General features: G+C 71.4%; 53 protein-coding genes (1 of these 53 cut by a window edge). 39 read left to right on the top strand and 14 right to left on the bottom strand.

Going from position 1 to position 56,374, the window contains the following annotated elements; genetic code table 11:
• The 21 genes from HLK59_RS14165 to HLK59_RS14065 all read left to right on the top strand — a co-directional run.
• Nucleotides 1–1,830, top strand: partial view of a heavy metal translocating P-type ATPase gene (locus tag HLK59_RS14165; RefSeq protein WP_171141755.1) — the 3' portion only. It extends 405 nt beyond the left edge of the window; the window shows 1,830 of its 2,235 coding nt (coding positions 406–2,235); the start codon falls outside the window, past its left edge; the stop codon is at nt 1,828–1,830.
• Nucleotides 1,827–2,339, top strand: coding sequence for a copper chaperone PCu(A)C (locus HLK59_RS14160; protein WP_171141754.1), 513 nt, complete (start codon nt 1,827–1,829; stop codon nt 2,337–2,339). The genes HLK59_RS14165 and HLK59_RS14160 overlap by 4 nt, the downstream gene beginning before the upstream one ends.
• Nucleotides 2,340–2,412: 73 nt before the next feature.
• On the top strand, nt 2,413–3,063 hold the full coding sequence (locus HLK59_RS14155) for a hypothetical protein (RefSeq protein ID WP_171141753.1): 651 nt from the start codon (nt 2,413–2,415) through the stop codon (nt 3,061–3,063).
• A 201-nt stretch (nt 3,064–3,264) separates the two neighbouring features.
• The gene (locus HLK59_RS14150; RefSeq protein WP_240982403.1) at nt 3,265–3,831 is read left to right on the top strand and encodes a sigma-70 family RNA polymerase sigma factor; all 567 of its coding nucleotides are present in this window, start codon (nt 3,265–3,267) and stop codon (nt 3,829–3,831) included.
• 221 nt (nt 3,832–4,052) lie between these two features.
• On the top strand, nt 4,053–4,802 hold the full coding sequence (locus HLK59_RS14145) for an aspartyl/asparaginyl beta-hydroxylase domain-containing protein (RefSeq protein WP_171141751.1): 750 nt from the start codon (nt 4,053–4,055) through the stop codon (nt 4,800–4,802).
• A gap of 235 nt (nt 4,803–5,037) precedes the next feature.
• Complete coding sequence (locus HLK59_RS14140; RefSeq protein ID WP_171141750.1) at nt 5,038–6,402, top strand: MFS transporter; 1,365 nt, start codon at nt 5,038–5,040, stop codon at nt 6,400–6,402.
• A gap of 93 nt (nt 6,403–6,495) precedes the next feature.
• Nucleotides 6,496–7,539, top strand: coding sequence for a beta-ketoacyl-ACP synthase III (locus tag HLK59_RS14135; protein WP_171141749.1), 1,044 nt, complete (start codon nt 6,496–6,498; stop codon nt 7,537–7,539).
• On the top strand, nt 7,536–7,775 hold the full coding sequence (locus HLK59_RS14130) for an acyl carrier protein (RefSeq protein WP_171141748.1): 240 nt from the start codon (nt 7,536–7,538) through the stop codon (nt 7,773–7,775). Before HLK59_RS14135 ends, HLK59_RS14130 begins: the two co-directional genes overlap by 4 nt.
• 22 nt (nt 7,776–7,797) lie before the next feature.
• Complete coding sequence (locus HLK59_RS14125; RefSeq protein WP_171141747.1) at nt 7,798–8,688, top strand: TauD/TfdA family dioxygenase; 891 nt, start codon at nt 7,798–7,800, stop codon at nt 8,686–8,688.
• The gene (locus HLK59_RS14120) at nt 8,685–9,182 is read left to right on the top strand and encodes an FcoT family thioesterase (RefSeq protein ID WP_171141746.1); all 498 of its coding nucleotides are present in this window, start codon (nt 8,685–8,687) and stop codon (nt 9,180–9,182) included. Before HLK59_RS14125 ends, HLK59_RS14120 begins: the two co-directional genes overlap by 4 nt.
• A gap of 18 nt (nt 9,183–9,200) precedes the next feature.
• Nucleotides 9,201–10,733, top strand: a complete 1,533-nt coding sequence (locus HLK59_RS14115; protein ID WP_171141745.1) for a fatty acid--CoA ligase — start codon at nt 9,201–9,203, stop codon at nt 10,731–10,733.
• A gap of 46 nt (nt 10,734–10,779) precedes the next feature.
• Nucleotides 10,780–11,025, top strand: a complete 246-nt coding sequence (locus tag HLK59_RS14110; protein ID WP_171141744.1) for a phosphopantetheine-binding protein — start codon at nt 10,780–10,782, stop codon at nt 11,023–11,025.
• Nucleotides 11,022–15,281: a non-ribosomal peptide synthetase gene (locus HLK59_RS14105; RefSeq protein ID WP_171141743.1), complete on the top strand. Its 4,260-nt coding sequence runs from the start codon at nt 11,022–11,024 to the stop codon at nt 15,279–15,281. The genes HLK59_RS14110 and HLK59_RS14105 overlap by 4 nt, the downstream gene beginning before the upstream one ends.
• Before the next feature lie 94 nt (nt 15,282–15,375).
• The gene (locus HLK59_RS14100; protein ID WP_171141742.1) at nt 15,376–16,416 is read left to right on the top strand and encodes an ABC transporter substrate-binding protein; all 1,041 of its coding nucleotides are present in this window, start codon (nt 15,376–15,378) and stop codon (nt 16,414–16,416) included.
• 56 nt (nt 16,417–16,472) lie between these two features.
• Nucleotides 16,473–17,447 (top strand): iron ABC transporter permease, encoded by a 975-nt coding sequence (locus tag HLK59_RS14095; RefSeq protein ID WP_171141763.1) that lies wholly within the window; start codon nt 16,473–16,475, stop codon nt 17,445–17,447.
• Nucleotides 17,444–18,241, top strand: coding sequence for an ABC transporter ATP-binding protein (locus HLK59_RS14090; protein ID WP_171141741.1), 798 nt, complete (start codon nt 17,444–17,446; stop codon nt 18,239–18,241). Before HLK59_RS14095 ends, HLK59_RS14090 begins: the two co-directional genes overlap by 4 nt.
• Nucleotides 18,242–18,327: 86 nt before the next feature.
• Complete coding sequence (locus HLK59_RS14085) at nt 18,328–19,914, top strand: ABC transporter substrate-binding protein (RefSeq protein ID WP_240982401.1); 1,587 nt, start codon at nt 18,328–18,330, stop codon at nt 19,912–19,914.
• A 20-nt stretch (nt 19,915–19,934) separates the two neighbouring features.
• Nucleotides 19,935–20,903 (top strand): ABC transporter permease, encoded by a 969-nt coding sequence (locus HLK59_RS14080; protein ID WP_171141761.1) that lies wholly within the window; start codon nt 19,935–19,937, stop codon nt 20,901–20,903.
• Nucleotides 20,904–20,908: 5 nt separating this feature from the next.
• Nucleotides 20,909–21,790 carry an ABC transporter permease gene (locus tag HLK59_RS14075; RefSeq protein WP_171141740.1) on the top strand — a complete coding sequence of 294 codons (882 nt, stop codon included), beginning with the start codon at nt 20,909–20,911 and terminating at the stop codon, nt 21,788–21,790.
• On the top strand, nt 21,787–22,746 hold the full coding sequence (locus HLK59_RS14070; protein ID WP_171141739.1) for an ABC transporter ATP-binding protein: 960 nt from the start codon (nt 21,787–21,789) through the stop codon (nt 22,744–22,746). Before HLK59_RS14075 ends, HLK59_RS14070 begins: the two co-directional genes overlap by 4 nt.
• Nucleotides 22,739–23,431, top strand: a complete 693-nt coding sequence (locus tag HLK59_RS14065; protein WP_171141738.1) for an ATP-binding cassette domain-containing protein — start codon at nt 22,739–22,741, stop codon at nt 23,429–23,431. The genes HLK59_RS14070 and HLK59_RS14065 overlap by 8 nt, the downstream gene beginning before the upstream one ends.
• Here the strand turns inward: HLK59_RS14065 and HLK59_RS14060 are convergent.
• A complete protein-coding gene (locus HLK59_RS14060; protein WP_171141737.1) occupies nt 23,420–24,337 on the bottom strand; it encodes a LysR family transcriptional regulator in 918 nt (305 codons plus the stop codon). The genes HLK59_RS14065 and HLK59_RS14060 overlap by 12 nt on opposite strands.
• Nucleotides 24,338–24,669: 332 nt before the next feature.
• Here HLK59_RS14060 and sfnG point away from each other — a divergent pair, with 332 nt between their 5' ends.
• The 5 genes from sfnG to HLK59_RS14035 all read left to right on the top strand — a co-directional run bounded on the left by sfnG (nt 24,670) and on the right by HLK59_RS14035 (nt 30,007).
• On the top strand, nt 24,670–25,779 hold the full coding sequence (gene sfnG, locus HLK59_RS14055; protein WP_171141736.1) for a dimethylsulfone monooxygenase SfnG: 1,110 nt from the start codon (nt 24,670–24,672) through the stop codon (nt 25,777–25,779).
• A gap of 13 nt (nt 25,780–25,792) precedes the next feature.
• Complete coding sequence (locus HLK59_RS14050; RefSeq protein ID WP_171141735.1) at nt 25,793–27,010, top strand: acyl-CoA dehydrogenase family protein; 1,218 nt, start codon at nt 25,793–25,795, stop codon at nt 27,008–27,010.
• Between the two features lie 68 nt (nt 27,011–27,078).
• A complete protein-coding gene (gene ssuE, locus HLK59_RS14045; protein ID WP_171141734.1) occupies nt 27,079–27,633 on the top strand; it encodes an NADPH-dependent FMN reductase in 555 nt (184 codons plus the stop codon).
• A 5-nt stretch (nt 27,634–27,638) separates the two neighbouring features.
• Entirely contained in the window at nt 27,639–28,823 is a 1,185-nt protein-coding gene (locus HLK59_RS14040) for an SfnB family sulfur acquisition oxidoreductase (RefSeq protein ID WP_171141733.1), read from the top strand.
• Between the two features lie 38 nt (nt 28,824–28,861).
• The gene (locus HLK59_RS14035; RefSeq protein WP_171141732.1) at nt 28,862–30,007 is read left to right on the top strand and encodes an LLM class flavin-dependent oxidoreductase; all 1,146 of its coding nucleotides are present in this window, start codon (nt 28,862–28,864) and stop codon (nt 30,005–30,007) included.
• A 247-nt stretch (nt 30,008–30,254) separates the two neighbouring features.
• Here the strand turns inward: HLK59_RS14035 and HLK59_RS14030 are convergent, their stop codons facing one another.
• Nucleotides 30,255–31,310 (bottom strand): acyl-CoA dehydrogenase family protein, encoded by a 1,056-nt coding sequence (locus HLK59_RS14030; RefSeq protein WP_171141731.1) that lies wholly within the window; start codon nt 31,308–31,310, stop codon nt 30,255–30,257.
• Nucleotides 31,311–31,408: 98 nt separating this feature from the next.
• Here HLK59_RS14030 and HLK59_RS14025 point away from each other — a divergent pair, with 98 nt between their 5' ends.
• Both HLK59_RS14025 and HLK59_RS14020 read left to right on the top strand, forming a co-directional pair.
• On the top strand, nt 31,409–31,765 hold the full coding sequence (locus HLK59_RS14025) for a YciI family protein (RefSeq protein ID WP_171141730.1): 357 nt from the start codon (nt 31,409–31,411) through the stop codon (nt 31,763–31,765).
• A complete protein-coding gene (locus HLK59_RS14020) occupies nt 31,765–32,928 on the top strand; it encodes an RNA polymerase sigma factor (protein ID WP_171141729.1) in 1,164 nt (387 codons plus the stop codon). Before HLK59_RS14025 ends, HLK59_RS14020 begins: the two co-directional genes overlap by 1 nt.
• On the opposite strand, the gene urtE is transcribed toward HLK59_RS14020, so the two are convergent.
• The 6 genes from urtE to HLK59_RS13990 form a co-directional block, all read right to left on the bottom strand.
• The gene (urtE, locus tag HLK59_RS14015) at nt 32,918–33,610 is read right to left on the bottom strand and encodes an urea ABC transporter ATP-binding subunit UrtE (protein WP_171141728.1); all 693 of its coding nucleotides are present in this window, start codon (nt 33,608–33,610) and stop codon (nt 32,918–32,920) included. The genes HLK59_RS14020 and urtE overlap by 11 nt on opposite strands.
• Entirely contained in the window at nt 33,610–34,371 is a 762-nt protein-coding gene (urtD, locus tag HLK59_RS14010) for an urea ABC transporter ATP-binding protein UrtD (protein ID WP_171141727.1), read from the bottom strand. Before urtD ends, urtE begins: the two co-directional genes overlap by 1 nt.
• On the bottom strand, nt 34,368–35,456 hold the full coding sequence (gene urtC, locus HLK59_RS14005; RefSeq protein ID WP_171141726.1) for an urea ABC transporter permease subunit UrtC: 1,089 nt from the start codon (nt 35,454–35,456) through the stop codon (nt 34,368–34,370). The genes urtD and urtC overlap by 4 nt, the downstream gene beginning before the upstream one ends.
• Nucleotides 35,453–36,349, bottom strand: coding sequence for an urea ABC transporter permease subunit UrtB (gene urtB, locus HLK59_RS14000; protein ID WP_171141725.1), 897 nt, complete (start codon nt 36,347–36,349; stop codon nt 35,453–35,455). Before urtB ends, urtC begins: the two co-directional genes overlap by 4 nt.
• 67 nt (nt 36,350–36,416) lie before the next feature.
• Nucleotides 36,417–37,658: an urea ABC transporter substrate-binding protein gene (gene urtA / locus HLK59_RS13995; RefSeq protein ID WP_171141760.1), complete on the bottom strand. Its 1,242-nt coding sequence runs from the start codon at nt 37,656–37,658 to the stop codon at nt 36,417–36,419.
• A gap of 233 nt (nt 37,659–37,891) precedes the next feature.
• Complete coding sequence (locus HLK59_RS13990) at nt 37,892–39,004, bottom strand: substrate-binding domain-containing protein (protein WP_171141724.1); 1,113 nt, start codon at nt 39,002–39,004, stop codon at nt 37,892–37,894.
• 78 nt (nt 39,005–39,082) lie between these two features.
• Between HLK59_RS13990 and HLK59_RS13985 the strand changes: the two genes are divergently transcribed.
• The 6 genes from HLK59_RS13985 to HLK59_RS13960 all read left to right on the top strand — a co-directional run bounded on the left by HLK59_RS13985 (nt 39,083) and on the right by HLK59_RS13960 (nt 46,025).
• The gene (locus HLK59_RS13985; protein WP_171141723.1) at nt 39,083–39,520 is read left to right on the top strand and encodes a MarR family transcriptional regulator; all 438 of its coding nucleotides are present in this window, start codon (nt 39,083–39,085) and stop codon (nt 39,518–39,520) included.
• Between the two features lie 123 nt (nt 39,521–39,643).
• Complete coding sequence (locus HLK59_RS13980; RefSeq protein WP_171141722.1) at nt 39,644–40,966, top strand: aldehyde dehydrogenase family protein; 1,323 nt, start codon at nt 39,644–39,646, stop codon at nt 40,964–40,966.
• A 25-nt stretch (nt 40,967–40,991) separates the two neighbouring features.
• Complete coding sequence (locus tag HLK59_RS13975) at nt 40,992–41,654, top strand: hypothetical protein (protein WP_171141721.1); 663 nt, start codon at nt 40,992–40,994, stop codon at nt 41,652–41,654.
• Between the two features lie 380 nt (nt 41,655–42,034).
• Entirely contained in the window at nt 42,035–42,556 is a 522-nt protein-coding gene (locus tag HLK59_RS13970) for a hypothetical protein (RefSeq protein WP_171141720.1), read from the top strand.
• Nucleotides 42,557–42,721: 165 nt separating this feature from the next.
• Nucleotides 42,722–45,076: a phosphoketolase family protein gene (locus tag HLK59_RS13965; RefSeq protein ID WP_171141719.1), complete on the top strand. Its 2,355-nt coding sequence runs from the start codon at nt 42,722–42,724 to the stop codon at nt 45,074–45,076.
• A 55-nt stretch (nt 45,077–45,131) separates the two neighbouring features.
• Nucleotides 45,132–46,025, top strand: coding sequence for an aldo/keto reductase (locus HLK59_RS13960; protein ID WP_171141718.1), 894 nt, complete (start codon nt 45,132–45,134; stop codon nt 46,023–46,025).
• Between the two features lie 25 nt (nt 46,026–46,050).
• Here HLK59_RS13960 and HLK59_RS13955 read toward each other — a convergent pair whose 3' ends face one another.
• Nucleotides 46,051–46,509, bottom strand: a complete 459-nt coding sequence (locus HLK59_RS13955; RefSeq protein WP_171141717.1) for a pyridoxamine 5'-phosphate oxidase family protein — start codon at nt 46,507–46,509, stop codon at nt 46,051–46,053.
• A gap of 150 nt (nt 46,510–46,659) precedes the next feature.
• Here HLK59_RS13955 and HLK59_RS13950 point away from each other — a divergent pair, with 150 nt between their 5' ends.
• Together HLK59_RS13950 and HLK59_RS13945 are read left to right on the top strand one after the other, a co-directional pair.
• The gene (locus tag HLK59_RS13950) at nt 46,660–47,055 is read left to right on the top strand and encodes a VOC family protein (protein ID WP_171141716.1); all 396 of its coding nucleotides are present in this window, start codon (nt 46,660–46,662) and stop codon (nt 47,053–47,055) included.
• A 98-nt stretch (nt 47,056–47,153) separates the two neighbouring features.
• Nucleotides 47,154–48,218: an adenosine deaminase gene (locus HLK59_RS13945; protein ID WP_171141715.1), complete on the top strand. Its 1,065-nt coding sequence runs from the start codon at nt 47,154–47,156 to the stop codon at nt 48,216–48,218.
• Here the strand turns inward: HLK59_RS13945 and HLK59_RS13940 are convergent.
• The 3 genes from HLK59_RS13940 to HLK59_RS13930 form a co-directional block, all read right to left on the bottom strand.
• Nucleotides 48,206–48,715, bottom strand: coding sequence for a DUF664 domain-containing protein (locus tag HLK59_RS13940; protein WP_171141714.1), 510 nt, complete (start codon nt 48,713–48,715; stop codon nt 48,206–48,208). The genes HLK59_RS13945 and HLK59_RS13940 overlap by 13 nt on opposite strands.
• 28 nt (nt 48,716–48,743) lie before the next feature.
• A complete protein-coding gene (locus HLK59_RS13935; protein WP_171141713.1) occupies nt 48,744–50,243 on the bottom strand; it encodes a carotenoid oxygenase family protein in 1,500 nt (499 codons plus the stop codon).
• 67 nt (nt 50,244–50,310) lie between these two features.
• Nucleotides 50,311–51,228: a LysR substrate-binding domain-containing protein gene (locus HLK59_RS13930; RefSeq protein WP_171141712.1), complete on the bottom strand. Its 918-nt coding sequence runs from the start codon at nt 51,226–51,228 to the stop codon at nt 50,311–50,313.
• A 159-nt stretch (nt 51,229–51,387) separates the two neighbouring features.
• On the opposite strand from HLK59_RS13930, the gene mgrA reads away from it, so the two are divergent.
• Nucleotides 51,388–52,383, top strand: a complete 996-nt coding sequence (gene mgrA, locus HLK59_RS13925) for an L-glyceraldehyde 3-phosphate reductase (RefSeq protein ID WP_171141711.1) — start codon at nt 51,388–51,390, stop codon at nt 52,381–52,383.
• Here mgrA and HLK59_RS13920 read toward each other — a convergent pair.
• The gene (locus HLK59_RS13920; RefSeq protein WP_171141710.1) at nt 52,373–52,660 is read right to left on the bottom strand and encodes a DUF1905 domain-containing protein; all 288 of its coding nucleotides are present in this window, start codon (nt 52,658–52,660) and stop codon (nt 52,373–52,375) included. The two genes, mgrA and HLK59_RS13920, sit on opposite strands and share 11 nt — an antisense overlap.
• A gap of 62 nt (nt 52,661–52,722) precedes the next feature.
• Nucleotides 52,723–53,106, bottom strand: a complete 384-nt coding sequence (locus tag HLK59_RS13915) for a nuclear transport factor 2 family protein (protein WP_171141709.1) — start codon at nt 53,104–53,106, stop codon at nt 52,723–52,725.
• A gap of 346 nt (nt 53,107–53,452) precedes the next feature.
• On the opposite strand from HLK59_RS13915, the gene HLK59_RS13910 reads away from it, so the two are divergent.
• A complete protein-coding gene (locus HLK59_RS13910) occupies nt 53,453–53,863 on the top strand; it encodes a hypothetical protein (RefSeq protein ID WP_171141708.1) in 411 nt (136 codons plus the stop codon).
• A gap of 52 nt (nt 53,864–53,915) precedes the next feature.
• Nucleotides 53,916–56,255 (top strand): FHA domain-containing protein, encoded by a 2,340-nt coding sequence (locus HLK59_RS13905; protein WP_171141707.1) that lies wholly within the window; start codon nt 53,916–53,918, stop codon nt 56,253–56,255.
• Nucleotides 56,256–56,374 lie beyond the last annotated feature (119 nt).

Raw genomic sequence — 56,374 nt, 5'->3', positions numbered from 1 at the left:
GCCGTGTGGGGCGCGTGGCCGTTCCACACGCGGGCGGTACGAGGGCTGCGGCACTCGGCGGCCACCATGGACACGCTGGTCTCGCTGGGCGTGGCGGCGTCCTTCTCCTGGTCGGCGTACGCGCTCTTCCTCGGGGGCGCCGGCGACCCCGGCATGCGGATGCCGTTCACGCTCGTGCCCTCGGCCTCGGACGGCGTCGCGCACATCTACCTCGAAGCGGCCGTCGGTGTACCGCTGTTCGTCCTCGCCGGACGCTTTCTGGAGGCGCGCGCCAGGCGCGGAACCGGGGCGGCGCTTCGATCGCTGGCTCAACTCGCCGCCAAGGACGTCGCGGTGCGGGACGAGGGCGTGGAACGGCTGGTTCCCATCGAGGAGTTGAGGGCGGGTCAGATCTTCGTCGTGCGGCCCGGCGAGCGCGTGGCCACCGACGGGCGGGTGACGGAGGGCAGTTCGGCCGTGGACCTGTCCCTGGTCACCGGGGAGAGCGAACCGGTCGAGGTCGGACCGGGCTCGGCGGTGGTCGGCGGGGCCGTCAACGCCGGCGGGCTGCTGCTGGTACAGGCCACCGCCGTCGGCGCGGACACCCAGCTCGCGCGCATCACCCGGCTGGTGACCGAGGCACAGGCAGGGAAGGCGAGGGTGCAGCGCCTGGCCGACTCGGTCGCCGGGGTCTTCGTACCCGTCGTCCTCGCACTGGCCGTCACCGTGCTCGGGTTCTGGCTCGGTGCCGGGGCCGATCCACAGGCCGCGATCACCGCGTGCGTGGCCGTGCTGGTCGTGGCCTGCCCGTGCGCCCTGGGGCTGGCGACGCCGACCGCGCTGATGGCCGCCACCGGGCGCGGGGCCCGACTCGGCGTCCTCGTCAGCGGTCCGCAGGCCCTGGAAGGGCTTCAGCACCTCGACGTCGTCGTACTCGACAAGACCGGCACCCTCACCTCCGGGCACATGAGCGTCGCCCGGGTCACCGCCGTACCGGACGGGCTGGGCAAGGACGAGGCGCTGCGCCTGGCGGGCGCGGTCGAGCAGGGCTCCGAGCATCCGCTGGGGCGGGCGATCTCGGCGTATGCGCGGCGGACGGTGGGGGAGCTGCCGGAGGTCGGTGAGTTCCGTGCCCTGCCGGGCAGGGGAGTCCGCGGTCGCGTCGAGGGGCATCTGGTCGAAGTCCTGGCGCCGGACGACGAGTTGCCCACCGAGCCGGCCGCCGCGCACACGCCGGTCGTGGTCCGCGTGGACGGTGTCACCCAGGCGCTCATCGAGGTCGGGGACGTCGTACGGCCGGGCAGTTACCGGGCCGTCGACCAGCTGAGGCGTCTCGGCCTGCGACCCGTGCTCGCCACCGGCGACCGCGAGGCGCCCGCCCGGTCCGTCGCACAGGAACTGGGCATCGACGAGGTGCACGCCCGCCGCACGCCCGAGGACAAGGCCGCTCTCGTCAAGGACCTTCAGGAGCAGGGCTTTCGGGTCGCCGTCGTCGGGGACGGCGTCAACGACGCCGCGGCCCTGGCCGGCGCCGACCTCGGGATCGCCATGGGCAGCGGCACGGACGTGGCCATCGGGGCCGCCGACGTGACGCTCGTACGCGGAGACATCGAGGCCCTCGCGGACGCCGTACGGCTGGCCCGGCGCACCCTGGGCACCATCCGCGCCAATCTCGTCTGGGCCTTCGGCTACAACGTCGTCACCGTGCCGCTCGCCATGGTCGGCCTGCTCAACCCCATGCTCGCCGCCGCCGCGATGTCGCTGAGCTCGCTGCTGGTGGTCGGCAACAGCCTGCGGCTGCGCGGTCGGCAGCCCACGGCCACGGCCGCCCGCAGGAGGCACACCCCATGAACCAGGACTCCCTGTGGCGGCCCACCCGGCGCCGGCTCACCGACACCCTGCTCGCCGCGCTCGCGCCCGTCGCCGTGTGCGGTATCGCCCTCGGCGGGCTGACCACCTGGGTCGGCGCCGGGAACGCGGGCAGCCCGGCGCGGGTCGCCGTCACGAACGGGCGGGTCTTCCTGCCGTACGGCGACAGCACGGAGACCGCCGCGTTCTTCGACCTCACCAACACGGGCGGTGCGGACGACCGGCTGGTCGAGGTGACCTCCTCCTCCACGGACGCAGAGATCGTCCTCAGCCGGCACCGCATGATCGGCGACACCGCCGCCACCAGGACCGAGGTGGCTTCGGCTGCCGTTCCCGCGGGCCGCGTGCTGGCCATGTCACCGGACGGACTGGACGTCGTCCTGAGCGCCGGCACGCGCTGGAAGGCGGGCGATCTCGTGCCGTTCACGCTGCACTTCGAGCGCACCGGAGCGGTCGAGACCCTCGCGGTGGTGGTCCGGCCGAGTTCGTGACGTGTGAGTGAAACAGGGGCGATTTCCGTACCCCCGAGTGATGACCCGTGCCCGGATGCGAGGATGAGACGCCATGACTGCAGGGTGGTGTTCTCGCACGGTACGGGCCGCGGTGTTCGCGGCCGTCTGTGTGCTGCTCGCCGCCTTGGGCCACGTCCTGATGTCCGGCAGCGACGTCCCGGTGTGGACGCTGGCCGCCGGGGCGGTCGCGACCGGCGGCGTGGGATGGGGCCTCGCGGGGCGTGAGCGCGGCTTGCCGTTGATCGTCGCCGTGGTCGTCGTCGCGCAGACCGGACTGCACTCGGCCTTCTCGCTGGCCCAGTCCGCGGCCGCGGACACAGGGGCGACGGCGCACGACATGGGCGCCATGCACATGGGCTCGATGCACATGCACTCCATGGACTCCATGGATATGGGGCACGCGGATCACGTGAGCCACTCCATGACCGGCTCGTCGTCCCTCGGCATGTTCGCCGCCCACCTGCTGGCCGCGGCGCTCTGCGGGCTGTGGCTGGCCCACGGCGAGAGGGCCGCGTTCCGCATCCTGCGGGCCGTGGCCGGATGGCTGGCCGCACCCCTGCGGCTGCTGCTCGCCGCTCTGCCCGTCACCCCCGAGCGCCCGCGCGTCCGTGCGCACCGGCCGTCCTCGGACCGGGTGCCGCGGCTGCTCCTCGTCCATGCGATCACTTCCCGGGGTCCGCCCGTGGGGACCGCTGTCGCCTGACGACAGCCGGTATCCCCGAGGCCGTCCCTGAGACGTCTCGGGCCCCGGCCGTACGCGCCCTCGCGGATGCCGTACGGCCGTCTCCCCACGCACCGGACCGCCCGCGCTCCCAGCGCCCCGGTCCGGATCACGGATGACCGAGAAGGACACCAAGTGATCACTTCTGCCCTGTCGGCCGCGCGCGAGAACCACGACGCGGCGATGTCGATGGACGAGTCGATAACCGCGTGGGCGCTCGCCGCCCGCGGAGGTGACGCGGACGCGGTCGAGCACTTCGTACGCGCACTGCACCTCGACGTGACGCGCTATGTCGCCCACCTCTGCGGCGACCCCCAGGCGGCCGACGACCTCGCCCAGGACACGTTCCTGCGCGCGCTCGGCAGCCTGCACCGCTTCGAGGGCCGTTCCTCGGCCCGCGCCTGGCTGCTGTCCATCGCCCGCCGTGCGGTGATCGACAGCTACCGGTACGCCTCCGCCCGGCCGCGCCTCTGCGACCTGGCGGACTGGCAGCTGGCCGTCGAGAACGCGCAGCCGCGGGACCTCCCGGGCTTCGACGACGGCATCGCGCTGCTCGACCTCCTGGAGTCGCTGCCGGACGAACGCCGTGAAGCGTTCCTCCTCACCCAGCTGGTGGGCCTGCCCTACGCGGAGGCGGCCGAGGTCAGCGACTGCCCCGTCGGCACGGTCCGCTCCCGCGTCGCCCGGGCCCGGGCCACCTTGGCGGATCTGCTGGACGAGGCGGAGGCGCCCGCACTGCTGGCGGCCTGAACGAGACGGCGAGGTGTCGGTGCCGAGCGGCGGACACCGACACCTTCGCCGGCCCCGCGCCAGGCGTACGAGTCGACTCCGGACCCCCAACATCCTCTGACACACAGGCAATTCATCCGGACGGCCGGGAACTCCGACCTCACCTCGCCCGACTACTGGTTCGACAGCGCGGCCCGACCTCTGCGGTCGGGGCGCGGAACTTCGGGCGAAGGGAGAGCCGCGTGACACCCGAGGTGGAGGCAGCGTTCGCGGCGATCAGAGCCGAGTGCGGTGCGGAATCGATCACTCGGGTCGAGCGGATGCTGGAACCGGGCGGAGGCGAACGGCATCCGCTGCAGAAGCGGGCCAGATGGATCATGCCGGGCCTCTCGCCCACTCCCTGGCACGACCCCTACGCCTATGCCGAACTGGCCCCCGTCGTCCATGGGCTCGAAGCCGGTCACGGGGCCATCAAGGAGGAGCTGAATTCCGCCTGGGAACGGCGGCGGGAGGATTTCTCGGACTACGAGCACTATCTGACCCGCCAGGAGGACTGGCAGGCCCTTTATCTCTTCCGCGGCGGGGGTCTCGTCGAACAGTCGGCCGTCACGGCTCCCACCGCTTATCGGCTGGTGAAAGACCTGGCCGTCGACACGGAGAAAATATGCCCTCTCCTGGAGTGCCATTTCTCCACCCTGCTGCCGGGCGCCGTCATCGAACCCCACTGCGATCTGTGGAACTTCAGCATCAACCTGCATCTCGCGGTGGACATACCCGACGGGTGCAGCCTCACGGTCGCCGGACGGACGCGCTCCTGGGAAGAGGGGAAGTGCCTGCTCTTCGACTACTCCTTCGAGCACGAGGCCCGCAACCTGGGCAATCGCCCGCGGACCTGCCTGCTCATCGACCTCTGGCACCCGGAGACCACCCCTCCGGAGCGCCGGGCGCTGGTCGCCCTGATCACCGAGATCCGCCGGTTGATGGGGGAGTGATGAACCGAGGATAAGAATTCGGCGGGCCAAAGCCCTGATTTCTCATCTCCGGCCGTTTTCGACTGCCGGTTCCCCGGGCTGCCCTGATTCCCTGTCAAAAGGTGACTCCCGTCGAGAAACCAGGCATTCACAAGCCCGATCCCGGCTGCTACGGTCGCTCACTGAAAATGATGGTCCGCTGGAATTCCCTTCCCGGGAATTCCTGTTCACATGATCCCGAGGGAGGTGTTCGTCGATGCCCCTGCTCGTTCTCGCACTGGGACAACTCGTCATCTCGCTCGACTACAACATCGTGTACGTGGCCCTGCCGGACATCGGTGCCGGGCTGGGATTCTCCGACCACGACCTGCAATGGGTGGTGAGCGCCTACGTCGTGGCCACCGGAGGCTTCCTGCTGCTGGGCGGCCGGGCCGCGGACCTGCTCGGCCGGCGCCGGATGTTCGTCGCCGGGGCACTCCTGTACGCCGGGGCCTCCCTCGTCGGCGGAGTCTCCGAGACCCCCGGCGTCCTGGTCGCCGTCAGGGGGATCCAGGGCATCGGCGGCTCCCTGCTGTTCCCGGCGACCCTGTCCCTGATCAACACGCTCTACGCCGAAGGGCCCGCCCGGAACCGGGCCCTGGCGGTGTGGGGTGCGGCGGGAGCCGGTGGGCTCTGCTTCGGGTCCCTCCTCGGCGGCGTCCTGGTCGAGGCGTTCGGCTGGCCGTCGGTGTTCTTCGTCAACGTCCCCGTGGCCGGAGCCCTCGCGGTGGCGGCCCTGTTCCTCTTCCCCGCGGACGGGCCGAGGGACCGCTCCCGGCGCTTCGACGCGGCGGGCGCGCTCACCGCGACGGGCGGGGTGACCCTCCTGGTGTTCCTGCTGGTCCACGCGCCCGCGGAAGGCTGGGACACTCCGGGTGCCGTCGTGAGCGCGGTGCTGTCCGCGGGACTGCTGGCCCTCTTCGCCGTCGTGGAGCGGCGGGCCCCCGATCCGCTCGTACCGACCCGGCTGTTCGCCCACCGCGGCCTGCTCGCGGCGATGGGGGTGACCGCCCTGTTCAGCGCCACGTTCAGTTCGGTGCCGTATTTCCTGACGCTGTACTTCCGGACGGTCCACGGCTACAGCGCCGTCGCGACCGGGCTCGCGTTCCTGGTGCCCGCCGTCGTGGTGGCCGCCGGCACCCAGGCCGGTGAACGGGCCGTCGCCGCCTTCGGGGTGCGCCGCATGCTGGTGGGCGGCATGGCGCTGGGGGCCGCCGGCGCCACGGCGCTCGCGCTGGCGCTCACCTCGGACGGCTCGTACCCCGGACTCCTGCCCGGCATCGTGCTGTTGGGTCTCGGGCAGGGGGCGGCGTGGACCGGGATGTGGATCGCCGCGTCCGCCGGGGTCGCCCCCGGTGACCAGGGCATCGCCTCGGGAATGGCGTCGACCACCCTTCAGGTCGGTGGCGCGGTGGGCCTCGCCGTACTGGTCGCGGTCGCCGGCGGCGTCGGACAGAGCGCGTCAGGACCCGGGCTCCTGGACGGTCTGCGCACCGCCGTCTTCGCGATAGCCGGCGGCATCGGCTGCGGAGCGCTGGCGCTGCTGTGCCGACGCGGAACCGTCAGGACCACCAGCCCCTAGAACTCCCCTTCTCCCGCCTTCTCCCCCTTCTTCGGCCCCGCCTTCCGCTGTCCGGGCTGCCCGCCCGCCCTCCGCCATGCCAGGAGAGTCCGCATGCTTCCCACCGCCGCCGGTACCCCTGCCCCTCGGGCCGCCGTCCTGTGCGGGCTGGCCGGCTGGGTGCCGTCCCGCGTGGTCACCAACGAACACCTCGCCCGGCGGCTCGACACCGACGACACCTGGATCCGTACCCGCACCGGGATCGGCGGCCGGCACGTCGTCGACCCCGGACAGGCGACCTCCGACCTCGCCGTGGAAGCGGGCCGCCGGGCCCTCGCCGCAGCCGGCGCCGACAGCGTCGACGCGGTCGTCGTCGCCACGACGACCCCCGACCACATCTGTCCCGCCACCGCGCCCGCGGTCGCCGCACGTCTCGGTCTGACCGGGGCCGCCGCCTTCGACATCAGCGCCGTGTGCACCGGATTCGTCTACGGCCTCGCGTCCTGCGCAGGTCTGATCGCCTCCGGTGTGGCCGAACGGGTCCTGCTCATCGGCGCGGACACCTATTCGACGATCGTGGACCCACTGGACCGGGCCAACGCGATCATCTTCGGCGACGGTGCCGGAGCAGTCGTCCTGCGCGCCGGCCACCCCGGCGAGTTCGGCGCGTTCGGCCACTTCGACCTCGGCAGCGACGGCGCCCACGAGGACCTGATCACGGTCGCGGCCGGCGGCTCCCGGCAGCGCTCCCTGCCGGGCGAACCCAGCCGCGAGGACCGGCACTTCGCCATGCGGGGCAAGGAGGTCTACCGCCACGCGGTGACGCGGATGGCCGAGTCGGCACGTACGGCGCTGTCCCGGGCCGGCTGGAAGATCGACGACGTCGACCACTTCGTACCGCACCAGGCCAACCTGCGGATCCTGCACTCGGTGGCGGACGACCTCGGACTGCCCCGCGAACGCTGTGCGACCCACCTCGAGTCCGTCGGCAACACCGGTGCCGCCTCGATACCGCTCGCCCTGGCGGACGCCGCCGCCCGCCAAGTCGTCCAGCCCGGCGACCGGTTGCTGCTCACCGCCTTCGGAGGCGGCCTCACCTGGGGCTCCTGCCTCCTGACCTGGCCCATGCTCACCCGACAGGAACGGACCACCTCATGACGACCACCTACGAGCAACTCGTCGCACTCCTCACGAAGTTGCACCACGCCCCGGCCGACCGGATCCGCCCCGGGGCGACCCTCGGCGAACTCGACGTCGACTCGCTGACGACGGTCGAGATCAGCATGCGCATCGAGCGCGACCTCGGCGTCGTGGTCGGTGACGACGAACTCGCGCCCGACCTCACCCTCGGCGACATCGCCGGACTCATCGACTCCCGGCAACCGGCCCTCTGAACCCACGGAAGGAAGCACGGACATGCACATCGAGGAACACCCCGGACACACCATCGGCGCCACCGTCGAGGACTTCGACCACACCACCGCCTCGGACGCCGACATCGACGCGCTGCTGAACACGGTCTACACGAAGAAGATCGCCGTACTGAAGGGCCAGGACCTCTCTCCCCAGGAGTTCCTCGAACTGGGCACAAGGCTGGGACGCCCGGAGACCTACTACGAGCCGATGTACAAACATCCGGAGGTCCCGGAGATATTCGTCTCCTCCAACGTGCCGGAGAACGGCAAACAGATAGGCGTGCCGAAGACCGGGAAATTCTGGCACGCCGACTACCAGTTCATGCCGGACCCCTTCGGTATCACCCTGATCCACCCCCAGGTCGTTCCGGCGAGGAACCGCGGAACGTACTTCATCGACATGGGCCGGGCGTACGAGCGACTGCCCGAGGAGCTCAAGAAGGAGATCGGCGGAACGTACTGCCGGCATTCCGTGCGCAAGTACTTCAAGATCCGGCCCCACGACGTCTACCGCCCGCTCTCCGAAATCATCGACGAGGTCGAGCGGAAGACCCCGGCCGTCCTCCAGCCGACGACCTTCACCCACCCCATGACCGGCGAGACGGTCCTCTACCTCAGCGAGGGCTTCACCGTCGCCATCGAGGACCAGGACGGCCGACCGCTCGACGAGGAACTGCTCAAGAGGTTGTTCGAGGCCACCGGACAGCTCGACGAGACCTTCGAGCACGACAACATCCACCTCCAGAGCTTCGAGAAGGGCGACCTGCTGGTCTGGGACAACCGCAGTCTCATCCACCGGGCCCGGCACACCACCACCCCCGAGCCGACCGTCTCGTACCGCGTCACCGTGCACGACGCACGCAAACTGCACGACGGGATCAGGGCGGCATGACGGACGACGTCCTGCTGGAACGGGTGCTGACGCCGTACAAGGACCACTGCAAATACCTGCGTTCGGCCGTCGTGACGGAAACGGACGGCCGGGCCTTCGCCCGCTGCGAGTTCGAGATCCCCGAGTCCTGCTACATCGACGACACCGGCCATCTGAATTCCGTCGAGGTGAACATCTGCTTCAACCAGATGATGTATTACCTCGTCGCCAGATCCGTACGGGACGGGCTGGGCGCGGGATTCGCGGACTGGACGCTCGACGACTTCTTCGCGCACCAGCTCCCGGACATCCTCATCGCCCGGTTCGCGGCGAACTTCCGGCGCCCGGTCGATCCCCGGGCGTTCTCCGGAGAGCTGGAGTTCCGGTCCGTCACCCGGCGTGCCCCGGCCGGCGGCAGCCCGTTCCTGTACGCCGAGACCGCTTTCCGCTACTGGGACGCCGTATCGGGCCGCTGTGACGGCGAGGCGACCCTCGCCTTCGTCAACGTCCCCTGACCGCCGAAGGGTTCGCCCATGAAGACGCTCGTCCAGACCACCCGCCACCACGCCGAGCACCGACCGGACCACCCGGCCGTGCGCTGCGAGGGCCGCACCCTGAGCTACGGCGACCTGCACCGCGAGAGCAACCGCGTCGCCCACGCCGTCCAGGCCGCCGGACTCACCCCGGGCGACCGGGTCGCCTACCTCGGCAAGGAGTCCGAGCACTACTACGAGATCCTCTTCGGCTGCGCCAAGAGCGGCACCGTCCTCGTGCCCGTCAACTGGCGGCTCACCGCACCCGAGGTCAGCCACATCCTCCAGGACTCCGGTACCCGACTGCTCTTCCTGGAGGACGAGTTCGCGACCGTCGTGGACAAGATGCCGACCGCGCCTCCGGAGACGATCGTGGCGCTCGGGGAGTCCTACGCCGACTGGAAGGCAGCCCACCCGGCGACCGAGCTGCCTCAGAGCGCCACCCCGGACACCCCCGTCGCCCAGCTCTACACCAGCGGCACCACCGGACTGCCCAAGGGCGTCGTCCTCGCCCACCGCAGCTTCTTCGCGATCCGCGACGCCCTGGCACGCGAGGAACTGGACTGGATCGACTGGCGGACCGGCGACATCGCCCTGATCGGCATCCCCGGATTCCACATCGGCGGCCTGTGGTGGGCCACCCAGAACCTCAACGCCGGCACCACCGTCGTCGCCCTGCGCGCCTTCGCCGCCCGCCGGGCCGTCGACCTCATCCGCGACCTCGGCATCACCACCGCCTGCGTCGTCCCGGCCATGCTCCGCATGATGCTGACCGAACCCGGCGTCACCGCGGAGGACTTCACCACCCTGCGCAAGACGGTCTACGGCGGCTCCCCGATCTCCGAGGCCCTGCTGGAGGAGAGCCTCGCCGTCCTCGACTGCGAGTTCGCCCAGATCTACGGCCTCACCGAGACCGGCAACACCGCCGTGTGCCTGCCCCCGGCCGCCCATGTCCCCGGCAGCCCGCTCATGCAGGCCGCGGGCCGCCCGTACCCCGGTGTCCGCACCAAGGTGATCGACGACGAAGGGCGCGCACTGCCTCCCGGCACGGTCGGCGAGGTCTGCCTGGCCACACCGGCCCACATGGTCGAGTACTGGGGACTGCCCGAGAAGACCGCCGAGACCCTCGTCGACGGCTGGATCCACACCGGGGACGCGGGCTACGTCGACGAGGACGGCTACCTGTTCATCCGGGACCGCATCAAGGACGCCATCCTCGTCGCCGGCGAGAACGTCTACCCGGCCGAGATCGAGAACGTACTGGAAGCACACCCGGGCGTCGCCGAAGCGGTCGTCGTCGGCGCCCCCGACGAACGCTGGGGCGAGTACGTGCACGCCTTCGTCGTCCCGGACCCCGGACAGCGGCCCAGCCCCCGCGACCTGCACACCTTCCTCGTGCCACGGCTCGCGGGCTTCAAGCTGCCCGCCCGCTACGAGTTCATCGACAGCGTCCCGCGCAACCCCAGCGGCAAGATCCTCCGCCGCGAACTGCGCGACCGCTTCTGGAGCGACTCCGCGCGCAAGGTCAACTGACCACCCGCAACGCAGAGACGACACCTCACACCGGAGAGATGACGACATGACCGCTCCCCTCACCCTGGAGGGATTCCGCGCGGACCTGGCGGAGTTCCTGTACCAGCCGCCCGACGAAGTCGACCTCGACGACAACCCCCTCGACGCCGGGCTGGACTCGCTGCGCATCGTCACCCTGATCGAACAGTGGCGGGAGAAGGGCGCGGACGTCACCTTCGTCGAACTCGCCGAGTGCGCCACCTTCGCACAGTGGTGGCAGCTGCTCTCCGCACGGCAGGAGGCGGCCACATGAGCGCGCGCCGTCCGCTGCTGGCCGCCCAGGAGGGTATCTGGACCGGACAGCGGCTCGACCCGGACAGCCCCGCCTACAACACCGCCGAGTACGTCCACATCGACGGGCCGGTGGACCCGGCCGCCTTCGACGCCGCGCTGCACCAGGTGGTGGCCGAGACCGAGGCCCTGAACGTCACGTACGCCGAGGACGCCGAGGGTCGTCCCTGGGAGACCCCCGTCCCGGCCGGCGACTGGCGGCTGCACACCGCGGACCTCACCGCCGAACCCGACCCGCACGCGGCGGCCCTGGCCTGGATGGACCAGGACATGGCCCGACCCGTCGACCTCACCCGCGGTCCCGTCTTCGGCCACGCCCTGCTGCGCGTCGCACCCGAGGAACACCTCTGGTACCACCGCGTGCACCACATCGCCCTCGACGGCTTCGGACTGTCGCTGGTCGCCCGCCGTGTCGCCCAGGTCTACACGGCTCTGTTCGAGGGGGAGCCGGTGCCGGAGCACGGTTTCGGCACCCTGGCCTCGGTCCGGGCGGAGGAGCGCGCCTACCGGGAGTCCCCGCGTCTCTCCGAGAACCGCGCCTACTGGGCCGACCGGTTCGCCGACCGGCCGCGGGTCGCGACCCCCGCCGGGCGAACCGCCCTGCCCGCGCGCACCTTCCACCGCCGGGTGGCCGACCTGGACACCGCCGAGACAGCGGCCCTGCGTGCCGTCGCCCGCGACCTCAAGGTCACCTGGTCCGAGGTACTCCTGGCCGTCACCGCCGCCCACCTGCACCACCTGACCGGCGCACCGGAGATCGTGCTCAGCCTGCCGGCGATGGGCCGCCTCGGCTCCGTCTCCCTGCGGGTCCCCTGCATGGTCCGCAACATCCTGCCCCTGCGTGTCACCGTCACCGCCTCGGACACCCTGCGCGACCTCGCGGCCCGGGTCTCGGCCGAACTGCGCGCCGGCCTGCCGCACCAGCGCTACCGCTACGAACGGCTGCGTCGCGATCTCGGACTCGTCGGCGGACGACGGAGGCTGTCCGGACCGGGCGTCAACATCATGCCCTTCGCCTACGACCTGCGCTTCGCCGGGCACCGCAGCACCGTCCACAACGTCTCCGCGGGCCCCGTCGACGACCTGTCCGTCAACGTGTACGACCGTTCGGAGGGCGGCGGACTGCGCATCGCCGTGGACGCCCACCCCGACCTCTACGACGAGGCCGACGTCGCCGCACTCCAGGAAGGGCTTCTCGCCCTGCTCCGGGCAGCCGTCGCGGCCCCCGACCGGCCGCTCGGCGACCTGCGCGCTCGTGCGGCCGTACCGGTCCTGGACGGGGGACCGCTGCCCGGCCCCGCCCGCCCGGTGCTCGACCTGATCGCCGACCACGCCGCCCGGCGCGGCGGAGCCGTCGCGGTCGAGCACGACGGACGCGGCATCACCTACGCCCGGCTCCTCGGCGCGGCACACGATCTCGCCCGCCGGCTGGCCGTCCGAGGGATCGGCCGCGGTGACCTGGTGGCCGTCGACCTGCCCCGCGGCATCGAGGCCGTCACCGCGGCGCTCGGCGTCCTGCTCGCGGGCGCCGTCTACTGCCCGCTGGACCCGACGGCGCCTGAGCCGCGCAGGCAGGAGCTGCTGGAGGACACCCGGCCCGCGCTCGTCCTGACGGCCACCGACGTCGGCACCCGTGACGTCGGCACCCATGACGCCGGGACCGCCGACCCGACCGCACCGACACCCGACGACCTCGCCTACGTCCTGCACACCTCGGGCTCCACCGGACGCCCCAAGGGCGTCGAGATCCAGCACCGGGCCCTCGCCCACTTCGTGGCCGGCGCCACGCACCGCTACGGCCTCCGACAGACCGACCGTGTCCTTCAGTTCGCGCCCCCGCACTTCGACACCAGCATCGAGGAGATCTTCCTGACCCTGTGCGCGGGCGCCACGCTCGTCGTGCGCACCGACGACATGACCGACTCGGTTCCCGGGTTCCTGGACGCCTGCGCGCGGCAGCGGATCAGCTTCCTGGACCTCCCCACGGCCTACTGGCACGAACTCGCCTATGCCGTCTCGACCGGCGCCGCCGCACTGCCCGCCTCCGTACGCACGGTGGTCATCGGCGGCGAGGCCGCCCTCCCCGAGCGCGTCGACCGCTGGCGCGAGGCTGTCGGCACCTCGGTCCGGCTGCTGAACACCTACGGTCCGACCGAGGCCACCGTGGTCGCGACCGTCGCCGACCTCCACGACCCCGCCCTCGCCCCGGGAGACGTCCCCATCGGACTCCCGCTTCCGGGCACCCGTGCCGCGGTCGTCGACGGCGAACTCCATCTCATCGGCGACCACCTGGCCGCCGGCTACCGGGGACACCGGCTCCCGGACGTGGAGCGCTTCGCCGCCCTCGACGCGCTCCCCGGTGCCCCCCGCGCCTACCGCACCGGCGACCTCGTACGCATCGGCGACGACGGGCAACTGCGCTACCTGGGCCGCTCGGACACCGAGTTCAAGATCAGCGGGCACCGTGTGCACCCGGCCGAGGTCGAGAGCGCCCTGCTGAGCCATCCGGGAATCGCCGACGCCGCCGTCGTAGGACAGGTGCTGGAGGACGGGACGCGCCGCCTGGCCGCGTACCTCGTCCCCGACGGGCCCGCCCCGGCCGTGGCCTCGATCAGGGACCACCTGCGGGCAAGGCTGCCGGCCGCGATGATCCCGTCGGCCGTCGAGTTCCTGGACCACCTGCCCCGGACCGGCTCGGGGAAGACCGACAGGAAGGCGCTCGCCGCACCCACGCCCCGAGCCGAACCCCCGGCGCCCGACGGTGAGTTGGAGCGCACGATCGCGGCCGTCTGGCAACAGGTGCTCGGCGTACCGGCAGTTTCCGCGCGGGACGACGTCTTCGACCTGGGCGCCCAGTCGCTCCAGGCCATCCAGGTCGCCAACCGTCTCGGCGTACGGCTGCGGCGTGACGTGAAGGTCGCCTGGCTCTTCCAGCACCCGACGCCCGCCGAACTCGCCCGCCACCTGCAACAGCAGGACTGCCCGGCCGCACCAGGTCTTCCGGCGCCCCCCGGCCTTCCGGCCACTCTCCTCGCCGACTCCGTCCTCGACCCGGACATCCGCCCCGGCGACAGCCCCCGTACGACAGGCGCGCCGGGCAGGATCCTGCTCACGGGTGCCACCGGGTTCGTCGGCGTCCACCTGCTGGCCGAACTCCTCAAGGCCACGGACGCGGAGGTCGTCTGCCTCGTCCGGGCCGCGCACCCCGCCGAAGCCATGGCCCGCCTCGAACAGGCGTTGAAAACCCACCTGATCGACCTCCCGGACGCGGCACGCGACCGCGTCACGGCCGTCCCCGCCGACCTCGCCCGCCCCCGACTCGGCCTGGACGAGGCGCTGTTCGACGAACTCGCCCGCACCTGCGGAGCGATCCTCCACAACGGCGCGACCGTGAGCATCATGCGCGAGTACGCCACCCTCCGCGCCGCCAACACCGAGTCCACCCGGACCCTGCTGCGCATGGCGGCCGTGCACGCGACGCCCCTGCACTTCGTGTCGACCCTCTCCGTGGCCCCGCCGCTCGTCCTCGGTCCGGAGGTTCCGGAGGCGTTCCTCCCGCCCCATCCCGGACTGCGCCACGGCTACCAGCAGTCCAAGTGGGCCGCCGAACGTCTGCTGGAGCAGGCCGCCGAGCGGGGGATGCCGGTCACCGTGCACCGGCTCGGCCGCGTCGTCGGCCCCGCCGCCACCGGGTACGTGAACGAGCGGGACTTCCTGTGGAGCGTGCTGCGCGCGGGGATCCCCGCCGGCATCGTCCCCGACCTGTTCGAGGAGGAGACCTGGACCCCGGCCGACCATGTCGCCCGGGCTCTCGTCCACCTCTGCCTGGGACGACGCCCGCCGGGAGCCACCGTCTTCCACCACGCGGCCACCGCCCCGGTGCGCCTGGGGGATGTCTACGACTGGCTGGGGGAGTACGGCTACGCGCTGCGGCGGCTGCCGTTGGCGCGCTGGCGTGCGGAGTTGCCGCGCTCCTCCGACACCGCGCGGAGCATGCTCGCCTTCTTCGACGCCGCCGCCGACGGTGCGAACGGACCCGACCTCCGTCTGGGACACGTCCGTGCCGAGAACGTCGCCGTGGGCCTGCGCGGCAGCGGGATCGCCTGTCCTGAGACCGACCGGGACCTCGTCTTCCGGTACCTCGACCACTGCGTCACCACCGGAGCACTGCCCGCTCCGGCCGGGAGACGGAACCCTCTCGCAACTCCCGTGAACTAGTGGGGAATTACCGGGAACTCACCGGCCCGACCTCCCGACTACTGCAACAGACCCCCCGCGTCACGCGCACCCGCACCCGCACCAAGGAGCCCGCATGCCGAAGAAACGGCCCGCCGCCATCGCCCTGGCCGGCATCCTCTGTCTGGTCACCGCGGCCTGCGGCTCCGCGACGGACACCGCGGACGGCGGCACCGGCAAGGCGTCCGCGGCCGCCGCGGACTCCGGCTACCCGGTGACCCTCCAGAACTGCGGAGCCGCCCAGAAGTTCACCGGGGAACCCGGCCGTGTCGTCGTCATGAACGGCGCCTCGGTCGCCGAGGTCTCCACCCTGCTCGCCCTCGGCGTCGGTGACCGCATCGTCGCCAACCAGCAGACCTACGGGATGTCCGAGGTCGCGGGCCGCGCCGACGCCATCAAGAAGCTGCCCACCGGTGACGTCAAGCTCAACGACGCCTACGACATCCCGCGCGAGGCGATGATCGGGCTCCGCCCGGACCTGGTGCTGTCGACGACGTCGTACGGCTTCGACGAGAAGAACGGCTTCGCCACCCGTGAGCAGCTGAAGCAGGTGGGCGCCAACACCTATGTCTCGCCGCAGGGTTGCGACCAGGACACGTCCAAGATGACCATCGCCGACAGCTACACCTTGCTGCGCGACATGGGCAAGGTCTTCGGCAGGAGCGCCCGGGCCGAGAAGATCGTCGCCGCCTCCGAGAAGCACATCGACGAGGTCTCCGCCAAGGTCGAGGGCGAGAAGCAGCCCAAGGTCATGGTCCTGTTCTCCAACATGGCCATGGGCGGCAACGACTTCAGCTCGGTCGTCGCCAAGGGCATCTACAACGACATCCTCGCCAAGGCGGGCGGCTCCAACGCCTTCGAGAACGCCTCCGAGACCTCCTTCGCCGACCTCAGCAAGGAGAAGGTGGCCGCCACCGACGTCGACGCGCTCGTCGTCATCGGCTACAACGACCCGAACCCGGCGGCCTACGCCAGGAAACTGCTGAAGGAGTTCCCCCAGTGGCCGGCCGCGAAGAACAACACGTACGTGGCTCTGTCGGACTCGATGTACCTCGGCCCGAGCAACGACCTGGCCGTGGAGAAGATCGCGAAGGCGCTGCACCCCGACAGGTTCTGAGCCGTCTGCGGTTGCCCCTGGGGGTCCTCGGGCTCCTCGTCGTCCTGGTCGCCGTCATGGTGGTGGCGGTGAGCATCGGCGCGGTGAACGTCCCGGTGGGTGAGGTGTGGCGGATCCTCCTGCACCACCTCACCGGCCGCGGAGCCACCGGCGACCCCGCCCTCGACCAGATCGTGTGGACCTTCCGGGCTCCCCGCGTCGCGCTGGCGGCCCTGGTCGGCGCGGGACTGGCCGTGGCCGGGGCGGTGTTGCAGACCCTGGTCGCCAACCCGCTCGCCGACCCGATCGTCCTCGGCTTCTCCTACGGCGCCTCCCTGGGCGCCGTGCTGGTCATCACCCTCGGCGGTGTCGCCCTCGCCGGACTGGGCGGACTCGGTGTCTCGGGAGCGGCCTTCGTCGGCGCCCTGGCGGCCGGGGCACTGGTCTTCGCGCTGGGGCAGCGGCGGGGGCGGCTGGCACCGACCCGTCTCGTGCTGGCCGGGGTCGCGGTCGGGTACGTGCTGCTGTCGGCCACCAGCTTCGTCCAGCTGCTGGCGACCCCGACCGAGCTGCGGACCGTGATGTTCTGGATGCTGGGCAGCGTCGCCGGCGCCCAGTGGAGCCAACTGCCCACCGTCACGGTGGTGGTCCTCACCAGCACGGTCCTGCTGACCCTGTTCGGGCGCAGGCTCAACGCCCTGCTGGCCGGCGACGAGTCCGCGACCGCGCTCGGCGTCGACGTCAACCGACTGCGCGCCGCCCTCCTGGTGATCAGCGCGCTGCTCACCGGCACCGTCATCGCCGTCGCGGGCGGCATCGGCTTCGTCGGCCTGATGATCCCCCACCTGGTCCGGATGACCGCGGGCGCCGACCACCGGCGCCTGCTGCCGCTGACGGCACTCGTGGGCGCCAACTACCTGGTCCTCGTGGACCTGCTCTCCCGCACCCTCACCCGCCCCAACGAACTGCCGCTGGGCATCCTCACGGCCATGCTCGGCGCCCCCTTCTTCCTGTGGCTGCTGCGCCGTAACAAGGGTCTGGACGCTGTATGAAACTGACCGTGGACCAGCTCCACATCACCCTGGACCGCAAACCGATCCTCCACGCGGTGGACCTGGAGGCGGCCAAAGGGGACGTCGTCGGACTCGTGGGCCCCAACGGCAGCGGCAAGTCCACCCTGCTGCGCACCGTCTACCGCTCACTGCGGCCGGCCGGCGGAGTGGTCCGGGTGGGCGGCGACGACGTATGGGAGCTGTCCGCGCGCACCGCCGCCCGCCGCACGGCGGCCGTCCTCCAGGACGCCGGCACCACGACCGGGCTGAGCGTCACCGAGATCGTCGCCCTCGGCCGCACGCCCCACCACGGTCTGCTGGGCCGGGACGGCACCGAGGACCGCGAGGCGGTGGCCGAGGCGGTCGCGCGCTGCGGCGTCGCCCCCTTCGCGGACCGCGACTACGCCACCCTCTCCGGCGGCGAACGCCAACGCGTCCTGCTGGCCCGCGCACTCGCCCAGCGACCCCGGCTGCTGGTCCTGGACGAACTCACCAACCACCTCGACATCCGCGCCCGCTTCGAGCTCCTGGACCTGATCCGCAGCACCGGCATCACGACCCTGGCGGTCCTGCACGACCTCGACCTGTCCGCCCGGCTCTGCGACCACCTGGTCGTCCTCCACGAGGGCGCGGTGGTGGCGGCGGGACCCGTCCTGGACGTCCTGACCCCGGACCTCCTGCGGGACGTCTTCGGCGTCCGGGGGAGCACGGAACGCCACGCGGACGGCGTCGTGCGCATCACCTACGCCGCGCAGCCCCTCGCCCACGAGGAGCACACCGCACGGCGGTCGTGATCGTCTTCCCACCCCGCGGATGACAGCCGCACCCTCTATTGCAACTAATATGCAATAACTAACTGTCTTCAACAGGGGTGGGGCTCATGGCGACCCGATGGATACGAGGCGCCGCCGTCGCCACGGCGATGGCGGGCGGGGTCGCCGCGTGCTCGGCGCCGGGCGACGGCGCGAGCGCGGGCGCGGCCGGCGAGGCGGTGGTGATCGGGGTGGGCTCGGAACCGGACACCCTCAGCCCGCTGCTCGGGTACGGCAAGGACGGCAACTCGAAGATCTTCGACGGGCTGCTCGCCCGGGACACCGACCTCAAACTGCGACCGGCCCTGGCGAAGACGCTGCCGGAGGTCGCCGACGACGGCCGCACCTACACCTACACCCTGCGCGAGGGCGTCGAGTTCAGCGACGGCGAGCCACTGACCTCGGCCGACGTCGTCTTCACCTACGAGACGATCCTGGACGCGAAGACCAACAACACCGCCCGCAGCGAACTGGACGCCGTCAAGGACGTACGGGCGGACGGCGACGACAAGGTCGTCTTCACCCTGAAGTACCCCTACGCCCCCTTCACCGGCCGCACCGTCCTGCCGATCGTCCCCGAGCACATCGCGGGGAAGCAGGACCCCAACACCGGCGCCTTCAACACCAAGCCGGTCGGCACCGGCCCGTACGTCCTGGCCGACTGGCGCAAGGGCGAGAAGCTCACCTTCAAGGCCAACCCCCACTACTGGGGCGGCGTACCGAAGGTGAAGACCCTCACCATGGCGATCGTCGAGGACGACGACGTACGCGCCACCCGGCTGCGCTCCGGTGACCTGGACGGCGCGGTCCTCCCGCCCAACCTCGCCGCCGCCTTCAAGGACGACGAGGGCAAGAAGACGTACGAGGCGAAGTCCTACGACTTCCGCACCGTCACCCTCCCCACGGCGGGGGAGGTCACCGGCGACCGCGCGATCCGCCAGGCCCTGGACGCCGCCGTCGACCGCGAGACCATGGTCGACAAGATCCTCGACGGCGCGGGCCGCGCCGCCTACGGGCCGCTGCCCGTCGACGACCCCTGGTTCGCGAAGGGCATCGAACACGGCCAGGACCTGGACAAGGCCGGGCGGATCCTGGACGCGGCGGGCTGGAAGGCCGGCGGCGACGGAGTCCGCGTCAAGGACGGCCGCAAGGCGTCCTTCACCCTGCTCTACCCCTCCGGCGACAAGGTCCGCCAGGACCACGCCCTCGCCTACGCCTCCGACGCCAAGAAGACCGGCATCGAGGTGAAGGTGGAGAGCGCCACCTGGGAGGTCATCGAGCCGCGGATGAAGGACGACGCGGTCCTCGCGGGCGGCGGCAGCACCGGCGACCCCGACTTCGGCCTCTACACGCTCCTGCACTCCTCCCTCGCCGGGAACGGCTTCAACAACATGGGCCGCTACGACAACCCGGCCGTCGACAAGGCCCTCGACACCGGCCGCCGCAGCAGCGACACGGCGACGCGGACGAAGGCGTACGACACCCTCCAGCGCGAGCTGGTGAAGAACCCCGGCTCCACCTTCCTCACCCACATCGACCACGTCTACGTGCTCGCCGACCGCTGGGAAGGGCTGACCACCCAGCTGGAACCGCACGAGCACGGCTTCGCCAGCGGCCCCTGGTGGAACCTTGAGGACTGGCAGCCGAAGAAGTGACCCGACTCCCCTGGGGAGCGATGGTCCGACTGGCGGGCCGGCGGGCCCTGTTCGCCGTCCCCGTTCTCCTGGTCGTCACCTTCGGCGTCTTCGCGATCGCCGCCGCCTCCCCCTTCGACCCGGTCAAGGCCTACGCCGGGACCGCGGCCCTGGGCGCCGACCAGGAGACCCTGGACCGGCTGCGGGCCAACCTCGGTGTGGACCAGCCCTTCGCCGAGCGCTGGTGGCACTGGCTCACCTCCGCGCTCGGCGGCGATCTGGGCCAGTCCAGCGTGATGCGGCAACCGGTGACCGAGGTGATCGGCGAACGCCTGGTCTGGTCCGCGCTGCTGTGCGCGGTCGCGTTCGTCGTGGCCGTACTGGCGGGCACCCTCCTCGGAGCGCTCGCGGCCCACCGTCAGGGCGGCTGGCTGGACCGCACGGTCACCTCGCTCGCCTACACCCTGTCGGCGGCCCCGGTGTTCTGGGTCGCCCTGCTCGTCATCTGGCTGTTCGCCCTCAGGCTGGACATCCTCCCGGCGGGCGGCCTCACGGACACCGCCAGCGAACAGGTCACCGCGGGCCAGGTCGCCACCCACCTCGTCCTGCCCGCCGGGGTGCTCGCCGTCTCCCAGCTCCCGTGGTTCACGCTGTACGTCCGTCAGGGCGTCGCCGACGCGCTCGCGGAGGACCCGGTACGCGGCGCCCGCGCCCGGGGCCTGAGCGAACACACTGTGCTGTTCGGTCACGCCCTGCGCTCCGGACTGCTGCCGGTGCTGACCCTGATCGGCTCCCGTGTCCCCGAACTCATCACCGGGGCCCTGCTGGTGGAGAGCGTGTTCAGCTGGCCGGGCATCGCCGCGGCCACGGTCCGGGCGGCCACCGCCGTCGACTTCCCGCTGCTGGCCGCCCTGACCACGCTGGCCACCGCCGCCGTCCTGCTCGGCAATCTGCTCGCCGACGTGCTGTACGGACTCTTCGACCCGAGGGTGAAGCTCAGTGAGATGTGACTCCCATGGCTGAGGCCACGGTGGAAGAGCGGCAGTGGCGGTCGTACGGCACCCGCTGCCGCTCCACCCGGGTCGTCCGGGTGCGTACCTCCGTAGCGCTGGTCGCCCTGACCGTCCTGGCGGTGCTGCTCGTGCCGCTCCTGGTCCCGCTCGACCAGCAGGCCGTCGACCTGGCGTCGAAACTGCGGCCACCGTCCCGGTCCCACCCGTTCGGCACCGACGACGTGGGCCGCGACCTGCTCCTGCGCTGTGTCCACGGACTGCGGGTGTCCCTGCTCGTCGGTGTGGTGGCGGCGCTGACGGCGACCGTGATCGGGACGGCCGTCGGCGCCACGGCCGGGGCGCTGGGCGGCTGGGTCGACCGGGGCGTGATGCGGCTCGTCGACACCTTCTCGTCCGTACCCCACCTGCTGCTCGGGATCTTCATCGTCGCGATGTTCCGGCCGGGCATCTGGCCGGTGGTGGTCTCGGTCGGGCTCACCCACTGGCTGTCGACCGCCCGGATCGTCCGTGCCGAGGTGCTGTCCCTGCGCTCGCGCCCGTACATCGACGCCGCCGTCTCGGGAGGTGCGTCGAGGTGGCGGGTGACCGTACGGCACTTGCTGCCCGCCGTGCTGCCGCAGGCCGCGCTGGCCGCCGTCCTGATGGTGCCGCACGCCATGTGGCACGAGTCGGCGCTGTCCTTCCTCGGACTCGGGCTGCCCGCCCACATGGCGAGTCTCGGCAACCTCGTCGAGGACGCCCGTGGCTCGCTGCTCGCCGGGCAGTGGTGGCCGACGCTCTTCCCGGGCCTGTTCCTCATCGTCCCGACCCTCGCCATCGCCGGTCTCGCGGGGGCCTGGCGGGAGCGGATCAACCCCCGCAGACGATCGGAGCTGATGCTGTGACCGCCACCGTCCTGTCGGTACGCGGCCTGTCGGTCCGCTTCCTGATGCCCGGCGGACGCCGTGTCGCCGCCGTCACCGACGCGCACTTCGACGTGGCGGCGGGGGAGTGCCTGGCGCTGATCGGGGAGAGCGGATGCGGCAAGTCCGTCCTGGCCTCCGCCCTGCTGGGCCTGCTCCCGGCCAACGCGCAGACCGCAGGCGAGGCCCGCCTCGGCGACCTCGACCTGCTCGCCGCGGACGAGCGCACCCTGGCCCGCACGGTCCGGGGCCGTCGTATCGGACTCATCCCGCAGAGCCCGGCCGCCCACCTCACCCCGGTGCGGACGATCCGCTCCCAACTGGAGGAGACCATCGGTGAGCTGACCGGCGTACGCGGACGAGCGGCGGTGCGTGGCGCCGCCGAGGCCGTCGCCGGACGTGCCGCGTTCCCCGCCGACCACCTCGACCGCCACCCCCACCAACTCTCCGGCGGCCTCGCCCAACGCGCCGCGACCGCCCTCGCCCTCGTCGGCGACGCACCCCTGCTGCTCGCCGACGAACCGACGACGGGACTCGACCGTGACCTGGTGGACCACACCGTCGACGAGCTGCGACGCCATGTGGACGAGGCCGACCGGGCCCTGCTGATGATCACCCACGACCTGGTCGCCGCCGAACGGATCGCGGACCGCGTGGCGGTCATGTACGCGGGCCGCATCGTGGAACTGGCCGACGCCGACGCCTTCTTCGGCACCCACGGCCCCCGTCACCCCTACAGCCGCGGCCTGCTCCAGGCCCTGCCCGACCGCGCCTTCACCCCCATCCCCGGCCTGCCGCCCGAACTCGGCGACCTTCCCGGGGGCTGCGCCTTCGCCGCCCGCTGCGACCGGGCCACCGAAGCGTGCGCCGACCGGCCGCGGATGGCGGCCGCGGTCGCCTGCCACCACCCGTACGTGCCGGAGGACATCCGTGCTTGAACTGCGTGCCGTCACCGCCGGATACGACCGCCGCATCCCCGTGGTCCGGGACGCCTCCCTGACCGTCGCCCCCGGCGAGGCCGTCGGCCTGCTCGGGCCCAGCGGCTGCGGCAAGTCCACCCTCGCGCGCGTCGCGGCCCTGCTGCACCGCCCCGACTCCGGAGCCGTGCTCCTGGACGGCGAACAGGTGCACCGCTGGCGTCACCGCGCGCCACGCGAGCAGCGCACGGCCTTCGGTGTCGTCTTCCAGCAGCCCAGACTCTCCGCGGACCCCCGGCTGCGCCTCACCGACCTGATCGCCGAACCGCTGCGCGCGACGGGCCGCCGGGGCGAGGCGGTGGACCGTGTCGCCGAACTGGCCACCACCGTGGGCCTGACCCCCGACCTGCTGCACCGCCGCCCCCACGAACTCAGCGACGGCCAGCTGCAACGCGGCTGCCTCGCCCGTGCGCTCGCCCTGCGCCCGCGCTGGCTGATCTGCGACGAGATGACCGCCATGCTGGACGCGTCCACGAGTGCCGCGCTGGTCCGGGCGGTCGAGGAGTACCGCGAGCGCACCGGCGCGGGCCTGCTCGCCGTCGGCCACGACCGCACGCTCCTGCACCGGTGGTGCGATCGAGCCGTCCACTGGGAGTCCGTGATCCCGCCCCCGGCTGACAAGGGCGCCCGGCGTTCAGCCTCCTGAGACCCCTGAGACCAGCACCCCGGCCCGTGCCACGAACGCGTCGTGCAGATCCTGCACCGCGCGCGGCACCGGGTCCGCGCGGCGGCGCTGGAGCATCAGCAGGACACGGGTCGAGTCGTCGGTGAGCGGGCGGTGGGTGAGCGCGCCGCCGCGCACCAGCGGATCGTCCACGACGCTGAAGTCCGGCAGCACCGTCACCCCGAGCCCCTCCGCCACCATCAGCTTGCCCATCTCGGCGCCGTCGGTGGAGTACGAGAACGAGGGTGCCCGGCCCTCCAGCAGCCGGTGCACATAGCGGTGCATGACATAGCCCGAGCGCATCGCGATCAGCGGTGTGTCCAGGAGGTCGGTCACCGACAGGGCGGTGCGTGCGGCCAGCGGACTGTCGGGCCGCAGGCACACCACCGGGCGGCCGCGCAGCAGCTCCGTGCTCTCCAGCTCGGCCGGCACGTCGTCGCCCTCCAGATGATTGACCAGGCCGAGATCGAAACCGCCCTCGATCAGCGCCCGGTGGATGTCGCTCTGCTGAGCGCCGACCACCTCGACCTGGGTCACGGGATGCGTGGCGCGGAACTCCCGCACCGCCGGGATCAGCAGCGGCACGGTCGCCGCGTTCACCGTCCCCACCCGCACCATCCGGCTGATGCGGTGCTGCTCACCCGCCGCCGACCGCAGCCGGTCCACCGCGTCCAGCACATTGATGATGTGCGGCAGCAGCTCCCGGCCCTCCGCGCTCATCGTCGCGCCCGTGCGCTTGCGCTCCAGGAGGTCCACGCCCAGCTCGCGTTCCAGGTTCCGCACCGTCTCGCTCAACGCGGGCTGGGAAAGCCGCAGTTCCTCCGCGGCCCGGCGCAGGGAACCGAGCCGGGTCACCGCGGCGATGTATTCGAGCTGTTCGGTCCGCATGGCACGAAGAATGCGGCCCATTTCCCGGCGCGTTCAAGGGTTTCCCTGTCACACCTTCGTGAAATTCAATGGTCCGCGATACGAGACCGGTCGGGTTTACCTTGACGGCCCGGACCGGCGGCTGTCACGATCGAGAACATGATGATGCGACTGGACCTCACGCGGCGACGCCATGTCGACCTCGCGCGCGTCTCCAGCGCCTCCTGTTGCCCCGCGGCCTGATCCTCCCTCCGAGATCCGCCGCGTTTTCGCCATTTCCCGCCTGAATTCACCATGCCCATGCGCTTCTTGAATTCGGCGTGCTCGAAAACATTCCGCAACTGGAGTTCCGCATGCCCGCAGAGCCCGTGAAATTCGCCTACTGGGTCCCCAACGTCAGCGGTGGCCTCGTCACCAGCAGGATCGAGCAGCGCACCGACTGGGGCTACGACTACAACCGCGAACTCGCCGTCCTCGCCGAGAACAACGGCTTCGACTACGCGCTCAGCCAGGTCCGCTACATGGCCAGCTACGGCGCCGAGTACCAGCACGAGTCGACCAGCTTCAGCCTCGCCCTCCTCCTCGCCACCCAGCGCCTGAAGGTCATCGCCGCCGTCCACCCCGGCCTGTGGCACCCCGGCGTCCTCGCCAAGCTCGGCGCCACCGCCGACCACCTCTCCAAGGGCCGCTTCGCCGTCAACGTCGTATCGGGCTGGTTCAAGGGCGAGTTCACCGCCCTCGGCGAGCCCTGGCTGGAGCACGACGAGCGCTACCGCCGCTCCGAGGAGTTCATCCGCGCACTGCGCCAGATCTGGACCGAGGACCACACCGAACTCGCCGGTGACTTCTACCGGTTGCGCGACTTCTCCCTCAAGCCCAAACCCCTCAACACCGCCGAGCGCCCGCACCCGGAGATCTTCCAGGGCGGCAACTCCAGCGCCGCCCGGCAGATGGCCGGCCGGGTCTCCGACTGGTACTTCTCCAACGGCAAGGACTTCGACGGAGTCACCGAACAGATCGACGACGTCCGCAAGTCCGCCGCCGAAGTCGGCCGCACCGCACCGAAGTTCGGACTCAACGCCTTCCTCATCGCCCGTGACACCGAGGCAGAGGCCCGCGACACCCTCCGGGAGATCGTCGCCAAGGCCGACACCGAGGCCGTCGAGGGCTTCGGCGCCGCGGTGAAGCAGGCGGGCCAGTCCACGGCCGACAAGAAGGGCATGTGGCAGGACTCCTCCTTCGAGGACCTCGTCCAGTACAACGACGGCTTCCGCACCGGCCTCATCGGTACGCCCGAGCAGATCGCCGAGCGGATCGTCGCCTACAAGAAGCTCGGCGTCGACCTGCTCCTCCTCGGCTTCCTCCACTACCACGAGGAGGTCGAGTACTTCGGCAGGCGCGTCCTGCCGCTGGTCCGTGAACTGGAGGCCGAGCTCCCCGAGTCCGTCCCCGCCCAGGTCTGAGGAGGTCACCGACATGAGCACCGCCACGAACACCGACTGGCACAACCGTCCCGCCCCCCAGACCGCCCAGGACTGGATCGCCCGCGCCACCGAGGTCGCCGCCGTCCTCGCCACCGACGCCGCCGCCCGCGACCGGGCCGGCGCCACCCCCTACGCCGAGGTCCGACTGCTCAAGGACTCCGGCCTCGTCACCCTGCTGGGCCCCACGGAGCACGGCGGAGCGGGCCAGGACTGGCCGACCGCGTACCGCGTCGTCCGCGAGGTCGCCAAGGCCGACGGCTCCATCGGCCAGCTCCTCGGCTACCACTACCTGTGGAACTGGGCCGCCCGTCTGGTCGGCACCCGCGAGCAGTGGGAGCACGTGGAGGCCGAGGCCGCCCGCAACCGCTGGTTCTTCGGCGGCGCCGTCAACCCGCGCGACAAGGACGTGACCGTCACCGAGGACGGCGACGACCTCGTCTTCACCGGCCGCAAGACCTTCTCCACCGGCAGCAAGGTCTCCGACGTCACCGTCCTGGAAGGCGTCCTCGAAGGCACCGACGACCACGTCTTCGCCATCGTGCCCTCCGACTCCGCGGGCCTGACCTTCCACGACGACTGGGACAACATCGGCCAGCGGCTCACCGAGAGCGGCGGCGTCACCCTCGACGGGGTGCGCACACCGTGGTCGTCGGCGGCCGGATACGTCGACAAGGTGTTCCAGCCGCGGACCTACAACACCCTCAACGTCCCCACCATCCAGCTCGTCTTCGTCAACTTCTACCTGGGCATCGCGGGCGGCGCCCTGGAGACGGCCGCCGCCTACACCCGGGAGAAGTCCCGGTCCTGGCTGCACGGCGGCCATGAGCGCGCGGTCGACGAGCCTTACGTCATCGACCTCTACGGCGACCTCACCGCGAAGCTGTGGGCGGCCGAGGCGCTCGCCGACACCGTCGCCGCCGAGGGGCAGCGGCTGCACGACGACCCCGACGCGGTCACCGAGCAGGCCCGCGGCGACTTCGAGGTGCGGGTCGCGGCCGTGAAGGCGCGGGCCACGGACGTCGCCCTGGAGATCTCCCAGCGCGTCTTCGAGGCCACCGGAGCCCGCTCCACGGCCTCCGACGAGGGACTCGACCGGTTCTGGCGCAACGTCCGCACGCACACCCTGCACGACCCGGTCGCCTACAAGCGCCGCGAGGTCGGCCGCTGGGTCCTGGAAGGCGAACTGCCCGAGCCCACCTGGTACTCCTGACCGCTTCCCCAGGGGCGCCCCCTCCTGAACCGGGGGCGCCCCGCCCTTCCTCCCCGAAAGAGGACCGCATGGCCACCGTCCTGTCCGTCTCCGGCAGCCCCTCCGCCTCCTCCCGCACCAACCGTCTCCTGCGCCACCTCGACCAGCGGCTGACCGCGCAAGGGCACCAGGTGATCCCGCTCGACGTCCGCACCATCCCCGCCGAGGCCCTCCTCGGCGCCGACTTCAAGCACCCCGCGATCGTCGAGGCCACCGAGCTCTTCGCCCGCGCCGACGGGGTCGTCGTCGCCACCCCCGTCTACAAGGCCTCGTACTCCGGAGTCCTCAAGGCCCTCCTCGACCTGCTCCCGCAGTACGCCCTCACCGGCAAGACCGTGCTCCCGCTGGCCACCGGGGGCACCACGGCCCATGTCCTCGCCATCGACTACGCGCTGCGCCCGGTGCTCAACTCCATGGGCGCCGCGCACATCGTCCAGGGCTGGTTCACCCTCGACAAGGACATCAGCGTGCACGAGGACGGCACGCTGAGCGTCGCCGCGGCCACGACCGAGGCGCTCGCCCAGGTGGTCGACCAGTTCTCGTCCGCGCTGGGCCGCACCCCGGTCCTGGCCGCGGCGAGCTGACCCGGATGACCGCCCATGTGATCGCCGACGACACGGAGGCGCTCGCCGTCGCGGCCGCCCTGGCCGAGGAGTTCCGCGCGGGAGCCTCCGCGCGGGACACCGAACGCCGGCTGCCGCGCGCCGAGCTGGACCGCCTCTCCGCGTCAGGGCTGCTGGCCGTCACCGTCCCCGCGGAGCACGGGGGAGCGGACGTCGGCCCGCGGACCCTCGCCGAGATCTTCCGGCTGCTCGGTTCGGCCGACGGCAGCCTCGCGCAGATCCCGCAGAGCCACTTCGCCTACGTCAACGTGATCCGTCGTCAGGGCACCGAGGAACAACGGAAGTTCTTCTTCGCCGAACTCCTCTCCGGCCGCCGCTTCGGCAACGCCCAGTCGGAGGCGGGCACCCGGCACGTCCAGGACATCCGCACCCGTCTGACACCGCGACCCGACGGCACGTACGTCCTCGACGGCGTCAAGCACTACTCCACCGGTGCCCTCTTCGCGCACTGGATCCCCGTGCTCGCCCGCGCCGAGGACGACGAACTGCACGTCGCGTACGTGCCCCGGGACGCGCCGGGCCTGACCGTGATCGACGACTGGGACGGCCTCGGCCAGCGCACCACCGCCAGCGGCACGGTCCGCCTCGAAGGCGTCGAGGTCCCGGCCGACCGGGTCCTGCCCCATCACCTCACCTTCGAGGGCCCCCAACTCCATGGCGCCGTCGCCCAGTTGCTGCATGCCGCCATCGACGCCGGGATCGCCCAGGGAGCGCTGGCGCAGGCGGCGGAGTTCGTGCGGACGAAGAGCAGGCCCTGGTTCGAGAGCGGCCTGGAGACGGCCGCCGAGGACCCCCTGCTGATCCAGCGGTTCGGTGAACTCGCCCTCCAGGTACGGTCCTCGGAGGCGCTGCTGCGGGAGGCGGCGCGCGCCGTGGAAGCGGCGCAGGCCGACCTGAGCGACGACTCGGCGGCCGAGGCGTCGATCGCCGTGGCCGCCGCCAAGGTGCGGGCCGCCGAGGCGGCCGTCGAGGTGGCGAGCGCGCTCTTCGAGGTCTCCGGCACCCGCTCGGCGCTCAACTCCCTCAACCTGCACCGTCATTGGCGTGACGCCCGCACCCACACCCTGCACGACCCGACCCGCTGGAAGATCCAGCACATCGGCCGGTACGTGCTCAACGGCACCAGGCCGCCCCGCCACGGTCTGCTCTGACCCCGAAGATCCCGAAGACCCTGATCGGAGACCCCCACGTGTCCCTCACCTTCCACTGGTTCCTCCCCACCAACGGGGACAGCCGGCACGTCGTCGGCGGCGGCCACGGCACCCCGGCCACGGTTTCCGGGCGCGACCGGCCGCCGACGGTGGCCTACCTGAGCCAGATCGCCCGCGCCGCCGAGGACCTCGGTTTCGTCGGCGCGCTCACCCCGACCGGTGCCTGGTGCGAGGACGCGTGGCTGACCACCGCCATGGTCAGCCAGAACACCGAACGGCTGAAGTTCCTGGTCGCCTTCCGCCCCGGCTTCGTCTCACCGACCCTCGCCGCGCAGATGGCGTCCACCTTCCAGCGGCAGAGCGGCGGACGGCTCCTGCTCAACGTCGTCACCGGCGGCGAGAGCCATGAGCAGCGGGCCTACGGCGACTTCCTCGACAAGGACGACCGCTACCGCCGTACCGGCGAATTCCTGGAAGTCGTACGGGGGTTGTGGGAGGGGAAGACGGTCGACCTCAAGGGCGAGCACATCCAGGTCGAGGACGCCAGGCTCGCCCGGGTGCCCGACCCGGTCCCCGAGGTGTACTTCGGCGGCTCCTCGCCGATCGCCGGCGAGGTCGCCGCACAGCACGTCGACGTGTACCTGACCTGGGGCGAGCCGCCGGCCGCGGTCGCCGAGAAGATCGCCTGGATCCGTGGGCTCGCCGCGAAGCGCGGCCGCACCCTCCGCTTCGGCATCCGGCTGCACGTCATCACTCGCGACACCTCCGACCAGGCGTGGGCCGAGGCGAACCGCCTCCTCGCGGGCTTCGACCCGGCGACCGTGAAGTCCGTCCAGGCAGGCCTCGCCCGCAGCGAGTCCGAGGGACAGCAGCGGATGCTCGCCCTGCACAGCGGCGGCAGCCGGGACGGCCTGGAGATCCACCCCAGTCTCTGGGCGGGCATCGGCCTGGTCCGCGGTGGCGCGGGCACCGCCCTGGTCGGCAGCCACGACGAGGTCGCCGAACGGATCAAGGAGTACCACGCCCTCGGCATCGACGAGTTCGTCCTCTCCGGCTATCCGCACCTGGAGGAGGCGTACTGGTTCGGCGAGGGCGTCCTGCCCCGGCTCGCCGCACAGGGACTCTGGCAGCACCCGTTCGCCGAGCGACCCGCGCCCTCGGCACAGGTCCCGTTCGCGAGCTGAGCGCTCCGCTGGATGTACGGCTATGGGTCGTTGTCCGTCCGCGGCGCCGTCGTGGCTGGTCGCGCAGTTCCCCGCGCCCCTTTGGGGCGCGGCCGAACCCAGCCGACTTCCCCGGACCCGCTCAGCCGCGGTCGGCCTACCGGCCGCCGGGCGTGAGCTCGTACTCGTAGCGCGCGAGGACGAGTTCCTCGTGGGCGGGGACGACATGCGGCAGCCGCTGTTCCCTGAACCGGTCCGCGGTCGGTCATCAGGACTCCCGGAGATCGGTGAGTGCGTGCAGGTGCGCCCGCCGCACCACCGACGTCTGCCCCTGAACCAGCAAGAACATCCCCTCCCGGACCAGCCGCTGGGCGGGATGGCGTACGTCCATGGTGCGCCCGCCGCCGGCCACGACCGCGGCGGTCGTGGCCGCCCGCATCAGGTCGTACGACCGTGTCCTGAGCGCCAGCCGTTCCTCGACGCGCTCGTGCGCGACGGGGTGATCGGCCAGCTCGTACGCCCGTCGCCGCACCTCGTCGACCTGCCCGCGGATCTCCTGGGCCGTCGCTCCCTCACCACTGGACTCCAGCACCCGCAGCGCGGCATACGTCACGCCGAACACGGCCGGTGAGGCGTTGGTGCTCCGGGGCAGGTCGACGAGGGCGAACTTCTCCTGCTGCGTGCGCAGCACCACGCTCTCCCCGGGCAGCCACAGGCCCGCCAGCTCCAGGGAGACCGTACGGGCGGCCGTGAGCGCCGCCAGCCGCATCGGCTCCGAGGCACGCACCCCCGGCTGCTCGCGCGCGTCGGCGAAGGCGAACACGATCTCGTCGGAGTCGGTCACGCCCGCGAGCAGCATCACGTCGTTCAGACCCCAGCCGGTGTACCAGGGCACGGTCCCGTCGAACCGCCAGCCGTCGCGCTCCGCCGTCGCCCGCACGGGGACGCGGGGGAACGCGCGGACATGCGCGTAGGCGATCCCGGCCAGCAGCTCACCGGCGGCCAAGGGACGCAACAGGCGCTCCCGGACCGGGAGCTGCGACTTGGCGAGCAGCCGCACCGGGGTGTGGTGCTGGGTCTGCACGAACCAGGTCGAGCAGCACGCACCGGCCAGGATCTCCTGGACCTCCCGAGCCACCGAGTCGGGGGCGCCCGCCCCGCCGTACTCCGGCGGCGCGCTCACCCCGAGCAGCCCTGACCGCCTGATCTCCGCGACATGACTCACGGGCACCTCCGCCAGGTCGACCCGCGCCGCCTGCGGGGCGAGGAGGCGGTCGGCGAGCTCCTGGGTGCGGACGACGAGCGGGTGCGGTGCGATGGTCATGGAAAAGATTCTCCCGATGTCGTCGTGCGCGGTGTCGATCCGGGGGTGAGCCGTTCGTGTAGGAGCTGAGAGAACGACACGGCACCAAGGAGGACGTCATGCAGTACTACCTGCTCAGTGTGATCACCCCGACCGACGGAACGCCGCCCGGACCCGAGGCCATGGCGGAGATCGTCCGGGACCTCGACACCTTCCACGCGGAACTGCGCGAGGCCGGCTCCTGGGTCTTCGCCGGCGGACTGCACGGCCCCGACACGGCCACCGTGCTGCGCCCCGGGGACGGCGACGTCCTGATCACCGACGGACCGTACGCCGAGGGCAAGGAGTACCTGGGCGGCATCTGCCTCATCAAGGCACCCGACCTGGACGCGGCCCTGGAATGGGGCCGGAAGGCGATGCGGGCCACCACCCTGCCCATCGAGGTGCGCCCGTTCCTGCACCAGGCCGAGGACTGATGCCACCGCCCGTCGACGTCGAGGCCGTCTTCCGCGCCGAGTACGGCCGGGCCGTCGCCGTCCTCGTCCGCTTCCTCGGCGACATCGACCTCGCCGAGGAAGCGGTGCAGGACGCCTTCACCACGGCCGTGCGGCGCTGGCCGGAGACCGGAGTGCCACCGAGCCCGGCCGGCTGGATCATCACCACCGCCCGCAACCGCGCGATCGACCGGCTGCGCCGCGAGGCGAAACGGGACGGCCGACACGCCGAGGCCGCCCTGCTCCTCACCTCTGACGCGCCGCCCGAGGAGGGCCCCGTGCGCGACGAACGGCTCCGCCTGATCTTCACCTGCTGCCATCCCGCGCTCGCGCCGCAGGCCCGGGTCGCCCTCACCCTGCGCCTCCTCGGCGGGCTCACCACACCGCAGATCGCCCGCGCCTTCCTCGTCCCCGAGCCGACCATGGCCCAGCGTCTGGTCCGCGCCAAGGCGAAGATCCGCGACGCCCGGATCCCGTACCGGGTACCCCGCGACGCCGACCTCCCGGACCGGCTGCGCGGGGTCCTCGCCGTGATCTACCTGATCTTCAACGAGGGCACGGCCGACCTGTGCGCCGAAGCGCTCCGCCTCGGCCGCCTGCTCACCGACCTGATGCCGGACGAGCCCGAGGCCACCGGCCTGCTCGCCCTGATGCTCCTCGTGGAGTCCCGCCGGGCCGCCCGCGAGGACACCGACGGCGTGCTCGTGCCGCTGCCCGAGCAGGACCGCGAGCGCTGGGACCACGCCCTGGTCACCGAGGGGCAGGATCTCGTACGCCGGTGTCTGCGCCGGAACCAGCCCGGTCCGTACCAGATCCAGGCGGCCGTCCAGGCCGTCCACAGCGACGGACCGCCGACGGACTGGACCCAGGTCCTCCAGCTGTACGACCAGCTGACCGCCCTGGCCCCCAGCCCCGTCGTGGCCCTGAACCGGGCGGTCGCCGTGGCCGAGGTCGAGGGACCGCGACCGGCCCTCGACCTCGTGGACGCCCTCGGCCTCGACGGCTACCACGTCTTCCACGCGGTCCGCGCCGACCTGCTGCGCCGCCTCGGCCGGGACACGGAGGCGGCACGGGCGTACGAGGCGGCCATCGCCCTGAGCCGGAATCCGGCGGAGCGCGCCTACCTCGAACGCCTCATACGCTGAGCGCCTCCCGCACCGCGAGCTCCGAGTCCTTGCCGCCCTCGCCGAAGGACGTGACCCGCCCGGCCTCCAGGACGTAGTACTTCTGCGCCGCCCGCATCGCGAACCCGACGTGCTGCTCGACCAGCAGCACCGAGAGCCCGCCCCGGGCGGCCAGCGCGAGGATCGTCTCCTCGATCTCGGCCACCACCGACGGCTGGATGCCCTCGGTCGGCTCGTCCAGGAGGAGGAGCCGAGGCTGCGTCACCAGAGCGCGGGCGATGGCGAGTTGCTGCCGCTGACCGCCGGAGAGCAGCCCCGCTCGCCTGCCGGACAGGGTCCGCAGCGCGGGGAACAGGTCCAGCGCCTCGGAGATCGCCTCCTTGCCGCGGCTGCGGCCGTCCGCGACGAGCTGGAGGTTCTCCGCGGTGGTCAGGTGCGGGAACGACTGCTGCCCCTGCGGGACGTACGCCATCCCCCGCGCCACCCGCTCGTGCGGCTTGCGACGCGTGATGTCCTCGCCGTCCAGGCGGATCGTCCCGCTGCCCGGGCTGAGCAGCCCCACGGCGGCCCGCAACAGTGTGCTCTTGCCCGCGCCGTTGTGCCCGAGGACCGCGGCCACGCCGTCCTTCGGCACCTCGACCGACACCCCGTGCAGGACCGTGCTGCGGTGATAGCCGACGCGGACGTCCTCGATCTGCAGCATCACGCCTCCTGTACGACGGCAGGGGCCTCCTCGGCCGCCGCGTGCCCGAGGTACACCTCCTGCACCTTCGGGTCCGCCTGCACCTGCGCCACCGTGCCCTCGCTGAGCACCTTGCCCGCGTGCAGCACGCTCACGCTGCGCGCGAAGGACCGCATGAAGTCCATGTCGTGCTCGATGACGACGACCGTGCGCTCCGCGCTGATGCGCTGCAACAGCTCACCGGTCGCCTGCCGTTCGTCGTGGCTCATACCGGCCACCGGCTCGTCGAGGAGCAGCAGCTTCACGTCCTGCACGAGCAGCATGCCGATCTCCAGCCACTGCTTCTGGCCGTGCGCGAGGGTTCCGGCGGGGGAGTCGGCGAGGGCCGTGAGCCCCACGGTCTCCAGCGCCTTCGCGACGGTTTCCGGGACGTCCTTGCGGCGCCGCAGCATGGTCCACATGCTGCGGCCCGAGCCCGCCGCGATGTCCAGGTTCTGAAGGACCGTCAACTCCTCGAAGACGGTGGCCGTCTGGAAGGTCCGCCCGATCCCGGACCGCGCGATCCGGTGCACGGGCCGTCCGAGCAGCTCCGCGCCGCCGAACCTCGCCGAACCCTGTGCCTTCACCAGACCGGTGACCGCGTCGACGAGGGTGGTCTTGCCCGCGCCGTTCGGCCCGATGAGGAAGCGCAGATCGCCGGGCGCGACGTCGAGGTCCACACCGTCGACGGCGGTGAACCCGTCGAAGGTCACCCGCAGTTGACGTATCTCGAGCCCGCTCATGCTGCCTCTCCTACGGGAATCACGGTCGCCTTCTCCCCGGTGGCCGCCCGGCGCCGCTTCAGCAGCACCGCCAGGGAGGCGAGCCCACCCGGCAGGAAGGCCAGCGCCACGATGAACAGCAGCCCCTGGAAGTAGGTCCAGGCCGCCGGGAACTCCTCCGACAGCGCGGTCTTGGCCCACGCGACCGCCACCGCGCCCAGGACGGCACCCACCAGGCTGGCCCGGCCGCCCACCGCCGCGCCGATCACGAACTCGATGGACGGCACGATGCCGATCAGCGCCGGCGAGATGATGCCGACCGCCGGCACGAACAGCGCGCCCGCGAGCCCCGCCATGCCGGCGGCGACGACGTACGCGACGAGCTTGACGTTCGCCGGGTCGTACCCCAGGAAGCGCACCCGCTCCTCGGAGTCCCGTACGGCGACGAGGAGTTCGCCGTACCGGCTGTTGATCAGCTGGCGGGCGATCACGATCAGGAGCAGCAGGGCCGCGGCGATGACGAAGTACACCATCCGCTGGTTGACCGGGTCGTCCAGGCTGTAGCCGAAGAAGCCCTGGATGTCGGTGAGCCCGTTGGTGCCGCCGGTGGTGGCCTGCTGGCCGATCAGCCAGATGGCCAGCGCGGCCGCGAGGGCCTGGCTGAGGATCGCGAAGTAGGCGCCCTTGACCCGGCGCCGGAAGATGAACAGACCGAGCAGCGCGGCGACGGCCATCGGGAGCAGCACGGTCGCCGCGAGGGCGAACAGCGGGTTCTCGAACGGCTTCCACCACCAGGGGAGTTCGGTGGCCGTGCCGTACAGCTGCATGAAGTCGGGCAGATTGCCGGGACCGGCGTCGGCGATCTTCAGATGCATCGCCATGGCGTAGCCGCCGAGCCCGAAGAACACCCCCTGCCCGAGGGTCAGCAGTCCGCCGCGCCCCCAGGCCAGGCAGATGCCGACGGCGACCATGGCCGTGCACAGGTACTTGGCGAGCAGCCCGAGCCGGAAGTCGGACAGCGCGAGCGGAGCGACGGCGAAGAGGAGGACGGCGGCCCCGGCGAAACCCGCCCACGCCCGTGCCGAGCGACCTGTCAGGAGGTTCATACGAGACTCCTCGTACGCAGCGTGTACAGCCCCTGGGGCCGCCACTGGAGGAACGCGACGATGGCGACGAGCACCAGCACCTTGGCGACGCTGACGGTCGTGGAGTACTCCAGGACCGACTGGAGCACACCCAGCACGAAGGCGACGATGACCGTGCCCTTGAGCTGCCCGATGCCGCCGACCACGATCACCAGGAAGGCGTCGATGATGACGTTGGTGCCCATCGTCGGCCCGATCGGACCGACCAGCGTCAGCGCCACCCCGGCGACCCCCGCGAGCCCGGAACCGATGAAGAAGGCCGTACGGTCGACGGCGGACGTGGAGATGCCGGACACCTCGGCCAGGTCCCGGTTCTGCACCACGGCCCGGATGCGGCGCCCCAGCGAGGTCAGCCGCAGCGTCAGCGACAGCGCGACCACGGCCGTGACCGCCAGGCCCAGGATGAACAGCCGGCTGTTGGCGAAGGTCAGCGGGTCGTCGCCGCCGATGACCGTGATGTTCCCGGTCAGCCAGTCCGGTGCCCGGGTCTGCACGTTCGGCGCCCCGAAAATGTCCCGGGCGAGCTGCTGGAGCATCAGCGAGACGCCCCACGTGACGAGAAGGGTGTCAAGTGGCCGCAGATACAGACGTCGTATCAACAGCCATTCCAGCAACGCGCCCAGCGCGCCCGAGACGAGAAAAGCGACGGGAAGAGCGACCAGCAGCGAAATTCCCGCGCTGGAAATGGACTTCTGCAGGACATACGTCGTGTAGGCGCCCGCCATGATGAACTCGCCGTGGGCCATGTTGATGACGTTCATCTGGCCGAAGGTGAGCGAGAGGCCGAGCGCGATGAGCAGCAGGACGGCACCGATGCTGATGCCGGTGAAGGTCTGACCGAGGATCACGGTCATACGGCGGCTCCGGGGAGACGGACGCCGTGGGCCCCCTCGGCGGAGGCCCACGGACGGTGACGGTCGGTCAGGAGAGGCCGGAGGCCCAGGAGTAGCCCTTGAGGAACGGGTCCGGCTTGATGGGCTTGCCGGAGTTCCAGACCTCCTTGATCTGGCCGTCGGAGCCGATCTCGCCGATCCGGGCGGTCTTGTAGACGTGCTGCGAGGCGCCGTCGACGGTGACCGTGCCCTCGGGGGCGTCGAAGGTGATGCCGTCGGAGGCGGCCTTCACCTTCTCCGGGTCGAAGGACTTCGCCTTCTCGACCATCGCCTTCCACAGGTAGACCGAGGTGTAGGCGGCCTCCATCGGGTCACTGGTCGGCTTGTCCTGGCCGTACTTGGCCTTGTACGCCTTCACGAACTTCGCGTTCGCCGCGCCCTCGGTGGTCTGGTAGTAGTTCCAGGCCGTCAACTGGCCCTCCAGGTACTGCGTTCCGATCGACTTGACCTCCTCCTCGGCGATCGACACCGAGACGACCGGCATGGTCTTGGCGGTCAGGCCCGCGGACTTGTACTCCTTGAAGAAGGCCACGTTGGAGTCGCCGTTGAGGGTGTTGAAGACGGCGTCCGCCTTCGACGCCTTCACCTTGTTGGCGATCGTGGAGAACTCCGTGGAGCCCAGCGGCGCGTAGTCCTCGCCGAGGATCGTCATGCCGTTGGCCTTCGCGTACGCCTTGATCTCCTTGTTGGCGGTGCGCGGGAAGACGTAGTCGCTGCCGACCAGGTAGAGCTTCTTGAGGCCCTTGCTCTTGAGGTAGTCGAGCGCCGGGACGATCTGCTGGTTGGTGGTCGCGCCGGTGTAGAAGATGTACGGGGACTCCTCCAGACCCTCGTACTGCACCGGGTAGAACAGCAGCGACTTGTTCTTCTCGAAGACCGGCTTGACGGCCTTGCGGCTGGCGGAGGTCCAGCAGCCGAAGGTGGCCGCGACCCCGTCCTCCTTGATGAGCTTCTGCGCCTTCTCGGCGAACGTCGGCCAGTCCGAGGCGCCGTCCTCGCTGATGGGCTTGATCTGCTTGCCGAGGACGCCGCCGGAGGCGTTGATCTCGTCGATCGCCAGCTTCAGCGAGTCGCGTACGGTCACCTCGCTGATCGCCATGGTGCCGGAGAGCGAGTTGAGCAGACCGACCTTGACCGAGTCACCGCTGACGTCGATCTTCGCGGCCTTGTCGGAGGACGAACCGGCCGCGTCGGTCTTCGCGCCGCACGCGGAGAGGGCCACCACCGCGGTGAGCGCGGCGCCGCCGGCCAGGAAACGTCGGCGGAGAATACGGGAACTGCTGGAACCGCTGGACAAACCAACCCCCTCGGGTGACTGCCTGCTGAAGTGCGGTCCACAGACTCAAGTCCTGCTGTTTCCGGGGTGTTTCACCAGACTTTCCCGGAGGCAACAAAAAACGCCCCTGGCGGCATGTGATCTGCATTCAGAAACAGAAATCACAATTCGCCCGAGGCATTCTAATTACTTTCTGTGGGAAGTATCTTGGCGGTGCCGGGGACCTGTCAAGTGCGGGAACCGTGAAGATCGAGCTCGGTGAGGACGTCGAAGTCCAGCCCGTCGGCGCGCGCCAGGTAGATCCGCTGGCGCACATGCCGGCCCCGCAGATGCATGAGCCCGCGCGGTCCCTCGTACGACACCGTCCCGGCCGCCGCCCCGATCGCCGTGACATCCAGCGTCCCGGCCCGCTTGAGCAGCGCGGCGAGCAGCAGCACACCCTCGTAACAGGATTCGCCGAGACTGCCGAGCGCGGGCGCCTCGACGCCGTAGCGTCCGGCGTACTGCCCGTGGAAGTCGAGGGTGTCCTGGTTGGCGAGCGAGGCGAAGAAACCGGCGGTGCTGTACAGGTCCTCGGTGGCCGAAGGGCCGCTCGCCATCAGCATGTTCTCGTCCATGAGGGTGCTGAGCCGCAGACAGCGCGCGGGCAGCCCGTAGGCGGCGAAGGCCCGGTTGAAGCGCACCGCGTCGCTGCCCACCAGCAGCATCAGCACCGCGTCCGCCTCCGCACGCTCGATGCGCCGCAGCACGGGCTCGAAGTCATGGGTGCCGAGCGGGAGATACACCTCCCCGTCGACGATCCCACCCGACTCGCGCGCGTACCCGTGCGCCGCCCGTGCCGTACGGCGCGGCCACACGTAGTCGTTGCCCACGACGAACCACCGGCGCACACCGCGCTCGTGCGCCAGCAGTCCCATCGCGGGCCGCAGTTGGTCGCGCGGCGTCTCGCTCGTCAGGAACACGCCCGCGGTGTGCTCGCCGCCCTCGTACAGGGCGGTGTAGACGTACGGCACCCGATGGGCGATCCTCGGCGCCAGCGCCTGCCGCACCGAGGAGATGTGCCAGCCCGTGACCCCCTGTACGACCCCCAGGTCCACCAGCGCCTCGACATGGTCGGCGATCTCCCGCGGCGAACCGCCGCCGTCCACGGGCAGCAGCCGCAGCTCCCGCCCCAGTACCCCGCCCGCCCGGTTGACCTCCTCCGCCGCCAGCTGCGCGCACAGCTCGCAGGTGGGCCCGAAGATCCCGGCCGGCCCCTGCATCGGGAACACGAGGGCCACGCCGAGCACGGAGGCGTCGGCCGTGAACCACTCGGCTGCGGGGGGATCGTGCCGGAACATGGCGTCATGATTTCGGGTCCGCCCGGTGAACTCCAGCCTGTCTCATACGATGTACGCACCCCGTGACCTAGGAGCGCGATGCCCACCTCATCTCCGCGTCAGCCCCGCGACCTGGTGCAGCTCCTGACGCGGGCCGAGCGACTGGCCGCGCGCCGCCTCCAGGCGGTCCTGGACGGGGAGGGCTGCTCGCTCGACGCCTGGCGGGTGCTCGGCCTGCTCGCCGACGGGCAGGGGCACCACATGACGGCGATAGCCGAGTCCGCCTTCCTGCCGCCGCCGACGCTGACCAAGCTCGTCGACCAGCTCGTCGACCAGAACCTCGTCCACCGCCGCGTCGACCCGCTGGACCGGCGCCGCATCCTCGCCCACCTCACCCCGCGCGGCCAGGAGTACTGGCGCCGCGTCGACCGCGCGGTCCGCGCGGACTGGCCCGCGCTCAGCGACGGCGACGACGAGCTGCTGCGCGGCCTGCTGGACCGGCTGGCGAGCACGCTCGACACGTCCACCCGGGTGTGATCACGGCGTAGCGCAAAGTTGCTCGCGTGGTGCGGGAATGCATCCGGGTGTAGAAATGGTTGGTAACTACATCCAACCGTTCGAGGCCGTGCCCAGCGGCCCGCGCAGCACCAGCGAGGCATCGTGAACCAGCCCACCCCCGAGCAGCCCGCCGACATCGTGGCCCGGCTGCGCGCGACCTTCCGCACCGGCCGCACCAAGCCCGTCGAATGGCGCACCGGTCAGCTGGGCCGACTGCGAGAGATGCTCACCGAGCACGGCACCGACCTGGCCGCCGCCCTCCACGCCGACCTGGGCAAGAGCACCACCGAGGCCTACCGCACCGAGATCGACTTCGTGATCCGCGAGATCGACCACACCCTCGACCACCTCCAGGACTGGCTGCGCGTCGAGTCCGCCCCGGTCCCCGCGCGCCTCGGCGCCGACGCCACCGCCTGGACGCAGTACGACCCGCTCGGCGTCGTCCTCGTCATCGCCCCCTGGAACTACCCGGCCCAGCTCCTGCTCGCCCCCGTGGTCGGCGCGCTGGCGTCCGGCAACGCGGTCGTGGTCAAGCCCAGCGAGATGGCCCCGGCCACCTCCGCCGTACTGGCCCGGCTGCTGCCCGCGTTCCTCGACACCGAGGCCTTCGCCGTCGTCGAGGGCGGCATCCCGGAGACCACGGCTCTGCTGGCCGAGCGCTTCGACCACATCTTCTACACCGGCAACGGCACGGTGGGCCGTATCGTCATGCGCGCCGCCGCCGAGCACCTCACCCCGGTCACCCTCGAACTCGGCGGCAAGTCCCCGGCGTTCGTCGACCGGGACGCCGATCTCTCCGTCGTCGCCGACCGGCTGGCCCGCGGCAAGTTCCTCAACGCGGGGCAGACCTGCGTCGCCCCCGACTACGTCCTCACCGACCCGGAGACCGCCGCGGCCCTGGAGCCCCTGTTCCGCAAGGCGGTCGAGGCCGTCTACGGCAGCGACGCCTCGGCCTCCGGCGAGTACGGCCGGATCGTCAACGAACGGCACTTCGACCGGCTGAGCGGGCTGCTCGACTCGGGGCGTGTCGTCGTGGGCGGCGCGAGCGACCGTACGACGAAGTACATCGCGCCCACTGTCCTCGCCGACGTCGACCCCGCCTCGCCCGTCATGAGGGAGGAGATCTTCGGCCCGATCCTCCCGATCGTCACCGTGCCCGACCTCGACGGGGCGATCGACTTCATCAACGACCGCGACAAGCCCCTCGCCCTGTACGTCTTCACCGCCTCGCAGGACACCCGCGACCGCCTCGCCGCCGAAACCTCCTCCGGCGGTCTCGGCTTCGGCCTCCCCCTGGCCCACCTGACCGTCTCCGACCTGCCGTTCGGCGGCGTGGGGGAGAGCGGCATGGGCAACTACCACGGCCGGTACTCGATCGAGACGTTCAGCCACCGCAAGGCAGTCCTGGACAAGCCCCTCGGCTGAGCAGGGTGTGTGCTGAACTGGGGCGATGCACACACGTGTTGTAGGAGTGGACGTCGGTTCGGTGGCCCTCGGCCGATTCGCCTGGGCCGCCGTCGACGCGCCCTCGCCGACCCTCGCGGATCGGGGGAACGACCCGGAGACGGCGGTCCTGGCGCTGGCCGAGGGCCTCGCGTCCGACGGCCGTGCCGCGCTCGTGCTGGAGGCGCCGATGGCCGTACCGGTCCCGGCCGGGTGGCAGGAGCTGGGCCGGGCACGCGCGGGGGAGGGCAACCGCCCCTGGTCGGCCGGAGCGGGCGCCGGTGTACTGGCCACCGGGGTTGCCCAGGCGGCGTGGCTGCTCGCGCGCCTGGCGGACATCCTCCCCGGCACGGCGGCCACCACCCGCCCGGACCGCTGGACGGCCTCCGGCGGCCCGCGCCTCCTGCTCGCCGAAGCACTGGTCTCCGGCGCCGGAAAACCCGTCCCCTCGCAGTCAGGACCGCACGCCGCAGACGCCGAGGCCGCCGCCCGCGCCCTGGCCGAACGACTGCCCGACCTCACCTCCGACGTGCACTGCGCCCCGCACCGCCCCTTCAGCCTCCTCGCCGCCGCCGCGCTCTGGGCCCACCTGGACATCCCACCGGACGAGCTCCACAGCGACGTGACGGTGGTCCGGGCCCGCCCCTACTCCGGCCGTGCGACCCCCTGAGCACCGAAGACGCCTCAACCCCACCCCCGACCCACAGGAGCAGGAGGCACGGCCCCCGACACCCGGCGAACACAGCGGGACACGCACCCCGACGACGGCTTCCGCGCCCCCGACCGGGAGGAGCGCGTGCGGCTCCCGCCCCGGACAGCCATCGACCGGCTCTGCCACACCTGTCGGTTTCGGTGGTGACCGACCCCGCCGAGCACACGCGTCTGACCCGGAGCCGCCCGCGCTTCCGGCACCCCTCGAGATCTTCGTGCGCGTCGAGTCCGAACCGGTCAGCGGACGCACGGGGTACGGCATCCGGATCGCTTCCCGAGTCGCCGACCGACGTACCGTACGGCCATGACGCGCGCCCTTCGATCCCGGCCGGTGGCCCCATGAGCGGCTGGTGGTCCTATCTGGAGGAACGGACCCGCCAGGAGGTCGACGCGGACGTGCTGCGCGACCGACGGATCACGGCGGTGAAGTCCGTGTGGGAAGCGTTGCGGCCACTGGGTCTGGGCCTGCACGACGCCGAGCGGGTGGTCCAGGCCCGCTACGAGGCTCTCGGCGACCGCGTGCTGCGTCGGCCGCCCGATCCGCTCGACGTGACGTCACTCGCGACCCGTGCGGCGGCGCTGCCCGGCCGTGTCGTCGCCGTCGAGGCTGTGTGGGACGGCGACACCGTCCACGACTGGTTCGTGGAGCTGATCGCGGTCCTGGACGACCCGGCAGGGGAAGGCCACCTGGCGACCGTCCACCACCGCCGTGACGGGGACCCGCCGAACGCCGTCGCCGCCGGAGCGGGCCGGGACCTGGCCGACCACCTCGGGGTGCCGTTCCACTTCGGCTCCCCGGACGTCCCCGACGACGAGGCCCCGCGGTGGCGGACGGTCCGGAGCCGGGGCGACCGACCCTGACCGCAGCAGATCCCGCAAAGATCCCGCAGCAGATCCGGCAGCAGATCCCGTAGAAGGCTCCACGGCTTTGGCCCAAGAGGCCCATGCCGGGTACCCGGTGATGCGACGAAGGTGGACGGCAGGCACCGTCGACCCGCACCGCGACTCCCGACCGGAAGGGGACCCATGTCCGTCGACCCCCGCCACCCGCACCCGCCCGGCGCCCTCACGGACGAGGAACTGACCTCCCTGGACGCCCACTGGCGGGCCGCGAACTACCTCGCCGTCGGCCAGATCTACCTCATGGCCAACCCGCTGCTGACCGAGCCCCTTCGCCCCGAGCACATCAAGCCACGGCTGCTCGGCCACTGGGGCACGTCACCCGGCCTCAACCTCGTCCACACCCACCTCAACCGCGTCATCAAGGCCCGCGACCTGGACGCCCTGTGCCTCTGGGGCCCGGGACACGGCGGCCCCGCCGTCCTCGCCAACTCCTGGCTGGAGGGCTCGTACAGCGAGACGTATCCGGACATCGCGCGGGACGCCCAGGGCATGGCCCGCCTCTTCGGCCAGTTCTCGTTCCCCGGCGGCGTGCCGAGCCATGTCGCCCCCGAGACACCCGGCTCGATCCACGAGGGCGGCGAGCTCGGCTACTCCCTCTCGCACGCCTACGGCGCCGCGCTCGACAACCCCGGCCTGGTGGTCGCCTGCGTCATCGGCGACGGCGAGGCCGAGACCGGCCCACTGGCCGCGTCCTGGCACTCCAACAAGTTCCTCGACCCCGAACACGACGGCGCCGTCCTGCCGATCCTCCACCTCAACGGCTACAAGATCGCGGGCCCGACGGTGCTCGCCCGGATCCCCGAGGACGAACTCGACGCCCTCCTGCGGGGATACGGCCACGACCCCCTCCACGTCACCGGCGACGACCCGGCCACCGTCCACCGCGCCATGGCCCACGCCCTGGACACCGCGCTCGACCGCATCGCCGAGCACGGCCGCCCACCGATGATCGTGCTGCGCACCCCCAAGGGCTGGACCGGCCCCGCCGAGGTCGACGGCCTCCCGGTGGAAGGCACCTGGCGCGCTCACCAAGTCCCCCTGGCCGCCGTACGCGACAACCCGGACCACCTGCGGCAGTTGGAGCAGTGGCTGCGCTCGTACCGCCCCGAGGACCTCTTCGACGACGACGGCAGCCCGAAGCCGCACGTCCTGGCATGTGTCCCCGAAGGCAGGCGCCGGCTCGGCGCCACCCCGCACGCCAACGGCGGCCTGCTCCTGCGCTCCCTGCCCCTGCCGCCCCTCGAACGGTTCGCCGTCCCCGTCGACAAACCCGGCGCCACCCTCCACGAACCCACCCGCGTCCTGGGCGAGTTGCTGGAGAACGTCATGCGCGCCACCGCCGACCGGCGCGACTTCCGCATCGTCGGCCCCGACGAGACCGAGTCCAACCGCCTCCAGGCCGTCTACGCCGCCACCGGAAAGGCCTGGCAGGCCGGCACCCTCGACGTCGACGAACACCTCGACCGGCACGGCCGGGTGATGGAGATCCTCTCCGAACACACCTGCCAGGGCTGGCTGGAGGGCTACCTGCTCACCGGCCGCCACGGACTCTTCTCCTGCTACGAGGCGTTCGCCCACATCGTCGACTCGATGGTCAACCAGCACATCAAATGGCTGCGCGTCACCCGCCGACTGCCCTGGCGCGCCCCCATCGCCTCCCTCAACTACCTGCTGACCTCGCACGTGTGGCGCCAGGACCACAACGGCTTCTCCCACCAGGACCCCGGCTTCGTCGACCACGTCCTCAACAAGAGCCCGGAGGTCGTCCGGGTCTACTTCCCGCCGGACGCCAACACCCTGCTGTCCGTCGCCGACCACGCGCTGCGCAGCCGCGACCACGTCAATGTGATCGTCGCCGGCAAACAGCCCTGCCACGACTGGCTGTCGATGGAGCAGGCCGAAGCGCACTGCGCCCGCGGCGCAGGCATCTGGGAGTGGGCCGGCACGGAGAACGGCGACCGTGAACCGGACGTGGTCCTCGCGGCCGCCGGCGACATCCCGACCCAGGAGGTGCTGGCCGCGGCCCAGCTGCTGCGCCGCCACCTGCCACGGCTGGCCGTGCGCGTCGTCAACGTCATCGACATCGCACGGCTCATGCCGGGCGACGAACACCCGCACGGGATGAGCGACTTCGCGTACGACGGACTGTTCACCGCCGACCGGCCGGTGATCTTCGCCTACCACGGCTACCCCTGGCTCATCCACCGTCTGGCCTACCGCCGTGCGGGCCACCCGCGTCTCCATGTCCGCGGCTACAAGGAGATCGGCACCACGACCACGCCCTTCGACATGCTCGTCCGCAACGACCTGGACCGCTACCGCCTGGTCATGGACGTCATCGACCGCGTTCCGGGCCTCGCGGTACGCGCGGCGGCCGTACGCCAGTCGATGGAGGACGTCCGGCTGCGTCACCACGCATGGATCCGCGAACACGGCACGGACCTCCCGGAGGTGGCGGACTGGACCTGGGACGGCTGATCCATGAGTCCGCAAAGGGACCGTCCACCGGCGGTCCCTGTGTGACACTCCGCTGATGACCTCCGAAACGATCACCGCGGATGCCGCGGGCACCTGGAAACTGGGCGACCTGACCGTCAACCGCCTCGGCCTCGGCGCGATGCGGCTGACGGGCAGCGCCGCCTTCCACCACGGCACGCCGAGCGACCGGCAACGGTCGATCGCCGTACTGCGCAGGGCGATCGAGCTCGGTGTCGACCACATCGACACGGCGGCCTTCTACTTCTCGTCGCTGCGCTCCGCCAACGAGCTGATCAACACCGCGCTGGCCCCGTACCCCGACGGCCTGGTCGTCGCCGCCAAGGTGGGCCCCTTCCGTGACTGCACGGGGGAGTGGGGCACCTCGGCCCGCCCCGAGGACCTCCGCGGCCATGTCGAGGAGAACCTGCGCCAGTTGGGCCGGGACCACCTGGACCTGGTGTATCTGCGCCGCATGCGCCAGGACTCGATCGCCGAGCACTTCGGCGCGCTGGCCGAGCTGCGCGAGGCCGGACTGATCCGCCACCTGGGCATCTCGTCCGTCGAACCCCGCCACCTCGCCGAAGCGCAGGCCATCGCCCCCGTGGTGAGCGTCCAGAACCGCTACGCCCTGGACCACCCCGACGAACTCCTGCGTATCTGCGGCGAGCAGGGCATCGCCTACGTCCCGTTCTACGCGGTGGCAGGCGTCGCGGGCGAACGGGGCGCGACCACGGACCACGACGAGGCGGTGACGGCCGTCGCGCGGGCGCACGGCGCGAGCCCCGCGCAGGTCCGTATCGCCTGGACACTGCACCAGGGCCCGCACGTGCTGGCCATTCCCGGCACCGGGAACCCCGACCACCTCGTCGACAACGTGGCGGCCGGTGCGATCCGGCTGACCGACGACGAGCTGACCCGCCTAGACTCGACCCGCACCAAGGCAGGCTGATCCGCCCGGCTCCGGCAGCGGGGCCCTACACGACCCACTCCCCGTCCCGCATGATGTGCCGACCCGGCAGCTCCCGCACCTCGTGCCATGCCTGCACCGCGCAGGGCCGCACCTCGAAGAAGGCGTACGACGGGCTGTCCTCCCGCGGATCCCACCCGTGTTTCGCGAGGAACGCCTCCGCCGCCGCGACCGGCACCTCCTGGACGGGGTGCGTCTCGACGGAACCGTCCAGGAGCACCACGTCCCGGGTGTCCGCGAACGCCAGCCGTGCCCGCCGCCGGTCCCGCAGATTGCGGCCGGTCGGGTTGGTCAGCCGGGTGGCCAGCCATACGGCCTCGGCGTGCCAGACGAACCAGAGCGGGACCATGCACGGCAGCCCGTCGGCGTCCGCCGAGGCCACCCAGATGTCGGCCTCCCGCTCCAGTCGCGCCAGCACGTCCCGTCTGCGTTCCCGACCACTGCGCGCAGGCTCGTCGATCTTCATGACCCGGACGGTAGCGATCCGGCGGCCGGCCCCGCCTCGGTCCAGAGGCCCGCTCCGGCTCGGACGTCCGCCCTAGGTCCGAGCGGGACTGGCGCCCGGCACGTTTTACGTATAACCTCTTCCGCTAACCGCGCCCTCCGAAAGGCCCCGATGAGACGCATCGCCCTGGTCACCCTCGTCGTCGACGACTACGACGAGGCGATCCGCTTCTACACCGAGGCCCTCGGCTTCCGGCTCGCCGAGGACGCCCCGCGCCCCGACGGCTCCCGCTGGGTCGTCGTGGAGCCGGGGCCGGGACAGGGCGGGGGTACCGGTCTGCTCCTGGCCCGTGCCAAGAGCGAGGCCCAGCGCGGCCGGGTCGGCGACCAGACCGGCGGGCGCGTCGGCTTCTTCCTGCACACCGACGACTTCGCCCGCGACCACGCCCGGATGAGCGCCGCCGGTGTGACCTTCCTGGAGGAGCCGCGCCACGAGCCCTACGGCTCGGTGGCCGTGTTCCAGGACCTGTACGGCAACCGCTGGGACCTGCTCCAGCCCGCCGACTGAGGACCGCACCACACTCGCCGTACCGCACCGCCCCCGCCGCACCCGTAGTACCGCACCGCCCCGCCGTACCGCCCCGTCCTGCCAAGGAAAGACGCACCATGACTGCTACGCGCGTAGACATCGAAGCCATCCGTCGGCTGCCCAAGGCCGTGCTGCACGACCACCTCGACGGCGGCCTGCGCCCCGCCACCGTGGTGGAGCTCGCGGACGCGGTCGGCCACACCCTGCCCACCACCGACCCGGACGAGCTGGCCGCCTGGTACTACGACGCCGCGAACTCCGGCGACCTGGTGCGTTACATAGCCACCTTCGAGCACACCCTCGCCGTGATGCAGAGCCGCGAGGGCCTGCTGCGCACCGCCGAGGAGTACGTCCTCGACCTGGCCGCGGACGGTGTCGTGTACGGCGAGGTGCGCTACGCCCCCGAGCTGAACACCCAGGGCGGGCTCGCGATGAGCGAGGTCGTCGAGACCGTCCAGGAGGGCCTCGCCGCCGGTATGGCCAAGGCGGCGGCCGCCGGGACCCCGGTCCGCGTCGGCACCCTGCTCTGCGGCATGCGTATGTTCGACCGTGTCGCCGAAGCGGCGGACCTCGCCGTCGCCTTCCGTGACGCGGGCGTCGTCGGCTTCGACATCGCCGGCGCCGAGGACGGCTTCCCGCCCGCCGACCACCTCGCCGCCTTCGAGCACCTGCGCCGCGAGAGCGTCCCGTTCACCATCCACGCCGGGGAGGCCCACGGTCTGCCCAGCATCCACCAGGCCCTCCAGGTCTGCGGCGCCCAGCGCATCGGCCATGGCGTCCGGATCACCGAGGACATCGTGGACGGCAAGCTCGGCCGGCTCGCGGGCTGGGTCCGTGACCGCCGGATCGCCCTGGAGATGTGCCCCACCTCCAACCTCCAGACCGGCGCCGCCACCTCGATCGCCGAGCACCCGATCACGGCCCTGAAGGACCTCGGCTTCCGCGTCACCCTCAACACCGACAACCGTCTGGTGTCCGGTACGACGATGACCCGCGAGATGTCCCTGCTGGTCCAGGAGGCGGGCTGGACGGTCGAGGACCTGCGCACGGTCACGGTGAACGCCCTCAAGAGCGCGTTCATCCCGTTCGACGAGCGCGAGGCCCTCATCGAGGACGTCGTCCTGCCGGGCTACGCGCTCTGACGCAGCCCCCGGAGATACGCGGCCTGGCCGACGTGTTCCAGATCGTCGGCCAGGACGCTGACCAGGCGGACGCCCATCGTGACCGGCGGATCCCAGTTCGTGTCCACGACCCGTTCCAGGTCCGCCGCGCTCACCCCGCGCAGCGCCTCCAGACTCTGCGCGTGGACGGCGTCGTAATAACCGGTCAGCAGCTCGGGGGAGTCGACCCGCACCTTCGCGACCTGCGCGGAGGTGTGACCGTACCCGTGGTCGCGGGGCGGCAGGTCGAGGCCGAAGCGCTTCTCCCACTCCTGGGTCAGCCACACCTGGTCGAGTCCGAAGGCGTCGGCCAGGTGGTCGTCCTGGATGCGGGTGAGGTGCCAGACCAGCCAGGTGATGGAGTTGGCGTCGGGGCGCAGGCGATGGTTGAGGTCGTCGGGGGTCAGGCCCTCGACGGCGGTATGGACTTCTTCCTGGATGCGGCTGAAACCGTCGATGAGGATGTCCTTTGCATGCATACCGTCCACCATCGCGCACCCGGGCGTCTCACGCGTCCGGAATCCAGCTCCCGTGGAACCCCAGCGGTACCCGGCCCGGCAGGTGGATCCGGGCCACCGGCTCGCCGGTGAAGTCCTGCGCGGCGAGGATCACCAGGTCGGAAGCGCCGCGATCGGGATCGTGGACGTAGGCGATCGCGTACCCGTCGTCCTCGGCCGCGCTGTGTTCGCGCGGTACGAACACGGCCTCGCTCGCGGCCGCTCCGCGCGGCAGCCGGTGGACCTGGGTCGTGCCGCGCAGCAGGTCCTGCTTGATGAGCGCGTTGCCGAACGCCCGGTCGGGCGGGTTGCCGTCGACCGCCATGTAGGCCACCGTCATCTCCGCTGATGCCGCCGCGTAGCCGTAGCGGTGCCTGCGGGACACCAACGCCTCGTTCACGCGCGGGAATTCCTGTGGGCGGTCGTCGAGGGTCCGGGTCCGCACCCGGCCGTGGCGCAGGTCGATCGTCCAGCGGTCGAGCCTGGGGGTGCCCGTGCTGTAGGGGCCGCCCGAGCCGTTGCCCGCGACGAGGAAGGGGGCGTCGAAGTTCGTCGTGTCGACGACGATGTCCGTGCCCTCCTCGTACGCGTTGAGGGTGTGCGAGTAGTAGACCGGGTCGACCTCGAACCAGCGGACCGCACCGCCCTCGCGCGGCAGCACTCCGACCCGGGCCGGGTGCTCGTCGTTCCAGACGTACGGGACGATGTCCCCGCGCTCGGCCGCCGCCGGGTCGAAGGTGACCGGCATGTCGAGGATGATCACGTGGTGCTCGGTGAGGGCGAAGTCGTGGATCATCGGCGCGTCCGCCACCGGGATCCTGGTGGTGCGGGAGACCCGGCCCGTCGGATCGACCACCAGGTGCCGGACATGGTCCCAGGTCGGGTAGTAGGCGATGGCGTGCAGTTCACCGGCGTGGACGTCGAACTTGGTGTGCGCGGTGAGCGGGCCCTTCAGGGTGCCCCGGAAGTCGTACGTGCCGACGGTGCCGAGCTCGTCGTCGAGTTCGTACGGCAGCGGTCCGCTCTCCTGGAGCGTGAGGATCCGCCCCCGGTAGGGGATCACATGGGTGTTGCACGGGAAGTCGTCCGGCGGCACCGGACGCGGGTAGGGCTCGCCGAGTTTCCTCGCCACCTGGGAGGAGCGCACCCAGCGGTTGCGGTACCACTCGGCGCGGCCGTCGCGCAGCCGGACGCCGTGCACCATGCCGTCGCCGAGCATCCAGTGGTGGGCGCGCGGGTCCTCCAGGCCCAGGACGTTGGGGCCGTTGCGCAGATAGCGGCCGTTCAGATCGTGGGGGACGCGGCCGGTGACCGGCAGGTCGAAGGCCGTCAGTTCCTCCGTGACCGGCTCGAACGCGCCCTCCAGGAAGGGGAAGCGCCGCGCGGTGGGCACCTGGGGAGCCGCGGCGACCGCCCGCGAACCCGCCCCCGCTCCGGTGCCGACCAGTCCGCCCGCCGCCGCGATAGCCGCCGTGCCGCGCAGCACGTTCCGTCGTGTGTGATCCGTCATCTCCCGTACTCCTGACCGTAGTTGTCGTGAGGGACGGTCACGAGTCTGCGGTGGCGGACGGGCCCGGTCAGGAGGGGTGGACCCCGTCCCGGGGTGTACCTACGCCCCCTGTTTCCAGCAGTTCCATCAGCGCCCGCGCGGCCGGGCTGGTGGCCTGCTCGGGCGGCAGCAGGGCGACCGTCTCGTACACGGTCTCCCCGGTGCCCTTCACGGGGAGCGCGGTCAGCGACGGGCGCTTGTGCCGGAAGTGGCGCGGGACGACGGCGACGCCCAGGTTCTCGTCGACCAGGTCGAGGAGGCTGTGCACGTCGTTCACCTCCAGCGCGACCGCCCGCCGTACGCCCGCCGCGGCGAACGCGGCGTCGGTGGTGCGGCGCGGGCCCCAGTCCGGATGGAAGTCGACGAAGACCTCGCCGCCGAGGTCCTCCGGAGTCACGGCCGCCCCGGCGCGCGCGAGCCGGTGGTCCGGGTGGCACAGCACGGTCATCGGCTCACCGGCCAGCGGTACGACCCTCAGCTGGTCGGTGTCCTCCTGGGCCGTCCGCACCGCGAAGGCCAGGTCGAGGCGTCCGGCGGCGACCTCCTCGGCGAGCGCGCCGGAGCCGGCCTGCCGCAGACAGATCTCCACGTCCGGGTGCCGTCGCCGGAACGTGGCCAGCAGCCCGGCCACATGCACCCCGGCGATGCACTGCTCCGACCCGAGCGCGAGCATCCCGCGCAGCACGCCCTGCACCGCGGCCACCGCCTCATGGGCCGCCCGCACCTGCGCGAGGACGCGCTCCGCCTCGCCCAGCAGCGCCCGGCCCGCGGGTGTGAGCGTCACCCGCCGGGTGGTCCGCACGAACAACGGCGTCTGCAGCTCCCGCTCCAGTGCCCGGATCGAGGCCGAGAGCCCCGACTGGGACACCAGCAGTCGCTCGGCCGCCCGGGTGAAGTGCTGGTCCTCGGCGACCGCGACGAAGTGCTGGAGATGTCGGAGTTCCATGACGCAGAAGCCTACTCAGAAACCTGTCCGCTGAATTCCATCGGATTCTTCTGTTGGACCAATGCCCCCAGGTCGCGAAAGAGTGGAGGGCGGTAGTGGACACCGGTTCTCAGGAAACCGTGGTTCTCAGGAAACCGTGCCAACCCCTCTGGAGTCGCGTTGTACACCGCACACCCCGACCGCTACACGGACATGCCCTACCGGCGCACCGGACGCAGCGGCCTGAAGCTTCCCGCGATCTCGCTCGGCCTGTGGCACAACTTCGGCCCGGCGGACCGCACCGTGGAGACGCAGCGCGCGATCCTGCGCCGCGCCTTCGACCTCGGGGTCACCCACTTCGACCTGGCCAACAACTACGGCCCGCCCCCCGGCGCCGCCGAGTCCGCCTTCGGCGAGGCCCTGAAGTCCGACCTCGCCGCCTACCGCGACGAGCTGATCATCTCCACCAAGGCCGGCTATCTGATGTGGCCCGGCCCGTACGGCGAGTGGGGCTCCCGCAAGTACCTGCTGTCCTCGCTGGACCAGAGCCTGACCCGGATGGGCCTGGACTACGTCGACGTCTTCTACTCGCACCGGCCCGACCCCGAGACTCCGTTGGAGGAGACGATGGGCGCCCTGCACTCGGCCGTGCAGCAGGGCAAGGCGCTCTACGTCGGTGTCTCCAACTACTCCGCGGAGCAGACCCGCGAGGCCGCCCGGATCCTCGGGGAGCTCGGCACCCCGCTCCTCATCCACCAGCCGCGCTACTCGATGCTCGACCGGCGCCCCGAGGACGAGGGCCTCCTGGACGCCCTGGACGAGCTCCAGGTCGGCTCGATCGTGTTCTCCCCGCTGGAGCAGGGCCTGCTCACCGGCCGCTACCTCGACGGCATCCCGGAGGACTCGCGGGCCGCGAGCGACAGCCCGTTCCTGAACTCCGACGCGCTCACCGAGGACCTGGTCGCCCAGCTGCGCGAGCTGAACGACATCGCCGAGTCCCGCGGCCAGACCCTGGCCCAGCTGGCCCTGGCCTGGGTGCTGCGCGGCGGCCGGGTGACCTCCGCCCTCGTCGGCGCGAGCAGCCCGCAGCAGATCGAGGACAGCGTCGGCACCATCCGCAACCTCGACTTCGACGCGGACGAGCTGGCCCGTATCGACGCCGTGCTCAAGAAGTAAGCCGCTCCTGGAGGCGGACGGTCACGGTGTCGCCCGCCTCCTTCCCGATGGCCCTGCGGACCTCGGCCTTCACGGGCAGCTTGTGCCTGCCGTCGCCCAGGGCCATGAAGGAGCTGCGGAACGGATGTCCGTCGATGGTCCCGCTGACCTTGACCAGGCCGCGGGTCCCGAAGAACACGGCGGACTCGGGCCACACGAGATAGGTCCAGCCCCCTTCGGCGGGGCTCTTGACCAGCTCGGCGGTGAACTGCCGGTCCAGCTTCTCGGTCGTACTCATGACGCTCGCCCTTCGGTCGCGGTGGTCTCCCTTCAAGAGACCACCGCGAGCGCGAAAACTCATCACGCCCCGGCGGGCACCCGGTCCAGAAATCCGTACACCGAGCGGATACGGCCCTTCTCGTCCAGCGCGATCACGTCGAAGCCCGCGACGGGCGCGCTGCCGTCGGCCTCGTTCACCAGCTCCCAGGAGAAGCGCACGGTGTCGTGATGGCCGTCCACGACCGCGGTGGGGTAGAAGACGAACCCCGGGAACTGCGCGTGCGCCGCCGCGATCACCGCGGCGATCTGCTCATGGCCGCCCACGTCGGCCAGGGGGTCGGTGTAGGTGCCGTCCGGAGCCCAGGCGGCGGCCACCGCTTTGGCCAGGGTCTCCCGGTCGTTGGCGTTCCAGGCCTCGAAGTAGCGGGCGACGGCACTCTCGTAACGGTCGGTGGTGGCGGGCATGCGAAATCAGCCTCCGTCGAGGTCGTATCTGCTGGTCAGGACCCGGGCCCCGGATGTGGTGACCCGGTACCGCAACCTTGCCCGTCGCAAAGCGGACCGTCGATTACCCCCGGGGTAATGCCATCGGCCGCCGCATTTCGGCCAACTCTCCTGGTGAATATGCCAGGAGACTGGCCGGAAAGTTGTGGTGACAGTGTTTCAGTAGTGAACATACTCATCTGACAGGGCATTCACATCCTGCGAGGGTGTCATCACGCACCGCACATGAGCCGCGATGTCCGCAGCACGAGAGCCGCACCGAAAGCGAGGCAAGCCGAGAGGCGCACTACGCACCGGGGGAGTGAACGTGCACGACGAATTCCTGTGCCATGTCACCGCGTACGGAACGTGCGAGGGGAAACGTATCGGCGTACCCCTGGGCAGCTACCGGGCTCCCACCCTCGCGCTGGCGCTCTGGTGGCTGCGCGACCGCGCCGCCTGGATCGCCGAGCGGCTCGACCCGCAGCCCGACGCCGAGCACTTACCGGCGGGCGCGCTCGTCCCGGTCGCCGACACCGTGCCCGATGTGCCCGCCGTGCTGCGCGCCTGGTGTGGGGACGACGCCCAACAGGAGCTGGTCGCCGACGAGTTGGCGGCCGGACGGCTGATCAGGATCGCCACCAGCGACGAGACCACCGAGTACGAGCTGCTCGCCGAGTCGGTGGACGCCCTGCGGATGCAGCGGACGATTCCGGCGCTGGTCGTCTCCGTGGGGTGAGCCCCTGGAGCGACGCCGGGCGCACATGTGGGCGAATCGGTAGAATTTCGGCATGGCAGAGCGGCCGAACGCTCCGACCGCGCCTGAACTCGTCCTGGAGACCGAGACGGGCTCCACGGTGATGAGTCCGGGCCGCGACTACCACGTCGGGCGCGATCCATCGAGCGACATCGTGATCGACGACGCCCGGGTCTCCTGGCACCACGCGGTGCTGCGGCCCGAGGCCGACCACTGGACCCTGGAGGACGAGCACAGCACGAACGGCACCTACACCGACGGCCGCCGTGTCGAGGAGTGGAGTGTCGGCCCGGGCAGTGTGATCCGCTTCGGGAGCCCCGCCGACGGCCCCAGGGCGGTGCTGACCAGTACGGCGCCGGCGCCACCGGAACGCCCCTCGGCCGTGTCGATGCCCGGTCTCACCGGCACCTTCCGGCAGCCCACCACCGTCCGTCCGCTGCCCTCCCGGACCGTCCGCATCGGCCGCGCCGCCGACAACGACCTCGTCATCGACGACCTCGTCGTCTCCCGCCGGCACGCCGAACTGCGCGCCCACCCCGACGGCACGTACGAGATCGTCGACCTGGGCAGCCACAACGGCACCTACCTCAACGGCGGCCCCGTCACCCGTGCCCCGCTCGGTCCCGGAGACGTGGTCGGCATCGGCCACTCGGCGTTCTGCCTGGTCGGCGACGAGCTCCAGGAGTACGTCGACACCGGCGAGGTCTCCCTCGACGTCCAGGATCTGAGCGTCGCCGTCGACCGCGGCCGCAAGACACTCCTCGACCAAGTGTCGTTCCCGGTGGGGGAGAAGTGCCTGCTCGCGGTCGTAGGCCCGAGCGGCGCGGGCAAGTCCACCCTCCTGGGCGCCCTCACCGGCCAGCGCCCCGCCGACCACGGCACCGTCCTCTACGACGGCCGCGATCTGTACCGCGACTACGCCGAACTGCGCCAGCGCATCGGCCTCGTCCCGCAGGACGACATCCTGCACGCCCAGCTCACCGTCCGCGCCGCGCTGTCCTACGCCGCCGAACTGCGCTTCCCGCAGGACACCGCCAAGGCCGAACGGCAGGCCAGGGTGGAGGAGGTCATCCGCGAACTGGGCCTGGAACAGCGCGCCGACCAGCCCGTGCACAGCCTCTCCGGCGGCCAGCGCAAACGCGTCAGCGTCGCCCTGGAACTGCTCACCAAACCCTCGCTCCTCTTCCTCGACGAGCCGACCTCGGGCCTCGACCCCGGCATGGACCGCTCGGTGATGCACATGCTGCGCGGCCTCGCCGACGACGGCCGCACCGTCATCGTCGTCACCCACAGCGTCCTCAGCCTCGACGTCTGCGACCGGCTCCTCGTCCTCGCCCCCGGCGGGCGGATCGCCTACTACGGCCCGCCCGAGGACACCCTCGCCTACTTCGGCTACGAGCAGTGGCCGGAGGCCTTCGAGGCCTTCGAGCGGGACCAGGGCCGGGACTGGGCGGGAGAGTTCCGCACCTCGCCCCTGCACCGGCAGTACGTCTCGGAGGCGACCGGGCAGCCCCGGGTGCCCAGATCCGGACCGGTCGTCATCGCCCCGCCGCCCAGGCCCCGCAGCCGCGGCGCCCAGCTCGGCACCCTGATCCGCCGCTACGCCACGGCACTGAGTGCCGACCGCACCTTCCTGGTCATCATGATCGCCCTGCCGTTCGTGATGGGCGCGATGGCCCGCGCCCTGGCCGGCAGCAAGCTGACGCAGGAGACGGCGATGAACGCGCTGCTGATCCTGTGTGTCGGCGGCGTGCTCACGGGAGCGGCCAACGCCGTGCGCGAACTGGTCAAGGAACGGGTGATCTACCAGCGGGAGCGGGCCGTGGGCCTGTCCAGATCGGCCTATCTGTTCTCCAAGGTCGTCGTCCTCGGCACGATCACCGTGCTCCAGGCGGTCGTGCTGACCCTGGTCGCCCTGTTCGGCGTCGACCTCAACGCGCCGGGCGGCGAAGGCGTGTTGATGCCGCCCCTTGTCGAGATCACCGTCGCCGTCGCCCTGCTGGCGTTCACGGCGATGATGCTCGGCCTGCTGGTCTCCGCGCTGGTGCGCAAGGAGGAGGTGACGATGCCGCTGCTGGTCCTGCTCGCCATCGTCCAAGTGGTGTTCTGCGGCGCCCTGCTGAAACTCGACGGGGTGCCGGGCCTGGAACAGCTGTCCTGGCTGGTGCCCTCACGATGGGCGCTCGGCGCGATGGCCGGCACCGTCGGGCTCGCCCGGATCGTGCCCGGCGAGCTGACGGGGGACCCGCTGTTCCGGCACTCGGCGGGGGTGTGGCTGCTCAACGTGGCCATGCTCGTCGTGCTGTCGGTCCTCTTCGGCTACGTCGTGTCCCGGCTGCTGCGCCGGCACGAACCGGCCGTACTGCGGAAGTAGGCGCGCGCGATGGCGACCCAGGTCCACGGGAGGCCGTGATGGCGACCCCCGGCTTCCGGCCCACCCACGTCGTCCCCCAGCACGGCATGCCGTGCTGGGGGACGACGTGGGTGGGCCGT

The organism is Streptomyces sp. S3(2020), assembly GCF_013044505.1.
Classification (GTDB): domain Bacteria; phylum Actinomycetota; class Actinomycetes; order Streptomycetales; family Streptomycetaceae; genus Streptomyces.
This window is presented reverse-complemented; position numbering and strand designations above follow the sequence as displayed.

What these genes read in the sequence shown, in the direction of transcription:
- HLK59_RS14160 (WP_171141754.1), top strand. Translation starts at nt 1,827, where the DNA reads ATGAACCAGGACTCCCTGTGGCGGCCCACCCGGCGCCGGCTCACCGAC.
- HLK59_RS14155 (WP_171141753.1), top strand. Translation starts at nt 2,413, where the DNA reads ATGACTGCAGGGTGGTGTTCTCGCACGGTACGGGCCGCGGTGTTCGCG.
- HLK59_RS14150 (WP_240982403.1), top strand. Translation starts at nt 3,265, where the DNA reads ATGTCGATGGACGAGTCGATAACCGCGTGGGCGCTCGCCGCCCGCGGA.
- HLK59_RS14140 (WP_171141750.1), top strand. Translation starts at nt 5,038, where the DNA reads ATGCCCCTGCTCGTTCTCGCACTGGGACAACTCGTCATCTCGCTCGAC.
- HLK59_RS14135 (WP_171141749.1), top strand. Translation starts at nt 6,496, where the DNA reads ATGCTTCCCACCGCCGCCGGTACCCCTGCCCCTCGGGCCGCCGTCCTG.
- HLK59_RS14130 (WP_171141748.1), top strand. Translation starts at nt 7,536, where the DNA reads ATGACGACCACCTACGAGCAACTCGTCGCACTCCTCACGAAGTTGCAC.
- HLK59_RS14125 (WP_171141747.1), top strand. Translation starts at nt 7,798, where the DNA reads ATGCACATCGAGGAACACCCCGGACACACCATCGGCGCCACCGTCGAG.
- HLK59_RS14120 (WP_171141746.1), top strand. Translation starts at nt 8,685, where the DNA reads ATGACGGACGACGTCCTGCTGGAACGGGTGCTGACGCCGTACAAGGAC.
- HLK59_RS14115 (WP_171141745.1), top strand. Translation starts at nt 9,201, where the DNA reads ATGAAGACGCTCGTCCAGACCACCCGCCACCACGCCGAGCACCGACCG.
- HLK59_RS14110 (WP_171141744.1), top strand. Translation starts at nt 10,780, where the DNA reads ATGACCGCTCCCCTCACCCTGGAGGGATTCCGCGCGGACCTGGCGGAG.
- HLK59_RS14105 (WP_171141743.1), top strand. Translation starts at nt 11,022, where the DNA reads ATGAGCGCGCGCCGTCCGCTGCTGGCCGCCCAGGAGGGTATCTGGACC.
- HLK59_RS14100 (WP_171141742.1), top strand. Translation starts at nt 15,376, where the DNA reads ATGCCGAAGAAACGGCCCGCCGCCATCGCCCTGGCCGGCATCCTCTGT.
- HLK59_RS14095 (WP_171141763.1), top strand. Translation starts at nt 16,473, where the DNA reads ATGGTGGTGGCGGTGAGCATCGGCGCGGTGAACGTCCCGGTGGGTGAG.
- HLK59_RS14090 (WP_171141741.1), top strand. Translation starts at nt 17,444, where the DNA reads ATGAAACTGACCGTGGACCAGCTCCACATCACCCTGGACCGCAAACCG.
- HLK59_RS14085 (WP_240982401.1), top strand. Translation starts at nt 18,328, where the DNA reads ATGGCGACCCGATGGATACGAGGCGCCGCCGTCGCCACGGCGATGGCG.
- HLK59_RS14080 (WP_171141761.1), top strand. Translation starts at nt 19,935, where the DNA reads ATGGTCCGACTGGCGGGCCGGCGGGCCCTGTTCGCCGTCCCCGTTCTC.
- HLK59_RS14075 (WP_171141740.1), top strand. Translation starts at nt 20,909, where the DNA reads ATGGCTGAGGCCACGGTGGAAGAGCGGCAGTGGCGGTCGTACGGCACC.
- HLK59_RS14060 (WP_171141737.1), bottom strand. Translation starts at nt 24,337, where the DNA reads ATGCGGACCGAACAGCTCGAATACATCGCCGCGGTGACCCGGCTCGGT.
- sfnG (WP_171141736.1), top strand. Translation starts at nt 24,670, where the DNA reads ATGCCCGCAGAGCCCGTGAAATTCGCCTACTGGGTCCCCAACGTCAGC.
- HLK59_RS14050 (WP_171141735.1), top strand. Translation starts at nt 25,793, where the DNA reads ATGAGCACCGCCACGAACACCGACTGGCACAACCGTCCCGCCCCCCAG.
- ssuE (WP_171141734.1), top strand. Translation starts at nt 27,079, where the DNA reads ATGGCCACCGTCCTGTCCGTCTCCGGCAGCCCCTCCGCCTCCTCCCGC.
- HLK59_RS14040 (WP_171141733.1), top strand. Translation starts at nt 27,639, where the DNA reads ATGACCGCCCATGTGATCGCCGACGACACGGAGGCGCTCGCCGTCGCG.
- HLK59_RS14030 (WP_171141731.1), bottom strand. Translation starts at nt 31,310, where the DNA reads ATGACCATCGCACCGCACCCGCTCGTCGTCCGCACCCAGGAGCTCGCC.
- HLK59_RS14025 (WP_171141730.1), top strand. Translation starts at nt 31,409, where the DNA reads ATGCAGTACTACCTGCTCAGTGTGATCACCCCGACCGACGGAACGCCG.
- HLK59_RS14020 (WP_171141729.1), top strand. Translation starts at nt 31,765, where the DNA reads ATGCCACCGCCCGTCGACGTCGAGGCCGTCTTCCGCGCCGAGTACGGC.
- urtE (WP_171141728.1), bottom strand. Translation starts at nt 33,610, where the DNA reads ATGCTGCAGATCGAGGACGTCCGCGTCGGCTATCACCGCAGCACGGTC.
- urtD (WP_171141727.1), bottom strand. Translation starts at nt 34,371, where the DNA reads ATGAGCGGGCTCGAGATACGTCAACTGCGGGTGACCTTCGACGGGTTC.
- urtC (WP_171141726.1), bottom strand. Translation starts at nt 35,456, where the DNA reads ATGAACCTCCTGACAGGTCGCTCGGCACGGGCGTGGGCGGGTTTCGCC.
- urtB (WP_171141725.1), bottom strand. Translation starts at nt 36,349, where the DNA reads ATGACCGTGATCCTCGGTCAGACCTTCACCGGCATCAGCATCGGTGCC.
- HLK59_RS13990 (WP_171141724.1), bottom strand. Translation starts at nt 39,004, where the DNA reads ATGTTCCGGCACGATCCCCCCGCAGCCGAGTGGTTCACGGCCGACGCC.
- HLK59_RS13985 (WP_171141723.1), top strand. Translation starts at nt 39,083, where the DNA reads ATGCCCACCTCATCTCCGCGTCAGCCCCGCGACCTGGTGCAGCTCCTG.
- HLK59_RS13975 (WP_171141721.1), top strand. Translation starts at nt 40,992, where the DNA reads ATGCACACACGTGTTGTAGGAGTGGACGTCGGTTCGGTGGCCCTCGGC.
- HLK59_RS13970 (WP_171141720.1), top strand. Translation starts at nt 42,035, where the DNA reads ATGAGCGGCTGGTGGTCCTATCTGGAGGAACGGACCCGCCAGGAGGTC.
- HLK59_RS13965 (WP_171141719.1), top strand. Translation starts at nt 42,722, where the DNA reads ATGTCCGTCGACCCCCGCCACCCGCACCCGCCCGGCGCCCTCACGGAC.
- HLK59_RS13960 (WP_171141718.1), top strand. Translation starts at nt 45,132, where the DNA reads ATGACCTCCGAAACGATCACCGCGGATGCCGCGGGCACCTGGAAACTG.
- HLK59_RS13955 (WP_171141717.1), bottom strand. Translation starts at nt 46,509, where the DNA reads ATGAAGATCGACGAGCCTGCGCGCAGTGGTCGGGAACGCAGACGGGAC.
- HLK59_RS13950 (WP_171141716.1), top strand. Translation starts at nt 46,660, where the DNA reads ATGAGACGCATCGCCCTGGTCACCCTCGTCGTCGACGACTACGACGAG.
- HLK59_RS13945 (WP_171141715.1), top strand. Translation starts at nt 47,154, where the DNA reads ATGACTGCTACGCGCGTAGACATCGAAGCCATCCGTCGGCTGCCCAAG.
- HLK59_RS13940 (WP_171141714.1), bottom strand. Translation starts at nt 48,715, where the DNA reads ATGCATGCAAAGGACATCCTCATCGACGGTTTCAGCCGCATCCAGGAA.
- HLK59_RS13935 (WP_171141713.1), bottom strand. Translation starts at nt 50,243, where the DNA reads ATGACGGATCACACACGACGGAACGTGCTGCGCGGCACGGCGGCTATC.
- HLK59_RS13930 (WP_171141712.1), bottom strand. Translation starts at nt 51,228, where the DNA reads ATGGAACTCCGACATCTCCAGCACTTCGTCGCGGTCGCCGAGGACCAG.
- HLK59_RS13920 (WP_171141710.1), bottom strand. Translation starts at nt 52,660, where the DNA reads ATGAGTACGACCGAGAAGCTGGACCGGCAGTTCACCGCCGAGCTGGTC.
- HLK59_RS13915 (WP_171141709.1), bottom strand. Translation starts at nt 53,106, where the DNA reads ATGCCCGCCACCACCGACCGTTACGAGAGTGCCGTCGCCCGCTACTTC.
- HLK59_RS13905 (WP_171141707.1), top strand. Translation starts at nt 53,916, where the DNA reads ATGGCAGAGCGGCCGAACGCTCCGACCGCGCCTGAACTCGTCCTGGAG.